At 68.4% G+C, this 57,671-nt stretch carries 21 protein-coding genes and 1 tRNA gene (1 of these 22 running past the window's edge); 12 read left to right on the top strand and 10 right to left on the bottom strand.

What is annotated here, in order from left to right; translation table 11 throughout:
* The 8 genes from pyrC to HUK65_RS09845 form a co-directional block, all read left to right on the top strand.
* Positions 1-1,113, top strand: the 3' portion of a protein-coding gene (gene pyrC / locus HUK65_RS09880) for a dihydroorotase (RefSeq protein WP_179906001.1). It extends 183 nt beyond the left edge of the window; 1,113 of the gene's 1,296 nt are visible here — the last part of the coding sequence; its start codon lies beyond the left edge, outside the window; its stop codon occupies positions 1,111-1,113.
* A 3-nt stretch (positions 1,114-1,116) separates the two neighbouring features.
* Positions 1,117-1,722: a glycerol-3-phosphate 1-O-acyltransferase PlsY gene (plsY, locus tag HUK65_RS09875; protein WP_179906000.1), complete on the top strand. Its 606-nt coding sequence runs from the start codon at positions 1,117-1,119 to the stop codon at positions 1,720-1,722.
* 70 nt (positions 1,723-1,792) lie between these two features.
* A complete protein-coding gene (locus HUK65_RS09870) occupies positions 1,793-3,157 on the top strand; it encodes a M16 family metallopeptidase (protein WP_235441876.1) in 1,365 nt (454 codons plus the stop codon).
* Positions 3,154-4,476, top strand: coding sequence for a M16 family metallopeptidase (locus tag HUK65_RS09865; protein ID WP_407692428.1), 1,323 nt, complete (start codon positions 3,154-3,156; stop codon positions 4,474-4,476). Before HUK65_RS09870 ends, HUK65_RS09865 begins: the two co-directional genes overlap by 4 nt.
* Before the next feature lie 209 nt (positions 4,477-4,685).
* Positions 4,686-5,978: an O-acetylhomoserine aminocarboxypropyltransferase/cysteine synthase family protein gene (locus HUK65_RS09860; RefSeq protein ID WP_179905999.1), complete on the top strand. Its 1,293-nt coding sequence runs from the start codon at positions 4,686-4,688 to the stop codon at positions 5,976-5,978.
* A 151-nt stretch (positions 5,979-6,129) separates the two neighbouring features.
* Positions 6,130-9,249 carry a hypothetical protein gene (locus HUK65_RS09855; RefSeq protein WP_179905998.1) on the top strand — a complete coding sequence of 1,040 codons (3,120 nt, stop codon included), beginning with the start codon at positions 6,130-6,132 and terminating at the stop codon, positions 9,247-9,249.
* A 57-nt stretch (positions 9,250-9,306) separates the two neighbouring features.
* Positions 9,307-9,906, top strand: coding sequence for an inner membrane-spanning protein YciB (locus HUK65_RS09850; RefSeq protein ID WP_179905997.1), 600 nt, complete (start codon positions 9,307-9,309; stop codon positions 9,904-9,906).
* A 21-nt stretch (positions 9,907-9,927) separates the two neighbouring features.
* On the top strand, positions 9,928-10,380 hold the full coding sequence (locus tag HUK65_RS09845; protein WP_179905996.1) for a GAF domain-containing protein: 453 nt from the start codon (positions 9,928-9,930) through the stop codon (positions 10,378-10,380).
* Positions 10,381-10,472: 92 nt separating this feature from the next.
* Here HUK65_RS09845 and trpA read toward each other — a convergent pair whose 3' ends face one another.
* Positions 10,473-11,264, bottom strand: a complete 792-nt coding sequence (gene trpA / locus HUK65_RS09840) for a tryptophan synthase subunit alpha (protein ID WP_179905995.1) — start codon at positions 11,262-11,264, stop codon at positions 10,473-10,475.
* 354 nt (positions 11,265-11,618) lie between these two features.
* Between trpA and HUK65_RS09835 the strand changes: the two genes are divergently transcribed.
* Positions 11,619-12,386 (top strand): SapC family protein, encoded by a 768-nt coding sequence (locus HUK65_RS09835; protein ID WP_179905994.1) that lies wholly within the window; start codon positions 11,619-11,621, stop codon positions 12,384-12,386.
* Between the two features lie 10 nt (positions 12,387-12,396).
* On the opposite strand, the gene HUK65_RS19110 is transcribed toward HUK65_RS09835, so the two are convergent.
* From HUK65_RS19110 to HUK65_RS09790, 9 genes are all read right to left on the bottom strand, one after another.
* Complete coding sequence (locus tag HUK65_RS19110) at positions 12,397-14,169, bottom strand: alpha/beta fold hydrolase (RefSeq protein WP_179905993.1); 1,773 nt, start codon at positions 14,167-14,169, stop codon at positions 12,397-12,399.
* Between the two features lie 227 nt (positions 14,170-14,396).
* Entirely contained in the window at positions 14,397-14,939 is a 543-nt protein-coding gene (locus tag HUK65_RS09825) for an invasion associated locus B family protein (protein WP_179905992.1), read from the bottom strand.
* A gap of 119 nt (positions 14,940-15,058) precedes the next feature.
* A complete protein-coding gene (locus HUK65_RS09820; RefSeq protein ID WP_235441875.1) occupies positions 15,059-15,454 on the bottom strand; it encodes a RidA family protein in 396 nt (131 codons plus the stop codon).
* Between the two features lie 142 nt (positions 15,455-15,596).
* Positions 15,597-16,910: a pilus assembly protein TadG-related protein gene (locus HUK65_RS09815; protein ID WP_179905991.1), complete on the bottom strand. Its 1,314-nt coding sequence runs from the start codon at positions 16,908-16,910 to the stop codon at positions 15,597-15,599.
* On the bottom strand, positions 16,907-17,296 hold the full coding sequence (locus HUK65_RS09810) for a TadE/TadG family type IV pilus assembly protein (RefSeq protein WP_179905990.1): 390 nt from the start codon (positions 17,294-17,296) through the stop codon (positions 16,907-16,909). The genes HUK65_RS09815 and HUK65_RS09810 overlap by 4 nt, the downstream gene beginning before the upstream one ends.
* A 378-nt stretch (positions 17,297-17,674) precedes the next feature.
* Positions 17,675-19,666 (bottom strand): preprotein translocase subunit SecA, encoded by a 1,992-nt coding sequence (locus HUK65_RS09805; protein ID WP_179905989.1) that lies wholly within the window; start codon positions 19,664-19,666, stop codon positions 17,675-17,677.
* Between the two features lies 1 nt (position 19,667).
* Positions 19,668-21,821 (bottom strand): zinc metalloprotease, encoded by a 2,154-nt coding sequence (locus tag HUK65_RS09800; protein WP_179905988.1) that lies wholly within the window; start codon positions 21,819-21,821, stop codon positions 19,668-19,670.
* Positions 21,822-21,831: 10 nt separating this feature from the next.
* Positions 21,832-23,697, bottom strand: a complete 1,866-nt coding sequence (locus HUK65_RS09795; RefSeq protein WP_179905987.1) for an HlyD family efflux transporter periplasmic adaptor subunit — start codon at positions 23,695-23,697, stop codon at positions 21,832-21,834.
* Positions 23,687-55,435, bottom strand: a complete 31,749-nt coding sequence (locus tag HUK65_RS09790) for a CARDB domain-containing protein (RefSeq protein ID WP_179905986.1) — start codon at positions 55,433-55,435, stop codon at positions 23,687-23,689. Before HUK65_RS09790 ends, HUK65_RS09795 begins: the two co-directional genes overlap by 11 nt.
* Before the next feature lie 253 nt (positions 55,436-55,688).
* Here HUK65_RS09790 and HUK65_RS09785 point away from each other — a divergent pair, with 253 nt between their 5' ends.
* From HUK65_RS09785 to HUK65_RS09775, 3 genes are all read left to right on the top strand, one after another.
* Complete coding sequence (locus HUK65_RS09785) at positions 55,689-56,102, top strand: CopD family protein (protein ID WP_179905985.1); 414 nt, start codon at positions 55,689-55,691, stop codon at positions 56,100-56,102.
* 65 nt (positions 56,103-56,167) lie between these two features.
* Positions 56,168-57,265 (top strand): redox-regulated ATPase YchF, encoded by a 1,098-nt coding sequence (gene ychF / locus HUK65_RS09780; protein ID WP_179905984.1) that lies wholly within the window; start codon positions 56,168-56,170, stop codon positions 57,263-57,265.
* Between the two features lie 65 nt (positions 57,266-57,330).
* Positions 57,331-57,420: transfer RNA gene (locus tag HUK65_RS09775), tRNA-Ser, on the top strand.
* Positions 57,421-57,671: the final 251 nt, after the last annotated feature.

Raw genomic sequence — 57,671 nt, 5'->3', positions numbered from 1 at the left:
GTGGACATGGGCGTGCAGGTGGGGGAGCCGGGCGCGCGCCATGTTGAAAGCTTCCGGTCCGCGGGCCGGGCGGCAGTGGCAGGGGGCGTAACCACCATCATTGCGCGCCCGGACACCGACCCGCCGATCGACACCCCCGAGGTGCTGGAATTCGTCACCCGCCGCGCCGAGGCGCAGACCCCGGTACGGATCCGGCATATGGCGGCGCTGACGCGCGCGCGCGCCGGGCGCGAGATGGCCGAGATCGGATTTCTGAGCGATGCCGGTGCGGTGGCGTTTTCGGACGGATCGCGGGTGGTCGCGGATACGCGCGTCCTGGCGCGCTGTCTGACCTATGCCCGCGGTCTGGGAGTGTTGGTTATGGGGCATCCGCAGGACCCGGGCCTGTCGCAGGGGGCCTGTGCGACCAGCGGCAAGTTTGCCTCGCTCAAGGGGTTGCCGGGGGTGTCGCCCATGGCCGAGCGGATGGGCTTTGACCGCGACATGGCGCTGGTGGAGATGACGGGCGTGGCCTATCACGCCGATCAGGTGACCTGCGCGCGGACCCTTCCACCGCTGGAACGCGCGCGGCGCAACGGGCTGGACGTGACAGCGGGTGTCTCCATCCATCATCTGACGCTGAACGAGTTCGATCTGGCCGATTACCGGACCTTCTTCAAGCTGACCCCGCCGCTGCGGTCCGAGGATGACCGGCTGGCGGTGGTGGAGGCGGTGGCCGCGGGGGTGATCGATGTGATCTGTTCGATGCACACCCCGGCGGACGAGGAATCGAAGCGCCTGCCCTTTGAAGCCGCCGCCGCGGGTGCGGTGGGGTTGGAAACGCTTCTGCCGGCAGCGATGCGGCTTTATCATGCCGGGGCGTTGAGCCTGCCGCAGCTCTGGCGTGCGATGTCGCTGAACCCGGCGCGGCGGCTGGGGCTGCCGGGGGGGCGGTTGGCGGCGGGGGCGCCGGCGGATCTGGTGCTGTTTGACCCTGATGCGCCCTTTGTGCTGGACCGTTTTGCGCTGCACTCCAAGGCCAAGAACACGCCGTTTGACGGGGCACGGATGGAGGGGCGGGTGCTGGGCACCTGGATCGGCGGCGCGCAGGTCTTTCCCTTCGCGGAGGCGTAACCCATGCCGGAATTGCTGACACCGCTCTGGCTGATCGGGCTTCTGGGTCTGCTGGGCTATGTGCTGGGTTCGGTCGCCTTCGGTCCGCTGGTGGCGCGGGCGATGGGGTTGGGGGATCTGCGGGGGATCGGGTCCGGCAATATTGGCGCGACCAATGTGCTGCGCACGGGCAGCAAGGCGGCGGCGGCGCTGACGCTGGTTCTGGACGGGGCAAAGGGGGCGTTGGCGGTGGGGCTGGGCTGGGCGCTGGCGGGGCAGGACGCGGCGCAGGCGGCAGGGCTGGCGGCCTTCCTGGGTCATCTGTTCCCGGTGTTTCTGGCCTTTCGCGGCGGCAAGGGTGTGGCGACCTGGCTGGGGGTGGCGCTGGTGCTGGCCTGGCCCGTGGGGCTGGCGGCCTGTGCGCTCTGGGCCGCGGTGTTTGCGGCCACGCGGATATCCTCGCTGGCGGCGCTGGTGGCGGCGGGGCTGGCGCCGCTGGTGGCGCTGGGCACGGGGCAGGGGGATGCGCTGGTCCTGTTGCTGGCCATGGCGGGGCTGATCTTCTGGAGCCACCGCAGCAATATTTCGCGGCTGCTTTCAGGGACCGAGCCGCGTTTCACCCGGCGCTGAACACCTCTCACGTTCGCGTAGGGCGGGTTGATCCTGGCAGCGGGGCGCATACTGTCGCTTCAAGGCTGACATGGAGGGTTTTCTGGTGTTTCTGCGCGTCTCGCTTGTGGCAGTGCTGCTGCTGGCCCGTCCGTTGTGGGCGGACCCGGTCAGCCATTTCACCCTGGACAACGGGCTGGAGGTTGTCGTGGTCGAAGACCGCCGCGCCCCTGTGGCCGTGCATATGGTCTGGTATCGCGCGGGGGCGGCGGATGAACCGCCGGGCCGTTCGGGGATCGCGCATTTCCTGGAGCACCTGATGTTCAAGGGCACCGACACGCGCGCGCCGGGTGAATTCTCGGCCGTGGTCGAAGCCCAGGGCGGGCGGGACAATGCCTTTGTCAGCTATGATTTTACCGGGTATTTCCAGCGCGTGGCCTCGGACCGGCTGGAGCTGATGATGGAGATGGAGGCCGACCGCATGGCCAATCTATCCTTCACCGAGGCCGAATGGCTGCCCGAGCGCGGCGTGATCCTGGAAGAGCGCGGGCAGGTGCTGGAAAGCCGCCCCGGCGCGCAGCTCAACGAACAGATGCGCGCGGCGCTGTTCCAGAACCACCCCTACGGCGTGCCCATCATCGGCTGGCGCCACGAAATGGCGGACCTGACCGGCGATCACGCCATGGAGTTCTATGACCGCCATTATGGCCCCAATAACGCCATTCTGGTGGTGGCGGGTGATGTGAGCGCCGAAGAGGTGCTGGCACTGGCCGAAACCCATTACGGCCCCATCCCGCCCAACCCCAATGTCCAGCCCGTGGCCCGCCCCATGGAGCCACCGCACCTGGCCGAACGGCGCCTGGTGCTGGAGGATGCCCGCGCCGGTCAGCCCTATGTCAGCCGCATGTATCTGGCCCCCGTGCGCCAGAGCGGCGATCAGGCCGAAGCCGCAGCCCTGCAGATGCTGGCCGCGCTGCTGGGGGGCAGTTCGCGCACCTCGGTGCTGGAGCGCGCGCTGGTGATCGACGAAGGCATCGCGCTGTCGGCCTGGGCGGGCTACAACGGCACGGCGCGGGATTACGGCATTTTCAACCTGGGCATCGCGCCTGCCGATGGCATCACCCTGGACGAGGCCGAGGATGCCCTGGACCGGGTTGTGGCCGAATTCCTGGAAACCGGCCCGGATGAGGCCGCGCTGGAGCGGGTGCGCGTGCAGATCCGCGCCTCGGAAATCTATGGCATGGATGACGCCAATGCCCGGGCGCGCGAATTCGGCACGGCGCTGAGCGTGGGCCTGACGGTCGATGATGTCGAAGGCTGGCTGGACGCGCTGCTGGCGGTCGAGGCCGAGGACATCATGGCCGCCGCCGAAAGCGTGCTGGACCGCCGCCACGCCGTCACCGGCTGGCTGACCCCGCCCCTGATGGATGACGCGCAAGAGGAGTTGATCCAATGATCCGGTCCATGATCCACCGGGCCGCGCTGGGCTGCGCGCTGACCCTTTTCGCCGCACTGCCGCTGCGGGCGGAAATCGACATCACCGAAGTGACCACCCCCGCCGGTTTCACCGCCTGGCTGGTGCAGGATGACGCCATCCCCTTTGTGGCGCTGGATGTGCATTTCCGCGGCGGCGCCAGTATCGAGCCGCCCGAGCAGGCGGGCGCCGTGAACCTGATGACCGCGCTTCTTGGCGACGGGGCAGGCGATCTGGACGGGCAGGCCTTCGCCGAGGCGCGCGAGGAGCTGGGCGCACGGATCAGCTTTTCCTCGGGCCGGGATTCGGTCAGCCTGTCGGCGCGCCTGCTGACCGAAAACCGAGAAGAGGCCCAGGCCCTGATCCGGCTGGCCCTGCATGAGCCGCGATTTGACGCCGACGCCATTGAGCGCGCGCGCGGCCGCGTGATCTCAAGCCTGCGCAGCGATGCGGTGAACCCCAACAGTATCGCCGGGCAGGAATTCGCGCGCCTTGCCTTCGGCGATCATCCCTATGGCCGTTCCAGCGACGGCACACCGGAAACCGTGGCCGCGCTTGATGCCGATGCCCTGCGCGCAATGCACCGCGCTGCCCTCACCCGGGACCGGGTCCATATCGGTGCCGCAGGCGATATCGCGCCCGAAGAGCTGGCCGCGCTCGTGGACTACCTGCTGGCTGATCTGCCGGTGGCCGACACGCCACTGCCAGACCGGGCGGAGTTCATTGGCGCTCCCGGCGTGCATGAGGTGCCCTTCGATGGCCCGCAGACGGTGATTTCCTTCGGTCATGCCGGGATTGCGCGCGATGACCCGGATTTCCTGGCTGCTTTCGTGGTGAATGAGGCCTTTGGCGGCGGGCGGTTCGGCACCCGGCTCATGCGCTCCCTGCGTGAGGAACGCGGCCTGACCTATGGCGTGGGCAGCTTCCTGGCCACCGGCGCGCTGGGCGAAAGCTATCAGGGCCGACTGTCCACCGATCCGCAGCATGTGTCCCAGGTTCTGGACATTCTGCGCGACGAATGGCGCGCCATGGCCGAAGACGGCATCACCGAGGATGAAGCCGCCCGCGTGCGCACCTATCTGACCGGCGCCTATCCGCTGCGGTTTGACGGCAATGCCTCCATTGCCTCGATCATGGCCTCCATGCAGTTCCAGGGGTTCGATATCGACTATGTGAATATCCGCAATGACCTGATCGAGGCGCTCACCCTCGATGACCTCAACACCATGGCCGCGCGGCTCTTTGACCCTGAAGCGCTGACCTTTGTGGTCGTCGGCGGTCCGGGCGCCGAGACGAACTGAACCCGGCACGCCGCATGGTGCGCGCCGATGCAATCCCGGCGCGCGCCTCCCCCCTGCTTCATCCTGCCCGAAATACTCAAATCCTGCCGCTCCAACCCGTGCATCGCGGGGGCAGGGGCGCTGCCCGTCCCCCTGCCCATCCTTCCCGGCTTGCCCATCCTTCCCGGCTTGCGTAGCCTGCGCCCAACCATCACACCCGGGAGGATCCCATGACACCGCCGACCCACGGTTTCGACACGCTGCAGATTCACGCGGGCGCCCGCCCTGACCCGGCCACCGGCGCGCGGCAGACGCCCATCTACCAGACCACGGCCTATGTGTTCCGCGATGCCGACCACGCCGCCGCGCTCTTCAACCTGCAGGAGGTCGGCTATATCTACTCGCGCCTGACAAACCCCACCGTGGCCGCGCTGCAGGAACGCATGGCCGCGCTCGAAGGCGGCGTGGGGGCGGTGTGCTGCTCTTCGGGGCATGCGGCGCAGATCATGGCGCTGTTCCCGCTGATGGGGCCCGGCAAGAACATTGTCGCGTCAAACCGGCTCTATGGCGGAACGGTGACCCAGTTCAGCCAGACCATCCGCCGCTTCGGCTGGTCGGCGAAATTCGTCGATATCGACGACACCGACGCCCTGGCCGCCGCCATCGATGATGACACCCGCGCGGTATTCTGCGAATCCATCGCCAACCCCGGCGGGCATATCGCGGACATCGAGGCCATCGCCGCCGTGTCCGATGCCAAGGGCGTGCCGCTGATCGTCGACAACACCACCGCCACCCCCTACCTGTGCCGCCCCATCGAACACGGCGCCACGCTGGTGGTGCATTCGATGACCAAGTACCTGACCGGCAACGGGACCGTGACCGGCGGCGCGATCATTGATTCGGGCAAGTTCGACTGGTCCAACGGCAAGTTCCCCTCCTTCTCGGAACCCGAGCCCGCCTATCACGGGCTGAAATTCCACGAAACCTTCGGCCCGCTGGCCTTCACCTTCCACTCCATCGCCATCGGTCTGCGCGATCTGGGGATGACGCTGAACCCCCAGGCCGCGCATTACACCATGATGGGGATCGAAACGCTCTCGCTGCGCATGGACCGGCATGTGGAAAACGCCGTGAAGGTCGCCCAATGGCTCGAGCAGGACCCCCGCGTCGCCTATGTCACCTATGCGGGGCTGCCATCGTCGCCCTCCTATGCGCGTATGGCCAAGTATTGCCCCAAGGGCGCGTCCTCGCTCTTCACCTTCTCGCTCAAGGGCGGGTATGAGGATTGCGTGAAGCTGATCGATGCGGTCGAGATCTTCAGCCATGTGGCCAATCTGGGCGACACGCGCTCGCTGATCATCCATTCGGCCTCAACCACGCACCGACAGTTGACCGAGGAACAACAGATCGCCGCCGGGGCCGCGCCCGATGTGGTGCGCCTGTCCATCGGCACCGAAGACGCCGATGACCTGATCGCCGATCTGGACCAGGCGCTGACCAAGGCCAGCGGCCCGGCCTGATCCGCGAAAGCGCCAACGCCGGGAATGGTGATCGCCCCGGCGTTGCGCGCGGCGCGCGGCGGGGTGTAATTTCGGCGGAAAGTCGCTATATGGGATGCGCGCCCGTCAAGCGGACTCCCCGCCCGCGTTTGCCATATGCTAGAGGCAGAGCATGAAACCACAAATCGCCATCAGCATGTCGCGCGACGGGATCGAGGTGCTTCGGCGCATGGCCGATGGCTGGCGCAACACATCCCTGATCCCGCTGAGTGATCCGGAGTTTTCGGCCCGGGTCCGCGCGGCCCATGCCGAAGCCCAGGCCGCCGGGGGGGGGCGGGATGCGTCCGATCCCTCCAAGCTGATCATTCCGGGCACGGAAATCCTCTACACGTCGGTCCACGCGCCGGGCCCCGAAGACAGCGACCGTCAGGAGCAGATCGGCCGCGCCATCGACGGGATGACCCCCTATGGGGTGGACGAACTGGTCTTTGACTGGTGCGGGATCGGCGATGATCTGCAGGTGGCCGTGGTTGCCCGCGACACGCTGCAGGAGGCCGAGGGCTTCGCCGCCGAGCATGGCATCGACGCAGTGGCCTTCGTTGCGGCGCCGGGCCCGGATCAGTTCATGGGTGAGGTCTATTTCGGTCGCACACAAATGGCGGCCCGGCTGCTGCCCAAGGGCGCCGTGATCGAACGGGATCTGGCGCCGGTGCAATCCGTCGGGGCGCTGGCCGATGCGCCGCCCCCGGCCGCAAGCGCTGCGGCCCCCGAAACGCCTGCAGCTTCCGGCGATGACGCGGGGCAAGGGTCTGCGGCCCCCTCCGATCCCCCTGCAAAGGCCGCTTCGGCAAAGGCCCCCTCCGCAAAGGACTCGGACGCCGCACCCGAGAAGCCGATCGCAGAGCCAAAGACTGATACGCCGAAAGATCGCGCCGGGAAATCGAAGCGCAACAAATCCAAAGGTCCGTCCAAGCCACCGGTCAAGGACAAGGTGACACCGCCCGCATCGCTCCTGCCGTGGCTGTCCAAGGGCAAGGGCAGCGCAGAGCCCGCCGAACCGGAACCGGTCGCGCAGTTCAGTTCGCGCCGCCCGGCAGTCGCGGCCACCGGGGCGGGCGCACCGGATGCACCCTCTGCGGCGCCGGCCACGCCCCCCGTTCCCGCCGCCGCAGAGAGCGCGGCCCCGGCGCCCTCTGCCCTGGCGCGGCTGGGCGGGCTGGGCAGGAAGCTCGTGCCTTCGCGGGCGCCCGAAACGCCTGCGGCCGAGGCCGGGACCGACCCGGCGGCCCTTGGCGCCGCCGATCCCGCAACCGGCAAGCTGCTGGGCAGGGCGCGCGCGCTGCTGAAACGGACCGAAGGCGCCAGCGCGGCGAAACGCCCACCCGCCGCAGACCCGGCGCCAGAGCCTAAACCCGCCAGCCCGAAGCCACCCCCGGCCCAGTCCGACACCAGGGCGCCTGCGGCGGCGGGATCCCTGGGCGGCCCGGAACTGAAAGAGGCGCTTGCAGCACCGGTCCGCAACCTGGCGGACAAACCTGGCCGCGGCACCCCCTCGGCCGATGCTGTCGGCACCGAGGCCGAGAAGCTGACCATCTTTGGCGCCCGCGGCAACGTCCCCGCCGAGCGCGGTTTTCTGGGGCGTGGGCTGCTGCTGACCGGTGCCCTGATCCTCGCGCTGGCCGCGGTTGCGGTCTGGGCCGTGTTCTTCATCCGTGATCCGGAAACCGGCGTCCAGTTGCCCACAACCGCGCCGTCGCCCGCCGAGGACCAGGCCGCCGCCCCGCTTCCGCTGGATCAGGACACGGATGCCCCGGTCTTTGACGAGGAAGCGCAGATCGATGCCGCCCTGGCCGAGCTTGAAAGCGCCATTGACACCGGCAGCACCGAAGAGGCCGCCCCCGCCGCCCCCGAGGTGGAAACTGCGGGTGAGGGGCCTGCCGCCGGGGTCGGCATGGCCGAACCCGCGGGCACCGCAATGCCCGAGGCCGAGGCATTCCTGGACGGGGGCGCCACCGATGGCAGCGACGCCCTGCAGACCACGCCCGAGGTCAGCGGCATGGAGCCCTTTGCCCTGTCCTCCCTGACCCCGCCCTCCAGCGCCGCGGCACAGATGCCCGAGGCCCCCATGGCGCCGGCGCCCTTCGGGACCGAGGACATCCCCGGAATGCTGTCGTCGCCGGATTTCGCCCCCCCGCCCGAGGTGATCGACGGCCGCCCCGCCGCGGTGCCGCCGCAACGCCCCGAAGGCCTGGCCCCCGAGGAACCGGCCCCCGATCAGGACGCGCAACTGACACCGGCGCCATCCGGCGATGACATCCAGTTGGCTGCCTTGCCGGTGGAGAGCACTTCCGCCGCCGCCGCGCCGCGCGATGACGCCGTCCAGCAGCAGGCGCCCACCGAAACCGCCACCGCAGAAACCACCACCGAAACCGCAACCGAAACCGCAGTCGCCCCGGACGCCACCCCGGACAATGACACCGCCGCGCAGCGCGCCAGCCTGCTGCCGGAGGAGGAAACCGACACCCCATCGGCCGCCCGCGCGGCGCTGGAAGCGACCGCGCTGGCCCAGGGGATCGCCCTTTTCACCGAGGCCGCGCCGGAATTCGACGGGTTGCGCCCCGCCGCCCGTCCGGCCGCGCTCGAGGTTCCGCAATCCGTCCTGACACAGGCCGAAGCCACGACCGATGCCCTGGCCGAAGATACCGCCAGCGAAGACACCGCTAGCGAAGACACCGCCAGCGAAGACATCGCGCAGGCCGCGGCGGATGCGCCGGATGTCAGCGCCACCCCGGGTGGGCTGGTGCTGACCGCCCTGCGCCCTGCCGCCCGCCCCGATGACCTGGTCACCCGCCCCGCCGAGGCGGACCCCGCCGCGGCATCTGCCCCGATCGAAAGCGACAACCCGCTGGCGGTGGCCAGTTCGCTGCGCCCCAATGAGCGCCCGGACGGTTTCTCGCGCCGGGTGCAACAGGCCATCGCTGCCGCCCAGTCGGCGCCGCGCCAGCAGGCCGCACCCACGCCCCGCGCCACCCCGTCGATCCCCACCTCGGCCTCGGTCGCGCGGGAGGCCACGCAGACCCGCGCCATCAATCTGCGGCAACTGAACCTGATCGGGGTCTTTGGCACCAGTGCCAACCGCACCGCGCTGGTGCGCCTGTCCAACGGGCGGATCGAGCGGGTGCGGGTCGGCGACCGGCTGGACCGGGGGCAGGTTACCGCCATAGGCAACAGCGAACTGGTCTATCAGCGCAGCGGGCGCACGCACCGTTTGCGCATTGCCGAACGCGGCTAGGTCGGGCATCAGGCCCACACCCAGAATCGAAACCGACAGTTCGGAGTTGAACGGCATATGCAGGAACGGAATGTCCACCCGGGGCTGAAACTCGCGCTGGAGCTTGGCCCTGTGCTGCTGTTCTTTGTCGCCTATGTCTGGCTGCGCGATGACAGTTTCGTCATCGGTGGCACCGAATACGAGGCTTTCATCCTCATCACCGCCGCCTTTGTCCCGCTGATGGCGGCCTGCATGGGGGTGCTGTGGCTGCTTTCGGGGCGGCTGAGCCGGATGCAGGTGGTCACCTTGGTGCTGGTGGTGGTCTTTGGCGGGCTGACGGTCTGGCTGAATGACGAACGCTTCTTCAAGATGAAGCCGACCATCATCTATGCGATGTTTGCGCTGGTGCTGGGGCTGGGCCTGTTGCGTGGCGAATCCTGGCTGCAATTCGTCATGGATGGCATGATGCCGCTGCAGCGCGAGGGCTGGATGCTGCTGACCAAGCGGCTGGCGCTGTTCTTCGGGGTTCTGGCCCTGTCGAACGAGCTGGTCTGGCGGCTCATGTCCACCGATGCCTGGGTGAATTTCAAGACCTTCGTGCTGCCCGCCGCGCTCTTCGGTTTCTTCATGACCCAGGCCAAGCTGTTCGAACGCTACAGTATCGACAAGCCCGAATAAGCCCGCTTGCAGGACAGACCCATGCCCGATTACCCCGCCCTTGCCGCGCGCATCCGCTCTCTGACCGAGGGCGAAGATGACCCCGTCGCCCTTATGGCGACCTTGGCCTGCGAGATCCACCATTGCGACCCGCGTTTCGACTGGACCGGCTTTTACCGCGTCACCGAACCCGGGTTGCTGAAGATCGGTCCCTATCAGGGCGGGCATGGTTGCCTGGTGATCCCGTTTTCGCGCGGGGTCTGTGGTGCGGCGGCGCGCACCGGGCAGGTTCAACTGGTCCCCGATGTGGATGCCTTTCCGGGCCATATCGCCTGCGCGTCATCGACCCGGTCGGAACTGGTGCTGCCGGTGCGCAACAGCGCGGGAGAGGTGATTGCCGTGCTGGATATCGACAGCGACCAGCCCGATGCCTTCACGGATGAAGATGCCCAGGCGCTTGGCGCGATCCTGGATGCGGTCTTTGCCCACACCTGATCGCAGCAGGACCGCCCCGGCAGGTCCCCGGTTCATGTCCTTGCAAAGCGGCACGCCCGGGCATTGGGGGGCATGCGCCTTGCGGCCTTGGCTCAGGCGCGATGCGCGCCCTCGGCCAGCCCGGCGACGAACGCCAGCACCTCGGGCACCGGGCGGCCTTCCCCCACCATCTTGACGATGGCCGAGCCCACAACCGCGCCGTCAGCCACTGCGGCAATCGCCGCGGCGCTGTCAGGGGTGTTGATGCCGAACCCCACGATCACCGGCAGATCGGTGGCGGATTTGATCCGCGCCACCTCGGGGCCGACGTCCCCGGCCTGTGCTGCGGCGGCGCCGGTGATCCCGGTGATCGAGACGTAATAGACAAATCCGGAGGTGTTCTTCAGCACTGCCGGCAGGCGGCGGTCATCGGTGGTGGGGGTGGCCAGGCGGATGAAGTTCAGCCCGGCCGCCTGCGCGGGGATGCAAAGCTCGTCATCTTCCTCGGGCGGCAGGTCCACCACGATCAGCCCGTCCACCCCGGCGCTGACCGCGTCCTTCAGGAACTGTTCGACGCCCCGGTTGTAGATGGGGTTGTAATACCCCATCAGGACGATGGGTGTGGTGGTGTCGCCCTCGCGGAAGGCGCGGACCATGTCCAGCGTCTTTTCCAGCGTCTGTCCAGCTGCAAGGGCGCGCTGGCCCGCGGCCTGGATGGTGGGGCCATCGGCCATGGGGTCGGTAAAGGGCACGCCCAGTTCGATGATATCCACCCCGGCGCCGGGCAGACCCTTCATCAGCTCCAGCGCGGTTGCATGATCCGGGTCCCCCCCCATGATGTAGGAGACGAAGGCCTTGCGCCCATCGGCGCGCAGTCGGGTGAAGGTATCGTCGATTCGGGTCATGCTCGGGGGTCTCCTTGGGCCTTTGCGTCCCGGGTTTGCCCGGATGGGCGCGAAAAATCAATGCACGCCTTGCATTCTGTCAAAGCCCCGTTCGCAAAGCCCCCCGGCGCCATCCCCCGGATCATCCGGCCCGGCGCCCGGGCCGCCGGGCAGGGTCACCGCAGGGAAAAACCACCCCGCACGGGCATGCAGGCCCTTATACGGGGTTGACTTGCCTGTGCGCTTTGAAAAATGCTGACATCTCGCCCCCGGCATGAGGGATCACGGTGCCGGATGACCCGAACAGGCAGCGGACCGGGGCACCGCTGCTGCAGGCCGAACATCTGAACGATCCATCATTTGACAGGAAAGACCATGAGCAAGCAGTTGTTGATCTACGAAAACGCGGTGCCGATTTCCGCCGAACATCATCAGGATATTTCGATCCGCACCGGCGAGAGCTGGGCCTTTGCCCGGGACTTGCATTCGGTGCCGTTGGTCGCCGCGGAATTCGAACAGGCCGGCGCCGAGATGCCCGTGGTCTTTGCTGGCGAAGGCGATGACCTGACCCCGGTGGGGCTGCTGGGACTGGAAGCGGGTGAAAACCTGTTCCTGGATTCGGATCATCGCTGGCAAGGCCGCTATGTCCCGGCCTTCCTGCGCCGCTATCCCTTTGTCTTTGCGTCGACCGGTGAAAACGGCGAGACCCTGACCCTGTGCATCGACACCGGGTTTTCCGGCGTGAACACCGAAGGCCGCGGTGAGCGGCTGTTCGATGCCGATGGCAACCGCACCCAGTATCTGGAGCGGATGCTGCAATTCGCATCGGACTATCAGGCGCAGCACCAGTTGACCCGCGCCTTTGGCAAGCGGCTGAACCAGCTGGGCATCCTGGAGCCCGCCATCGCCAATATCAGCCTGCCGGGGGGCCGCAGCTTCACCCTGCGTGGTTTCCAGCGCGTCAACCGCGAGAAGCTGGCGGCGCTGTCTGACGAGGTGGTGGTCGATCTGTTCCGCACCGACATGCTGGGGCTGATCCATTTCCACCTGGCCTCGCTCAGCCAGATGAACCGCCTGCTGGAGCGCAAGCAGCCTGCCGTGCCCGCGCCAACCCATGCCAGCGAACAGGAAGAACCCGCCTGAACCGCGACCGTCAGAGGCGTTCAAGCGCGTCAAGCGCCATCCGGGGATGCGTGAACAGGATCGTCTGTCCCGCATCCTCGGCGATCTGGACCTGTGCGCGTGCGCCCAGGGTGCGGCCAAAGGCTTCGACCGAAGCGGCCGAGACCACCGGATCATGGCGGCCGTGAAGCAGCCCCACAGGGCATTTGCTGGCGGCGACCCGAGCGCTCCAGTCGCGCACCACGTGGTAGCTGTCGATCTCGAACGCCCTGTAGCCCTGGGCCACGGCAAATCTGACCCCGTCGGCGATGGTGGTGCCGATCTCGGGGGTTTCAAAGGCGGCCAGGTCGATCGGTGATCTTGCATAGAGCGCCCGCACGAACTGCTCTACCCCGCCGGATTCGATCTGGCGCACCCCGGCATGGAGGATCAGCGGCAGCGCCTTCGGGGTGAAACGTGCGGTATAGGCGACGGTGCGCTGGCGCGGCGACATGTGCCGGAACTGCGTCAGCGATCTGATGGGCACGCCCCCGGCGACATTCAGCACGCCGCGCACCCGTTCCGGCGCCTTGGCCGCCAGGGTAAAGCTGTAGACCGACCCGGCCATATGCCCGATCAGCCGCACGCCGTTCAGATCATGGGTTTCCAGCAGATGCGTCAGATCCGCCGCCAGCGTGTCAGGCACCTGCGGGATGTCGACATCATACCCCGGTGCGGCCCCGAACCAGGGTCTTTCCGGGGCGATCAGCCGGATGTTGCGGGTGGTCAGCTCCTGCAGGAAGGTGGCGCCGATGTTCAGCCCGTCCAGCATGCCATGCAGGAACATGACCGGCGCGCCCTGCGGCGGGCCCATCGTGCGAAAATGCAGGTTGCGCCCATCGGGCAATGTGTGAACCTGAAACGGGGCCTCGGAGGCGCTCAGGTCGGCGCCGCTGGCATCAAGATGCGAGGCCAGGCTGAGCGTCAGCCGGACCAGCTGCGCCTGTGAGCGGGTCTGGGTCTTGCGCAGGACGGATTTCAGTTGCGTGCGCAGCGTCGAAAGCTGCCGGTTGCGGGCCTTTGCAATCTGGGAAAGCGTTTCGCCCTCGGCCAGCCGGGCAACGATTTCGGTTTCGGCGCGCGACAGGGCGAATGACCCCTGCAGAACCGCCTCGATCGCTTCATTCCAGCCGGTGTCGGCCTGATCTAGGACCAGCAGATCGGGTTGGCCGTGCTGCGCCAGCCGCTGGCCGATCATGAAGACCTGCGCGCCATCCCCCGGCGGGTGCAGCAGGACCACCAGCGGCAGATGGCGCCCCAGCGGCCCCGGCGGGCGTTCGACCTCCTGCCCCAGCGTGGCCAGTTCGCTTTCCAGCCGTCGGCGCGACGTGTCGTCCATGGGCAGCGTTTGCGCCGTGCTCTGCCGGGACAGCGCAAACATCCGCAGCGCCGAACTGTTGTACCAGACCACCTTGCCGGCGGCATCCAGAACCAGCTTCGGCAGGCTTGCGCGTTCCGCCTCCGGGGTTTGCTTTTCCAGCCGGCGCGCGGTGTCAAGCCGCTCGAACAGACGCAGTGACGTATCCAGGTAGCGGATCGATTCCGAAAGATCGAGCGTCACCATATCCTGTGAGCCGTCCAGATCCGTATCTTCAACCTGAGCGAGGGCGTTTTCAAGCCGGACGCTCCAGGTATCTACCAGATCGTCGTAATTGTCAGGGATAAGCGCGGTTTCATAGATCGTCTGCAAAAGCTCCAGGTCGGCGTTGAGCTTCGGCAGCGGTATGGAAGAGCGATCCTTCACCCCCGCAAGCCCGGTTTGCACGCCCGGAAAAGGACGCAATCGCGCTGCGTTGGTCCGGATTCAGGAAAAACTGCGTAGCGGCACCCGGACACGAAAGTCCACCTCAGGATTTCTTAAAATATGCAAATGGATAACAATTTTTCGCGCTCTTGTGAAGTCCGGTTTCTGCGCACCGGTATCTGGCCCCGCTTCGGGCGCCCTGCGGGGCCGTGGGTTTGCCCCATTGTGTCCCTGTGGCGCCCTGGCGGTCAGGGGGCTGCGGCGTTGCAGGCAACAAGTGCGTCCCAGGCGCGGGTCAGACCCATGAGCGATATCGGAGTGGCCAGAACCGGGCTGGCGGGCAGGGGGCGAAAGGCGACGGTGATCCGCGCGCCGGCCTTCAGCGCGGCCAGCGCGCCCGCGTCGATGGTGGCGGTGGCCATGCAGGTCTGTGCGTCGCAATACTGCCACTCAAGCGTGGTTTCGGGGGCGCCGGGGGCATGCACATAGGCGATCCGTTCTCGCAGGCTGGCACCGACCGGAACCTCGGCCGCCATGAGTGCGCCGCCAGCGCCATCGGCGGAAAGCGACACCGCCACCAGCAGCGTGTCGGTGCTGCGCAGATGGACCCGTGTGCTGATCACGCAGGTTGCCTCATCCCGCTCCAGCACCCAGTCCCGGAACGGCTGTGCCTGCGCCTTCGCGGGCGGCACCAGCTCCAGGCAGGCCAGCGCCAGGCAGGCCAGCACCAGCACCCGGCGCCCTGGCCCGCCGCGATGGAACGCTCTGAGGTGGTGTCTTGGGGCTCTCATGCGACAAGCTTGGGCGAAATCGACCGGGAAATCCATTCAGAACTTTCCTTCGACCAGAGGCTCCGAAAGGGGCTGCAAGCGCGTAGCGGGCGGCATCCGGTGCCGTGCCCGCGCGCGGATCAGGGCCGCCGCGCCACCATGTCGATTTCGACCAGGGCGCCGACCGCCAGGCCATTCACCCCGATACAGGTGCGCGCAGGCAGCTTTCCCGCTTCGAAATACCCGGTGTAGACCGCGTTCATGGCGGCGTAATCCCGGTCGAAATCGGTGATATAGACGCGGGCCTGCACCACGTTCCGCAGACTCAGATCCAGGCCCTGCAGAACCAGGATCAGGTTGTCCATGACCCGCCGGGTCTGGGCTTCGATCCCGTCTGGCAGGGGGCGGTCAGGCTCTGCGGGCCAGGTGGGCATCTGGCCGGTCAGATGGACCCAGCCATCGACCTCGGCGGCATGTGAAAACGGGGCGACGGGCCGGGGCGCGGCATCGATCATGTGAAAGCTTGGCAGGGGCATTCAGCGGTCCTCTTGCGGTTGGCGGTCAGGTTCAGGAAGCCACCGCCAGCCCCCGCGGTCAATCGGTTTGGGTGTCCTGTCGTCTAGCCACGAACCGGGATGCGGCGGGGCGCCACCCGCCGCATGTCCGGTCTTCGGTGGCTCAGCGCACCAGCGCCTGGGTGTATTCGCGTTCGGCCCCGGCGTGATGAAGCTCGTTCTCCAGCCCCGGCAGGCAGCCGCGCAGGGTCTGGCGGCTGTTGTAGACGATATCGCCCGCAGCCTCGACATAGATCCCGTCGGTGGCCGTGTTGTTCGAGTTGAACACCACATCCCCCTGGCTGGCCATCAGCACGCCGCGCAGGATGTTGTTCGAATTGAACACGATCCCCTGCTGACCCAGGACATAGCCGCCATAGACGCCGCGGTCGCAATATTCCAGTTCGGACCCGCCGATCCGGATATTGGAGTTGAAGGTGATAAAGCCTTCGGCGGCCAGCACCACATTGTCGAAATCCACGTTCGAATCGACCGTGATGTTTCCGCCGGCCACGATGGCCATGTTCTGGAAGCTGCGCGGATCGCGCAGCGCCACATCGCCACTGACAATATAAAGCGTATCGGGGCTGAGCGCGTCATCCTGGCTGATGGAGGTGCGATAGACCGGCCCCAGCGTGACAAAGGGCGGCAGCCCGGCCTCTTCCAGGGTGCCTTCGCGCATCATGCTAATCACATCGGGGATGCTGTCGAGCAGCCTGAATTCGTGGCTGTAGGCGCGCAGCGCATCCTCGGCGCCGGGGTTGTTGTTATGGGCCTGGAAATCGGCCAGGTTCGGCATGGTGATTTCCGCGCCCGAGGTGAAGCGGTTCTGGTTGTGGAACTGCACCCCGTCTTCACCGTGCAGGCAGAAGCCGTCGCTGTAGTCGTTCGAACTGTTGCCGACGCTGCGCTCAAGCGCAAAGAACCCGCCGCCACTGCAATGGGCAAAGCCACCAGTGGTCGCCGCCACCGAAATGGCCGACACCTGCAGCCGGTCCACGCCGACAAGGTGCAGCAGGTAGGTGGCCACCGGGTTGGCGTTGCGGTTGTCGCGGCGGGTCTGGACCGCCACCGCGTTGATCGGTTTGCGGCCGTTGCTGGCCGTGGCGCCATGTCCCGGCCAATGCGTGAACATGATGTCCGAGGCGTCCAGCAGGCCGGGGCGGTGCGCATCGGCGATGGCAAGGGCGGCGTCGCGCGCGGCATCCTGGCCTTCGCGCAGTTTGGCTGCACCGGCGCGGGCGGCGGCATCGGCGACAACCTGTGCCTGGGCGCGGGCCGACACGGCCGATGTATAGTCCACGGCCGTCCCGCCGATGGTCAGCGCCACGATGGTGATGATCAGCCCCGTGACCGACCCGGTGCCAGCCTCATCCCCGGTGAAGCGCCGCAGCTTGGGGCCAGCCTGCGCAAGAAGGTGTGTTTTCTGTCCGGTCATAGCTCCACTCCTGGTTCCAGATGCTGCAGGACGGTCACCTGCATGTCGCCCATGAAGGACAGCATCATGCCTGTCCCGATCCCGTCGAAGGGCCGTGAAAGCCGCACGGCGATCAGCTCTTCGGTGTGCTGCACGGAAAGTGCATAGCCTGCGGTGGCGTTGACAAAGGTTGCGGCGTCGTCGATCGCGATACGGCCGGTGGCGATCGCGCGGGAGATATCGCCCGCCGCCTGCCACATGGCGCTTTGCGCCATGAACGCCGCCGAGGCATCGGCCACCAGCAGCAGCAGCGCCATGATCATGGGGGTCCAGATAACGAACTCGACCGTCACGCCGCCGTGTTCATCCCGCCTGAGCGCCGAGAGTCGGTCCCTGCTCCACTTCATCCTGAAGTCCTTCCGAAATGTTTCGGCGCGTCACTCGGAAAACGGAACAGAAATTACGGACGCCTTGACCTGCAGGTCTCGTCGGCAATTGTGGTGAATTTACGGCAAAACAAGGAAAAGATTGGTGTGGCCCCGGGGACTGTCGAGCGGTGGTGCAGGGGCGGTTGCTGCAGGGTCAATTGCGCGATGCCTGCCGTGGTGAGTGGCGTGGATCGTTTTCAACCAATGCTGCATTTCCGGTGATCCCTTATGCGTGGCACCCGGTTCCAGGCCGGGCGGCGCCGCGCTGTGCGCTCCGGGGGGAACCCCGGGACGAACATGCGCAGGGTGCCGCGCCAGGTGGCGGCTGTGCCGCGTGATACAGCGGAGGCGCGTTGCTCAGATGGGCCTGCGTGTGAAACCCAGGGACTTTTCAAGCTTGTCGGCGCGGCGCAGGACGCCCTCGCGGCGCAGGCGCGCCCGGGCCTCGGCGGCGCGCTGCGCGCGCCACCGCAGCAGATGCGCCAACACGGCAGGAAGGCGTCGCAGGCCGCCTGGCAGCAGCCCCGCCACCGCCCGTTGCATCCGCGGGGCATGACGGCGGAACAGGTCATCATCCAGGGCGACCAGAGCCTCGGTGCTGCCCGGATCACCCTGGCGACCGGCACGGCCCACAAGCTGACGGTCGATGCGCGGACTTTCGTGGTATTCGGTCAGCATGACATGCAGACCCCCTGCCGCGCGGGCCTCGGAGGTCAGCCGGATATCGGTTCCGCGCCCGGCCATGTTTGTGGCCACCGTCACCGCACCGGCGGCGCCCGCGCGGGCGATCAGCGCGGCCTCATCCCCGTCCTGGCGTGCGTTCAGCACCACATGCGCCAGGCCTGCATCGCCCAGCACCCCGCCCAGGCGTTCCGAAACCTCGACCGAGCGGGTGCCGATCAGCACCGGGCGCCCGCGGGCGACCATGCGCGCGGCGCGGGCCGCCACGGCCTGCAGTTTCGCCGGTTCATCCCGGTAGAGGCGCACCCCCAGATCACGGCGGTGCAGCCGACGGTGACGCGGCACCCGCGTGACCCCCAGCCCATAGGTCCCCCATAATTCGCGCGCCACCTCGGCGCCGGTTCCGGTCATGCCGCCGAACCACAGGTAGCGGCGGAAGAACCCCTGATAGGTGATCTGCGCCAGCGTCCGGCGCGAGGCCCCGGGGGGCAGGCCCTCCTTGACCTCGACCATCTGGTGCAGCCCGGCCTGCCATTGACGGTCGGCCAGAACGCGGCCGGTGAATTCGTCCACGATCTGCACCGTATCCTCGGCCAGGATGTAATGCTGGTCGCGGTGATGCAGATGCAGCGCGGCCAGGGCGTGGCGGCACAGCTCCTCACGCGCGCGGGCGATCTGCCACAACGCGGGCGCGTTCCAGTCGGTCCCGGCACGCGCGGCCAGCAGGGCGCGACCGGCGCGGGTCAGCTCGGCCCGGCGCTGCGCGTGATCGAGCCGGAAATCCTGCCCTTCGGCCAGCCCGCGGGCATGTGCCAGGGCATGGCGGCAATCGGCCTCGGACAGATGGGTGTCAGGGGCGGCGATGATCAGGGGGGTCTGGGCCTCGTCGATGAGGATGCTGTCGGCTTCATCCACGATGCAGAACCCCAGCGCATGGGGCATCGGCGGCGGCACGGGCCTGCCGCGCAGGGTGGCGGCAGCATGGCGCTGCACCGTATCCGGCCCTTCGCGCCCCAGACGGCTGCGCAGGTAGTCGAACACCAGGGTCTTGTTGGTCACATAGACGATGGGCGCGCCATAGGCTGCGATCTTTGCGGCCGGGGTCATGTCGGCGTCAATCCAGGCGCTGCGCAGGCCCAGCCGGGCAAAGACCGGGGCAAGCTCATCATGATCCCGCCGCGAGAGGTAGTCATTCACGGTCACCACATGGACCGGCACCCCGGCCAGCGCAGCAGCCACCGCCGGCAGGGCGGCGGTGACGGTCTTGCCCTCGCCCGTGGCCATTTCGGCAACGCGCCCGGACAGGATCTGTGCCCCGCCGCGCAGCTGGACGGCATGATGGGCAAAGCCCAGTTCACGGCGCAGGGCCTCGCGGCAAAGCGCAAAGGCCCGGGCCACCGTGCCGATCCGGAACCCGCGGCGCAGCAGAACGGGGCGCAGCGCTCGGGCTTGCATCTGCAGCGCCGCATCCGATGCAGTGCGCAGCCTTCGCCCATGCCAGAGGGTCAGCGCCACCACCAATCCATCGCGCAGGCCGCTGCGGTAAAGCGGCGGGACAAGCGCACGAAAGCCGGTGGCAAGGGCTTCGTCATACCATGTCTGGACCGGCCAGCGGCGTTCGGCGAAAAAGGCGGGCGCCCGGTCGCGGATGAGCCAGGGCTGGCTCATGTCACGCCGCGCCCCGGGTGAAAAGTGACAGGAATGCCACCCGCGCGCGCCGCCACAGCCTGAAACCCACGGGTTCCAGCCCTAGGTCGAACTTCACCTCGACCCGCTGGCCGAAGCGCGCCTGCTCCAGGCCGGGCACGCTCAGGTCCAGCGTGACCAGCGGGTCCAGCGCACGCATCCCTTCGGGGTCGCCGGGGTCCGTGGCAATACGCCCGCCTGCGGCCCGGCCCAGCGCGGCGGCGGGCAAACGCTGGCTGGCCATCGGCACCCGGCGCAGGTCGGTCGCCTGCAGTGCCAGGCCTGCGTCCCCGGGCAGGCGCAGGGTGACCCTGCGCAACCGCGTGTCCAGGAATTCGGCCTTCGGTTCGGGCAGGCTGGTGCGCACCCGTTGCGCCCGGTCCGGGAGCACATGCGCGATGACCGCGCCTTCGGGGAAATATCGCCCGATCGCCATGTCCGGCAGGTCCATGTAGAACCGCCCCGCCACGGCCGCGCGCAGTTCCAGCCGCGCGACCCGCTGCGCGGCATGGGCGACATCGGCATCATGGCGCGGAAGCGCGGCCATGGCCTGACGCCATTCTGCCCGGTCGTTGACCTGGGTCGCGCGGGCGTGGATGTCGGCCTCCAGCTGCCGGGCGCGGGCCATCTGCAGGCGGGTGGTTTCCGCAGGCGCGTCCAGCACCGCCAGCACCGCGCCCGCCGCCACCCAGGTCCCGGGTGCGATCGGCAGATCGACCAGCACGCCCCCGGTTTCCACCCGCAGATGCGCCCGTTCGGGCAGCCAGACCACGCCCTGGGCGGTCTCGCGCAGGGGCAGCGGTACGCTCAGAAGCAGCAGCGCCGCCCCCGCCAGCCCCGCCAGCATCGACGCCCAGGCCCTGCCGCGCCGTTCGGCAAGCCGGGGATCGGACCACAGATGCCCCAGCGTCTTGAACAGCGGCACCACCAGCGCCTGGACCATGCTCCAGACCGCGATCAGGACCCCGGCGATGAAATACTGCGTGGACACCATCACCGCGATCGTCAGCATGATGAAGATGCGATAGACAAAGGCCGCCGGCGCATAGAGGTAGAACACCCAGGCCTCGGCCCGGGTGCGGGGCGCGTTCCGGGGATCTTCCAGCCCCAGCAGCGCCTTGGCCAGCCGCCCCCAGGCCTTGTTGGCGCGCGGTCCCAGGTTGGGCATGCCCAGCAGGTCGCACAGGACATAGTAGCCATCGAATTTCAGCAGCGGATTGCCATTGACCAGCACGGTCGAGATGCCTCCGATCAGCATGACGTTGAACATCATGTCCCGCAGCAGCCCTGGTTCCGCCGCCAGCCAGATCAGGAACGCCCCTGCCGCCAGCCACAGTTCGGCCAGGATCCCCGCACCGCCCACCAGCGCCCGTGCCCGCCGCTGCGGAAAGAAGGCCGAGGACGAGGCATCGACATAAGGTACCGGGTAGAAGACCAGGAACATGATGCCGGTTTCATGCACCGCCCCGCCATGACGCTTGGCGGCCAGCCCATGGGCCAGTTCATGCAGGGCCTTGACCACCGGATAGACGCAGGCCATCAGCACCAGATTGTCCAGCGCCAGCCATTCGCGCGGGCCGGTGCGGGTCAGGGCCTCCCAATGCAGTGGCAGAAGGCCCAGCGCCGGGATCACCACGGCCAGCCAGACCAGCGCCCAGAACAGCCCGGCCCGGCGCCCCTGCACCAGCGGCGCCAGACGGTCCAGAAAGCGGTCCGGGTCGAACAGCGGCAGCGGAATGGCCAGGGGGTTCTTGTAGAAACGCTGGCGTTTCTGGCGCCGCTGGCGCTGCATCCGGTCCAGCAGTTCGGCGGCATCGGGAGTGGCATCCACGCTCAGCAGATCGGCCTGATAAAGCTGCGAGAGCAGTTGCACCGTTTCCTCCTGCGACGGGGCCTGCGGGCCAAGCTCGGCCAGGGCGGCCTCCCATATGCGGGCAAGCGGCTGCTGGCCGCGCATGCGCCCCACGATCTGCCAGGCCTGCGCCGTGAAACGATAGAGCTTGCCCGTCACCGGGTCGCGCAGCACATGCCAGGCCTCGCCGCCGTAATCGTGCAGGGTGACCTCGACCTGCGGTTTCAGCGCCGGTTGCAGATCGGCCAGGCGATACCAGAGCGGGCTGAAGAAACTGTCGGTCATCGGCCGGTCCTCAGGGTGACAGCCGCCACAGAAGGTGGCGCAGGCGCAGCATCAGGTTCCGGCTGAGCGCATGAAACAGCGATGCCTGGCCCGCATCGATGCGGGCGCGCCCGGCCATTCCGGGGCGCAGGGCGGCCGGGGGCGGGGTGATGAAGCGCGCCTCGGCCATGAAGGCGTTCTGCCCCCGGGTGATATCGCTGACCGCGCCCAGATGGTCGATGCGGATGGCCAGCGGCGCGCCGGACAGCCCCACCAGCGCCACGCGCCCCTCGGCGCCCCGGGCGATCAGGTCAATGTCATGCTCACCCACCTCCAGCGCCACGATATGACTCTCATGGGCGGCGACCTCGAACAGGACATCGCCGCGACTGACCGGCGCCCCCAGCGACTGGCCCAGATCCCCCGAAACGATGATCCCGTCCAGCGGCGCGCGCAACATGGCCCGGTCCAGCCGGGTCGCCACCAGCGCCAGTTCCGCCTGCACCGAGGCCGCCCGCGCATCCAGCATCGCCAGCCCCACGCGGTTGCCCTCGGCCAGGGTCTGCAGGCGCTCGGAGTCGATGCGGGCGGCCTCGGCCTGCAGCCGGCTCTGCTCCAGCGCCAGATCACGTGTGTCCAGAACGGCGATCACATCGCCCGCTGCCACGGCATCTCCGGCCCGCAGGTGCGCGGCCTCGATATAGCCATCGAAGGGAGCGACCACGGCGCGCTGCACTTCGCCAAGCACCCGCGCAGGCGCGCTGAGCGTCACGGTCCAGGGCAGCAGCGCCAGCACCAGCGCCAGCGCGACCGCCAGCCCGGCCCCGAGTTTCAGCACCGGATACCCCGGCCCGAAAAGCCGCGTCCAGCCCCGGCCCAGCATCTCGACCAGACGCCCGGAAAGCAGGCGATGCGCGCGCATCCGGCTGTGAACGGCGGGTGCAACGCTGGCGCAGAGCGCCTGCGCTAGCGCGACCTCGGCGCGGGTAAAGGCCCCGGCCGTGGCCTGATCTCCGGGGGCATCGCCGGACTGCAGCCGTTCCAGAGTGATTACGCCAAGCAGTTTGCCCCGCAGCATCAGCGGCAGGCTGATCATGGCCGCCACCCCCGCCCGGCGTGCATGGGCGCGGTGTGCGGCCAGGACCGACAGCCCGTCATCGGCCGGATCTGGCCAGATCAGGGGGCGGCCCTGCAGCCGGGCCTCGTTCATGGCCTCGTGCAGGCTGCGCATGTCGCGCATCCGACGGTCGGCCTCGGCGGTTTCGGAAACCGCCCGCAGGCGCAGTCGGCGGCCCTGCAGCAGGGTGACGGCGGCGCGGTCCGCCAGCAGCCGCAGCCGCAATTCATTGACAAGGCCGCGCATGGCGCCGTCCAGCCCCTCGGCGTCTTCGGCGGCGGCCAGCATGTCCAGCGCAATGCCGCTGCGTTCCGCCGCATCGGTTGCGGCCATCTCGCGGCTGCGCTGGACGATGGCATGGACCCAGCCGCTGCCCCAGTGCAGCCGGCGCAGCGCCGCCTGCAGGGCCTCGGGGGGAAGCGGGTCACAGGCCAGGGCGATGACCCCGTGCAGATGCGATTCGATGAACAGCGGAAACCCGATGCGCTGGGCCCCGTCATCGCGGACCAGCAGCGTCCGGTCGGGGGTCTGGGCCAGCCGCTGGGCCAGCGGGACCAGCGGCGCAGCCGCCGAAGCGTCCGGCCATTGCACTGCGGGAACCAGCGTTCCGGCGGTCGATTCCAGCATCAGAACGGCGCTGCGCACGCCGTCGATCTCGGACAGCAGGATGCTGAACCAGGCCTCAAGGAACGCGCCGGCATCGGCCGGATCGGAGAACCCTGCCCAGTCCGGGGAAACGCCCGTCGCCCCGCGCGGGTTGAGGCGCAGGTCAAGGGTCAAGGGCAGCCTCCTTGTCTTGCGCGCGGCGGGTGGGGTGGGGCGTCTTGCGTCCGGCGGCGCCCGTCAGCGCGGCTAGTGCGGCGCCCAGCGCCAGGGCCTGCGCCCCGGCGGGCGCGGCTTGCTGCGCGGCCCCGCTATCGGGGGCCCGGGCTTCAGGCGCATTGGTGTCAGGCCCGGGATCGGCCAGGGCATGTGCGGCCTGGTGCAGCGCCGGAATGGCCGGGCCGGTGATGGTGGCGGCGGTTTCGGGCAGGTCGGTCGCACTGGGGGCGGGGTCCGGGACAAGGCCCATGATGCGCGCACTCAGCGCCATGCCGGTATCGCGCAACCAGATCACCCAGGCGCGCCCGTTCGCTCCGGGCACCGTGGGCCAGTTCTGCTGCGCGGCCAGCGCGTCAAGCGCATCGCGCAGGGCCTGGGGCAGGTCCGCGCCGCGCCAGAGGCCCGGCGCGGCGTCGGCGTCATCCGGCATCGGCGGCAGGGTGATGCCCAGGAACATCATGTCCGAAATGCACAGCGCCGCCCCGTCGGGCATGTCGGGCAGGGTCTGCAGCAGGTTGCGGATCGCTTCGGGCAGATCGGCCTCGGTCCAGATGCAGCGGCTGCCCGGAAGGCTGGGCGGCGCCATGGGCGGGTCGCCCGGGCGGGCCGAGAACGGCCCCGTGGTCAGCTCCACGCCCCCACCCCCGGCCATGGCCGGGGCGCGAAAGGCCGGCACACCGCCAAGCGCCAGCCCGGCGCCAGCCGCCGGAGCCCCGCCACGCGGGGCCGGGCGGTCCTGATCGGAGGGGCGATCGGGTTGCTGCGGCCCGCCGGGCGTGTCCGGGTCCTGCGGGGTGGTGGGGAGCTGCGGGTCGGTGGGATCGGGCTGTTCCGGGCCCGGGTCGGTCGGGTCCGGCTGCTGCGGATCAGAGGGGAGGTCAGGGTCTTGCGGGTCCGCCGGCTGCTGCGGGTCGCCTGGATCGGCGGGGTCAGGTTCGCTGGGGCCCGGGTCGCTTGGATCCGGGTCGCCCGGTTGCGGGTCGCCCGGGTCCTGCGGGTCTGTGGGGAGGTCAGGGTCGTCCGGGTCTGCCGGGTCGCTTGGGTCGGATGGGCCCGGGTCGCCCGGCTGCGGGTCGCTCGGGTCCTGCGGGTCTGAGGGCAGGCCGGGCTCTTGCGGGTCTGCGGGGTCAGGGTCTGCCGGGTCGGGTTCGGAGGGGTCAGGGTCGGTGGGGTCAGGTTCAGCCGGGTCCTGTGGTTCCGAGGGGCCGCCCGGGTCTGCCGGGTCGCTTGGGTCGGATGGGCCCGGGTCGCCTGGCCCCGGATCAGATGGGTCAGGGTCGCCGGGGTCAGGGTCGCCAGGGGTGGGGTCAGCCGGGTCCGGCTCCGAATGCAGCGCCGCGACCAGCCGCGCGGGATCGGTCAACGGGAAGGCCGCAAAGCCGGTGTCCAGCCCGGCGCTCACACGCGCCGTGGCGGTTTCATCGGCCGCGTCGATCACGCCATCGGCGGTCACATCGCCGGGCAGTTTCGCGATTTTCAGCGCGCGTCCGGCAACCTGGCCCACCGGCGCCCCGTTCAGGGTATCCAGCACGAATCCCACCTGCCCAAGCTGCCCGTAGTCGCGCGTGCTTGCCTTGCCCAGCACCAGACGGCCCAGGGTGACCGTTCCGGGCGCCAGCGGGCTGGACAGGTTCAGCGCGAAGCGCACCCGGTCAAACCCGTCATCGCCTGTTTCCGTGCCCACCGGCGGCAGCAGGCCGCCGCCCAGGTCCGCATCCAGTTGCAGGCCCGCCACGCTCAGCGCGCCCGTGGGCACGATCAGCGTGAACCCCAGCGCGCTGATCCCGCCCGAGGAGTGCAGCCGCACCGGCACGCCATCGGCTGGCTGGACGGAAGCCCCCGGCGGCAGGATGATGTCGCCCGCTTGGATTGCCACCTCTCGCGCGGCAATGGTGAAGGATGCGCGGAAATCACCCCCCGCCTGCCCATCGCCCGGGCCGTCCAGATCCCCCAGCGGGCCGGTCCAGGCATCGGCGGCGCTACGCAGGATCAGCTCATGGTTGCCGGGGGCAAAGCCGCCGGTCGGCAGGAACCAGAAGCCGTCATCGGTGAAGATCAGGCTGCCCGGCACCGGGTTTGCATCCGGGCCGATCACGCGCAGATCATCGGGCAGATCGGGGCCGGGGCCATAAAGCGCAATGGTCGCACGGTTGAAATCGGCGTTGAAGCCAATCCGCAGCGCATCCGGTTCCGCATCCAGCGTCACCACGCGCAGGGTATCAGCGCGCAGCACCGGTTCGACCTGGGCGATCACCACCTGAGACCCCAGCGCCCCCAGCCCGATCAGGTCGAACTCCAGCCACAGGGGCGTGTTGGCAAGCACGGGCAGCGGCAGATCCAGAACAACGGTTTCACCCGGTGCGACCGGCCCCGCGCCGCTTGTGCGCAGCACGCTGTCGGCCAGGACCAGCGTCCCATCGGCCTGCAGGTTCACGGCGGCATCGGTGCCGTCCAGCGGGGCCACGGCCAGCGCCATGCCATCGGCGCCACGCAGGCGGATCTCGAACGCATCCGGCAGGCCCGGCGTCAGGGCCATGCGGTTGGTCAGCGTTACCCGCAGATGGCTGGCCCCCGCGGGGGGGATGAAGAATTGCGCGGCCCGGCCATTGCCGGTCAGCGCCTCGGTCAGGACCAGACCCTCGGGCCCGGTGGTGGCCGCACCGGCAAGCTGCCAGCCAAAGCCCGCATCGCCCGAGGGGGTGGCGAAATCGCCGTTCAGGAACGGTCCCGGTTCCTCGATCGGATCGACGCCGGGGGAATTGGCCGTAAACCGCCCATCGGGGAAGGCCGCGTCATGGTCGCGCAGCCGGTCCAGATACCATTGCGCCAGAATGCGGCCCTGATCGGGGCTGGGCGACAGGCGCGGATCATCCAGTGCCAGCGCCAGAACCGCCAGGTGTTCCGGCGTGAAATCGGTGTTGTAGAGCGTCGAAAGCGGGGTGGGGCGCAACGGATCGCGCGCGAGGCCATCGGCGCCATATTCATTCACCAGCCCCAGGTTGTGCAGGTATTCATGCGCCACCAACCAGCCGATCCGGTCGGAGAACCCGCGCATGTCCAGCGCCACATCGCCCGCCAGATGCGCCAGCGCATAAGACCGCAGCGCACCATCGACCGCCAGCCGGATGGCGGGCGTGGCGTCCCGGATGGCGGGGTTGAGCACCGCCTGCAGCCGTTGCAGCGCCTGCGCCGGGGTCAGGTCCGGGCGCAGCCGGTATGGATCATGCGCCAGCACCAGCGCCTCCAGCGCCTTGCGGTCGATATCCAGCCGGGCCTCGGCGCGGGGGGTGGGGTCAAAGGGGGGGCGTTCGGCGGCGGGCAGGGCCAGCCAGTCCTGGATACGGGCGAATTCAGCTTCGCTCAGCGGTTCCAGCCGGTAGAGCGGCTGGTTCGACATCTGGCCGGGGCCCAGATCCATGCTGCCCGCGGCCACAAAGGGGGCAAACAGGCTCAGCACCCCCGGCAGCGGATCAAGCGCGGAAAAATCCGTCCCGCCCGCGCTTTCGCGCAGCAGCATTTCGATCACCGGGGCGTAAAGCGCCTCCATCTGCGCGCGCATGTCCGGGTCGGACACTGCGGGATCGATGCCCACAAACCCGGCATCGCCAAAGCTTTCCAGCAGCAGTTCCAGCCCGCGGATCAGTTGCGCCGGGTTCACGTCCAGGGCGTTCTGCTGGCGGATCGGGGCCTTGAAGACGATGCTGCCGGATTTCTCGCCGCCGAAGCGCAGCTCGGTCTTCAGCTTCAGGTAGCCGTCACTGCGATTGACCGGCAGTTCGGGCAGGAAGTTCAGGACCAGATCCTGCGATGCGGCTGCATTCACCAGTTGCAGCCAGCGCCCCATGTCCAGCGCATCGGCGCGGAAGTTGCTTTCCTGCATCGGCTTGGTCTTGGTGCCGTCCTTGTAGATGTCCGAGGTGGCCAGCGGGATCGAGACTTCGAAGGGCGCGCTTCCGGGCAGGACGAACACCCGCTCCTGCCCGGCGACGGTGGGCGGCAGGGTGATGATGCCGTCTATGGTGGAGTCATCGCCGATATCCAGCAGGTAGAACAGCCGGAAATCATGCACCTTGCCCAGGGGCTCATCGCGCCAGAACTCGGCAATCCGCAGGCCCGCGTCGATGATCCCGGGGCCGACCATGCGCTGCAGCTCATGCAGTTCCACCGCGGCATGGAGCTTCAGCGTCCGGGTGGTGCCCGCCGCCAGCGAGATCTCGATCCGGCGGGTTTGCGTTGCGTCCGACCAGGTGATCGGGGCCAGCTCGATATCGGCATCGGTCAGGTCGCTGCTGATCGCCGAGGACACCTGCAGGCCCAGGAACAGGTTCGGCTGCAGGGTGATGACGATCTCGGCGTCGCTGTCGGTCTTGTTCTCCAGCACCAGTTCCTTGAGGTTGGCGCCGTCCTTGAAATCCTTGGTGCCGCGGGCAATCGCCTCCAGCCCGCTTTTCTGCGAGTCGCTTTTCTTAAGCGTGTCGGTGAACAGCCACTTGCCGGCCTTGGAATTTGGAAAATCGAAATCGACGCTTTCTGGCTGGGGAACTTCGGGGTCGGGCTGTGGCTCCAGCACCGGAGGGGGGGCGGGTTCGGGGTCCGCAGGTGTGGGATCGGAAGGTGCCGGATCAGAAGGTGCGGGGTCGGAGGGGGCTGGATCAGACGGGGCAGGGTCGGAGGGGGCCGGATCGGCCTCTGGCGGGTCCGAAGGTGCCGGGTCGGACGGCGTGTCCCCGGTGCCGTTCTCCCCTGTGGGGGGCGGGGTGGGGCCGGGATCGGTTTCGCCGCCGTTCTGTTCGGCGGGATCGGTCTGCGGGTCATCGGTATCGCCCGGGTCTTCGTCCAGTTCCGGTTCGGGATCGATGGTGCGGAATTCGATGGAAATGCCATCCACGCCGATATTGTCGATCCCCACGAAGCGCGCACGTTCCAGGAATGTGGTGTGCTGGCCCTGGAACTCGAACCGCAGGCTGCCCGATGTTCCGCGTATTTCAGATGGAATTGCAGCGACATAGCGCTTGCGCGGGGTGGTTTCTTCCAGATTGATGAACATGCCCACGTCACGGATGATCAGGCGCGTTTCCGTGCCATCCATACCCACCCAGAGCACGCTCAGGCTGCCTGCCCCGAACGCGCCGGGCCAGGCATCGAAACCGATCTGCGCCACATCCTGCGGCAGGTAGAAGCGGTTGCTGGTGGCGATACCAGGCACGAAATCGCGGCTCATCAGGCTCATGTGATAGTCCACCGCATTGGCCTGCAGCCAGAACAGCAGCGTTGGCAGCACGCCGGTGGCGAAATCCTCCATCGCTTCGGCGGCGGCGCCATAGATGCCGAAGGGCAGCATCAGGTTGGGCCCGTTAAGCGCGATATCCGTGAACTCGCGCCGGAAATCGGTGAACATGGAGTATTGCGAGGTGGAGTAGAGCGTGGATTCATGCAGGGCGCGGGTGATCTCGCGCAGGTCATCAAGGCCGATACGGCCATCAAAGAAATTGCTGAAATCGGCCGCATCCATCACCGCGCGCACCGCGTCGGTCATCGTCCCGCCCTGGATCAGCGTATCGGTCAGGGTGCTGACCAGACCCAGCAACCCGTCCAGCCCCTCCACGAATGCCTCGGCCGCGTCGGGGCTGATGCCCAGACCGGCAATGACGGCTTCAACCTGCGGGACCTGCAGGCTGAGGCCCAGAAGCCCGTCGATCTGTCCGCCCTGATAGGACCAGCCGGGGAACTGGTATTCCAGCGCACCCGGCGGCGAAAGCCCGGTCGCCGCCAGCGGCGTGCTGAGGAACCCCGGAAGCACGATCCGCCCGTAATAGGGCCGGAACCCGGCCTGGAAATCGCCGTTGAACACCACCGGGACCGCGTCCGGCAGCGCGCCGTGGCGGGTGTTGTTGAATTCGCCCGCAACGGGGCGGTCCGGGGTGCCCGTGGCCTCGGGGCGGCTGCCGTCGATGCCGCGCACCGCAAAGGGATCGCTGCCGCCGCCCAGCCAGGAATAGAACCACCCCTCGCCGATGCCTTCCCAGGGGTAGCCATCGACCAGCGGCCCGCTGGGTGTGTCGCCCGGCGCGCTTTCGAACAGGCCGAAACGCTGCACATCCGCAAAGGCCCGGTACCAGCCCTGAGTGTTTTCGGTTTCATCCAGATAGGGCGGGTAATAGCGCGATTTCACCCCCAGCAGCCAGCCATCGGTTTCGATCCCGCGGTCGCTCAGGCGCCGCCAGATGGGTTCCCCGCTGGAATAGGCAGAGCCGATGCGGTCGATGTTCAGCGCCGCCGTGCCCGCATACCAGGCGAGCGTCCGGTCATGCAGCGTTCCCAGACCGCCGTTGAAGCCGGTGTAACGCTGGATCAGCGGCCAGATGTCATCTTCGACAAAGCCGGGCAGCCCGTCCAGGCTGCGGTTGATATCGGCCTGCGGGATGCTGCGGCCCCAGACGGTGAGCGAGGTGTTGAACTGGTCCGGGTCCAGCCCGGTCCCGGTGCGCGCCCACAGCCGCGCGGCCTCGCCCAGCGGGTCGGATTGCAGCCGCTCCAGCGCCCCCGGCCCCCAGTTCGATGCCGCCAGGTAGGGCAGTATCTCGGTCGCATCGATCACCGCCTGCTGCTGGTAGTAGCTGTCGAAGAAATCGATCCCCTGCCAATAGGTGATCTGCGGATCACGGAAACTGCGCCAGTCAAGGTATTGCAAGCCCATCAGCCGCGCGAAATCGGACGTTCCGGACCACAGGATGCTCTTGGTAAACGACTTGGCCGCCTCCCAGGCCGGGATCGGATTGCGGGTCAGAAGTGCAGTGCCTGCGCCTTTGAGCGTGGCGCGGAATGCGCCCTTGGCCTTGGCCTTGGCGAAGGATTCGAAATCGATCGCCAGCGAGGGGATGTCATGGTCATGCGGGTCCAGCGCGGTGAAATGCAGGTCCGGCATGGTCTTGCCCACATGGAACAACAGCCGTTCCACGATCTCGGAATTCACCACGGCGCCGCGCCCGTGGCCGATGAAATGCATCGGCAGGGCAAACAGATCCTGCGCGGTTTCGGTGTTCAGATGCATCAGCCCGGCAAAGATGGCGCTGGCGGCAGCCTCGGTGAAGCCGGAATCATTGATGGCGCTTTCGCGGTACCAGTCCGTCATCAGGACCAGCGCCCCTTGCGGGTCATCCAGATTGCGCCCCGGCGTGGCCGAACGCCAGATCCCGGTCTGCGAGTCATGGACCGCCACCATCCCGTCATTGCGCCGCGCAATCTGCTGGGCCAGCTCGAACATCGCGGATTCGGTCGGTTGCGGCCCCCAGAACGGGTGGAAATTATGGGTCAGGACCGTGACCGAGCTGAAGCCGCCCTGCTCCTCTGCGGGGGCCACGCGGAACAGCTCGGACATGGTCTGCAACCTGCGGCCTTCGTCGTTGACGCTGATGCCCCAGGCATAGAGCTGCCCGCGTGTGAGCGGGAACGGCAGGGTGAAGCTCAGCACCTCCTCGGTGCTGGCGTTGAAATTCTTGGCAAAGACCCGGTTGCGGTTGCCGTCCAGGAACAGGTCCGAGGCGGTCGGATCATCCTCGAATGTGGCATCGCGGAAGCCTGCCTCGCGCAGGGCTTCGATCAGGGCGCTGTCGCTTTCACCGGCAAACAGACCTCCCGAGGCGGATTGCACCGAAACCCAGAGCGTATGATCCAGCGCCTTGCCGCCCAGCGACCATTCGAAGGTCACCACCGGCGGCACATCCCGGTCGCCGCGGGTGGGCGAGATCAGCCCGATCACCGGCGCCTGGCTGACAATCCCCTGCGGGCGGCTGGTCGCACCGGTGCCGATGGGCGCATTGGGCGATTGCGGGTCCGAGGGGCGCTGCTCGAAGCCGCCCTCCGAAGGCCACCATGCGAAATCGGCGCGCAGGTCGATTTCGGGGTTCACCCCGGCCCGCTGCTCGGCCGAAAACCCGCCCGTGAAGGAGAAGTTGATCAGGCTGCTGCCGTCAGGCGCCAGATCGTTGAGCGGGTTGAACCCGCGCAGGATCGGCTCATCGGCGGTGGCGCGCAGCTGCGCGATCAGGGCATCCAGGTCATAGGCAAAGATGGCGTTCTGCGCTTCGAAGGCGGCGTAGAGATAAAGCCCGTCCCCCGAGACCGCCAGCCTGGTGCCAAAGCCGTTGGACACGGGCCGCAGCGCGCCAACCAGTTGCGGGGCCTCGCCCAGAGGGTCGGCGATGACCGCGATGGCAGACCCCGCGGCCACCGCCGGGCGGGGTTGGCCGGGGTCAAAGACATTGGGGAACACCTCCAAGATCTGGGCGCGGTAATTGGGGTTGCGGGTGACATCATCGACCGCAAAGCGGTTCTGCCCCATGACAAAGGCATAGGACATGTCAGGCGACAGCACCACCTGTGCGGCGTTGTTCACCTCGAAGCTGTCGCGGCGCATGGCGGCGGCCAGCGGGTGGTTGAAGGGGATCGGCGGCGCCAGGGTAAAGGGCACCTGCGCGCGCGCATCCCAGAAGAACGAATCCCGCCGCGCGAAGGTGAAAACGCCTGCGGCATCGTTGTTGCGGTCGGTGACAATGGCGATATCTTGCCCGGTCACATCGCGCAGCACCTGCAGGCCGTAGGGCTGGCGCAACTGCGCGCCGTCGGCGGTCCGGGTTTCGATCTGGGTGATGAAATCGGGTTGCCCACCCAGAAGCTCGCTGAGGAAGAAATCGAAGCTGAGGATGCCGATGAAGGCCACGCGCCCGGTGCCCTGCCCGTCATGGGGCACGCCGTCGGTGGCGGTGACCACCAGCGATGCCTCATCCTGGGTCAGGGCGATCTCGCGCAGGCCGAAACCGTCCAGCCCGGTGTTGAAGGTGCCCAGATGCACCAGCCGTTCGCCGCTGATGTCGATCACATGGATCAGCGGGCGCTGGGCGTCGCTGACCAGCGCGTAGCGGTTCGAACGGTCCAGGATGATGTGATAGGGCGCCGCCGCCCCCGCGCCCGCGCCGCCGCCATCGCTGCGCAGAAGCGCCGACAGGTCCAGCAGGTCCGCCTGTTCGCCGGTGACCAGGTTGACCAGCGCCAGCGTCCCTGCCCGTTCCAGCGTCACCACCGCGCGCGCGCCGTCGTCGAAGGTGACCGCGCTGCGGGGCAGGGCTGTGCCGCGCGGGGCCGGATCATCATCATCGGGCCAGCCGTCCAGGGCGATCCGGCGCAGGATATCGGGCGGGGCACCCGGTTCCGGCACCCCCAGGACAACGATCTGGTCAACTCCGAAGGCCTGATCCCTGAAGGCGCCATTGGCCACCAGCCCGACCGTCACGTCATTATTGTTGTTCAGCCGCCAGAGATCCGACACCTGCGGCCGGGGGCCAAGGAAGGTATCGCCCACCCCGCCGGCGGTGGCACCTGCGGGCACGCCCCCGGCGGCACTGGCACTGTTGAGCGCCTGATCCATGCGGATCACGCGCAGCTCCAGCACGTTGACCCCCAGCCCGGTGGGCAGATCGACCATCAGCTCGGAATTGCTGATGTGGTCCGGGGGCACGGCAAGGGCGATCATGCCGCCGCCCTCCGTGCGCTCGGCATCCTCGTCCGCCCCGGCTATGGCGGCCAGCAGCGCCTCCAGGTCGCCGCGCCCAAGCGCCAGCCAGACGCCGCCCTCGGGGACGTTTTCGCCATCGGCAAAGGCGGGGCTGCGGGGGGCGAATTCCTCGCCGCGCAGCGTGAGCGTGCTGGAGGTGCCGTCGCTGTCCACCACGCTGCCGGTGATGACCGGCACCATATCTGCCGGGTCCGCCACCTGCCCGATGTTGAAGATCGTCACGTCAAAGGCATCGCGGATGCCATCAGCCAGAGTGTTGATGGTCTGTGTCACGCTTTCGATCAGGCCGCTGGGCGAAATCGCGCTGAAGGTGGTCTGGATTGCTCCGATGGGCATGTGCAATGTCACCCGCGGTGCGGGCGCGGTCGCGCCAACGGTAATCCCCCCGGGCAGGCTCATGACCGCGCCCATGCTGGCGTTGTTCTGGGGGAATGCGGCAAAGGCGGTGCCCCCCTGGCGGGCAACGCCGCCCTCGCGCGGATTGGTCACGGCATAGAAGCTGTTGGCCACCAGCCCCAGATCATCGCCGCCGATGCTGCGCGCCACCCCGTCGGCGCCGACCAGCCCGCTGGCCACCTGCTGCCAGCCCATGACCCAGCCTTCGGGGCCGGGCAGCGGAGCGTGGCGATAGATCACCACCTCGGCGCCCTCGGGCAGATCGGTGGGCAGGCTGAACTGCGCCGGAACCGCCATCAGCGCATCATCGATGGTGAAGCGGAAGGCATCGACGAAATTCCAGCCCAGATCCTCGGGCGGGGGGGCGATGGGCAGATCGGCGCGGGCGATCTGGCGGATTTCGGCCTCGACATCATGGCCCAGCGCGCCCGGGGCAATCGCCACGGTCATGCCCGCCTCATTCGCGATCACGCCGCCATCGCGCCCCAGCGTGGTGGCACCGGTCTGCGCCGCAACCACCCTGACCGGCACCAGCCGCTCCAGCCCGCCCAGGATGGCGGTGATCACGGCCTCGCCCGCGGCACCGGCCTGCAGGCGGCCCTGGGGATCGACGGTCACAACCGCATCGTTCGAGCTGAAGAGCGCCAGCGCGCCGGGCTCTGCCTCCAGCGGAGTGCCGGAGCTGTCGGTGAAGCGCAGGTGCGCGGTGCCCTGACCGGCCTCCAGCGTGATGGCGCCGGGGACCACCTCCAGCCCCATGATCATGTCCAGCAGATCGTCCAGCCCTTCGTTGCCGACGCTGACGCGGGTCACGGCGCGGGTGCCGTCGCGTTCTGCAATCACCAGGCTTGCGCCCTCCATCAGGCCGCGCAGCAAGCCGTCCTCGCGCAGCTCCAGAACCTCGGGTGCGGTGAAGCTCAGGTCCAGATAGTCCAGCGGCAGGGGCACCCCGCTGGCCGAGGGGAAATCGCCCACCACCATCAACGCCCCAAGCCCGCCGATATTCAGTTCGGAGCCGCGCGTCAGGAAATCGATGGCAAGGGGGCGTTCATCCAGAACCGTGATCTGCAGGTCATGGACCGCCGAAACCGCGAAGCCGTCATCGGCGCGCAGGCCCAGCCGCGCGGTTCCAGAAAACCCGGGGTCGGGGGTGAAGATCAGGCTGCGCCCGTCCGGGGCAATCCGCGCCGCGCCGCCCAGCGCATGGTCAACCCGCAGGAAAACCGGGTCGCCTTCGGGGTCATGGGCAAGGTCGCCAAGGGACAGATGCAAGGGCAGACCGACAAAGCTGCGCAGCTCTGCGGCGTCGATCACGGGGGGCAGATTGACCGCGAAACCGGCATTGGCGGCGATGATCCGCGCATCCGCAGCCCCGGCTTGCCCGTTGCCGGTGATATCGACCGGACCCAGTTCGAAAGCTTCGGCATCGCGCGCGTCCACGCGCCCGTCGCCATCCAGATCGCCCGGTGTGAACACCTCCAGCGTGACACCCGCGCCGGCCGCGCCCTCCAGCGCGATCAGATGCAGCCCTGCGGTTTCGGCGGCAAGGATATGGGTCTGCACCCCGCCCGTGGTTTCCGAGGACAGCCGCTCCAGCCCCGTCAGCGCCTGCGGCATGGCCCCGTTTCCATGGATGCGCAGCCCCAGCAGCACCCGCCCGCCCGGGCCTGCAACCTCGCTGCCGCGCACCACCATCGAGACCACGGCCCGGCCATCTTCGGCCAGGGTCACGGCCTGCGATGTCCCGGCAGCAACCGCCAGGGGGCCGAATGACCCGGCCAGCGGGCGCAGTTGGTCGCCGTCCAGCCAGAAGCCGCCCGCCCCGGTGCCGCCCTCCCCGGTGTCGCCCGCCCCGGTGTCGCCCGTCCCTGTGCTGCCCAGAAGCTGGCCCTCCGGCCCATAGGCCTGAAGCGCGGTATCGGTGGCGCCGACCTGGCGCACCCGGTCCAGAAGCCCGTCCCCACGATAGCCAAACAACACCCGCGCCCGGTCCGAGGTGACCTCGGCCAGGCGTCCGCGGTGGTCGCGCTGCAGGGCCGCAACCACCCCGTCAGGGCCCAGGATCGCCGTATCCGACAGGGCCAGCGTGGTGCCATCGGCAAAGGTGATGGCGCGCACCTGCCCGGACCCGTCCAGCACCCATTCGGTGCCATCCGGCGCGCGCAGGCGCAGGCGCAGCTCATCGGTGGCCAGCGGGTCCAGGGCGCGCCCGCTGCGCAGGTCATAAAGCCGCCCGCCTGCGGCGATCAGCGGGGGCGATTCGGCCTGCAACTGCCAGTCGCCGGGCATATCGGGCACGAACACCGGCTGCGCAAGCTGCAGGCCGGGGTGGGGGTCAAGCTCCAGCCGGACCCCGAAGGCCAGGCGCGTGCCATCGGGCAGCGACAGATGCAGCCGTGATTCACGCCCCAGTCCGCGCGGCACCCCGTCTTCGGCCCGCCCGGTCGACAGCGGGTCATATTCGACGGCGAAGTCCTGCCAGACCGGGCGCCAGCCCTTGCCCAGCAGCCCCGGGCCGGGATTGGCCAGCGTGTCGAACTGCCGGGCCAGCGCCAGGGTATTGGCGCCAACCTGCAGGGTCAGATCGGTTTGCGTCAGGATCGCGCGGGGGGCATCCGTATCCGGCAGCAATTCAAGTGTCTGCGCCGCCGTGCTCCTGCGCCCGCTGACATCGACGGCCTCAAGCTGCAGCCGGTAGAAGCCGCTGGCGAATGCGGCCGGGTCCAGGGTCAGGCTCTGGGTGCCGGTCTGGCGGCCTTCGGCCAGAAGCTGCACCCCTCCGCTGGCGATATGGTGCAGCTCCAGCCGCCAGTGATCCAGATTGCGGTCCTCGATACCAAAGGACAGCGTCTGCGCCCGGTCCAGCGGCGCGCGGTCAAGCGCGGGCGGCAGGGTGACGACAGGGGCGGCGGTATCGTCCGGGTCGCGCACACGGATCACGCTGCTGGTGCGTCCCTCCTGTCCGGCGGTATCGGTGACGATCCCTTCCAGCGTCAGCACACCGGGGGCGGTGACCGTGATCTGCGCGCGCCCGTTGGCATCGAGCGCGACCTCGGATCCGTTCAGCAGCAGCCGCGCTGCGGCAACCGGCAGGAAGCTGTCGGCGCGCAGGCTGACGGTGATGCGCTGGCCGGGCAGCACCGCAAAGTCAGGGGTGGCCACGAGCAGCGGGCGCGGGGGGTCCGGTTGCGCCACAACCCGCAGCACAAAGGGCGCAGACACCTGCGCCCGCACGTCCGAGACCCGGGCGACGACCACATGATCCCCCAGCGCACCGGGGCCGGGGGTGAAACTGACCGTGCCGCTGTCGGGGTCGAAGGTGGCGCCGGGGGGCAGGCCGGTGAATTCATGGACAAGCGCATCGCCATCAGGGTCCGAGGACGCAACCGAAAAGCGCAGCTCCTCGCCCAGGATGGCGATCTGGTTCGCCGCAGCCAGCACCGGGGCGCGGTTCACATCGGCGATGTCCAGCGTCACCGTGGTCAGGGCCTCGGCGCCCGAAGGGTCAAGCGCGGCAAAGGCAAGCTGATAGGTGCCTGCGGCGTCAAACCCGGGGGTCCAGCGGAAGCTGCCGCTGGTGGTGTCGAACTCTGCGCCGCGCGGCAGCGGGTCGCGGGCTTCGAAGACAACCGGGTCGCCATCGGGGTCGGCGGCGATCAACTGGAAGCGCGTTTCGGTCCCTTCGCGCCCGAATTGCATGGGCAGGGGCACCAGCACAGGCGCGCGATTGACCGCGTTCACGGTGATCGAGATGGTCTCAAGGCTGTCGTCGGCGCCATCGGTGACGCGCAGCTCGATCCCCTCGTATATCCCGGCGGCGTCGGGCGGCGGGGTCCAGCGCAGGCGGCCGGTGGCGCGGTCCAGCACGGCGCCGGGGGGCAGGTTGCGGGCGGTGAAGGTCAGCAGGTCGTCATCCGGGTCAATGGCGGCAAGCTGCAGATCCAGCGTCTGGCCTGCATCCACCTGCTGCGGGCCGACCGGCAGCAGCAGCGGGGCGGCATTGGCCGCGCGCACCACCAGCCGCAGCGGCGCCTGATCCGTGCCGACGGGTCCCGCGCCGTCATTGCCATTGTCGCGCACGGTGATGACCAGATCATGCACACCCGTGTCATCCGGCCCGGGCGTCCAGACCAGCACCGCGCGCCCGTATTGCGCCAGCGGCTCTATCCGCGCCCCCGGGGGCAGCGTGTCGGCAGAGAATGTCAACGGGTCCTGATCCGGGTCCGTGGCGTCCAGCGGCACCACCAGTTCACGCCCCACCACGGCCACCGCCTGGGGCATGATCGTCAGCCGCGGCGGTATGGAGGGGGCCTCCACGGTCAGCACGAAGCTGACTTCATCGCGGCTGATCAGGGCGGGTGCGCCGCCGCCGTCATCCTCGACCTGCACGGTGATGACATGATTGCCGCGGTCGAAAGGGACCGGGGCAAAACGTAAAAGCCCAGTGCCGTCGCCATTGTCGATGAATTGCCCCAGCCCGTCCCCTTCGGCGGTCAGGGCGCGCGGGCGCAGGTCAAGGCCTGTGGCGCCAGACCCCGGGGCGGGGGTCAGCAGGGCGCTCAGGCGCAGCGGGTTGCCATCCGGGTCGGTGGCGGTGACCGGGATCTCCAGCGCCGCGCCCGCGGCCACCGTGCGGTTGCCGATCGGGGCCAGTTCCGGCGGCCGGTTGAGGTTGAGGACATGCAGCGCCACGGTCTGCGTGGTGCTGGCGGGCTGGCCGGTGCCATCGCCATCGTCGGTTGCGGTGACGGCAAGGCTGTAGCGCCCGGCCTGGCCGAAATCCGGTATCCAGTGCAGCCTTGCGGTTTCGGGGTCAAAGACCGCGCCTTCGGGCAGGCCGCTGACCGTGTAGGTGAGCGTGGGCGCGATGAAGCGGTCCTCATCGGGCACGGCAACGCCGTCAATCCGCACCGGGGGCGCGTAGCGCGGGTTGTCGGGGTCGATGGCCCAGAGCGCCAGGTCCAGGGGCTGGCCTTCGAACAGGGTGAGTTCATCCAGCGGCGCAAAGACCGGCGGTGCATTGACGTTCAGCACCTCGACCTCCAGATGCACCTGGGTGCTGCGCTGCCCGTTGGAGATGACAAAGGGTATCCGGTAGCGCCCGGCATCGGTGAAATCCGGGGTCCATTCGAACAGACCCGACTGCGCATCAAGGCGCCCCCCCGAGGGCAGCGCTGGGCTGCCAAAGCGCAGGGGCGTGCCGCGCGGGTCCGAGGCGACCAGTTGCACGCGCAGGGTCTCGCCTTCGCGGATCACGCGTTCGGCGGGGGGCGCGACCAGCGGCGGCGCCGCGCCTTCGGCGACCAGAATGTCAAACCGGTGGACGGTTTCGCCGCGCCCGTCCGTGGCAATGAGGCGCACATCGGCATAGCTGCCCGCCTGCCCGTAATCCGGCTGCCAGACCAGCGCGCCCTGTTGCGCATCCCAATAGGCGCCCATGGGCAGGTTTTCGAAGCGCAGGAACACGGCTTCGCCATCGGGGTCATAGGCGGCGAATGGCTGCGCCAGCGGCATGCCTTCGACGGCCAGCACCGTATCCGGGGCGATCAGGAACCGGGGCGGATGGTTGCCCCCGTCGACACCGATCTGATGCAGAACCTCGCGCCAGGCACCGAAACCGTCATAGATGCGCAGGCGCATCTGCACCGATTCCGCCGTGGCGGCGGTGGGGGTAAAGGTCAGCAGCCCGTCGCGCGACAGCTCCAGCCCCTCGGGGGCGTCCAGCAGCACGAAGACCGGGCTGGTGCCATCGGGGTCCACGGCCTGCAACCGGGTGCTCAGGGTCTCGCCGACCACGGCGCGTTCGGGCAGGGGCGCGGTCAGCTCGGGCGGGGAGTTCGGCATGGGCAGGCTGAACAGCGCATGGTCGATCCCGATCTGGCTGCCGCGGGGCAGGGCCAGGACCGGGGTGGTTGTCACCGCAGCACCCGGGGCCAGGGTGCCGCTGGCCGGCAGATCGCCGCTCAGGTCCAGAAGCCACAGATCGCCCGCCTGTTCCGCCCCGATCGCGGTGCCGCCAAAGGCGCGGTCCGGGTCCAGCACCAGGCGCAGCGGCACCGGCAGGGGGGCATCGCTGATATTGGTGATGCGCACGTCATAGCGCAGCGTCCCATCCTGCGCCGAACTGCGCACATTCGTGAATTCCAGCGCCACACGGTCCGAGAAATCCAGCAGCACCGCAAAGCGGCTTTCGACCCGTTGCGCCATCTGGACCCCGGCCTCATTGCTGACCTGGCGGGCGATGGCGATCAGGTATTCCTCGGTCGTCAGGGGATCGACGCTCAGGGTCGCGCTGCGTGTGGCCGGGTCCCAGACAACCCCGGTCACGGGGATCTGATGCCCCTGCCGGTTGGCAATGCGGTAGTTGTCGGGGTTCAGCACCGACCCGGGTTCGGTGCCGGTGCCGGTCAGCATGTCGCTGTCAAACTGCACGATGATGCTGCGCAGCGGTGTGGTGATGATCTGCGAAAGCGCCGGGGTGATGGCGCTGACCGCCGGGGCGGTGACCGGGTTGAGCACATCCACCTGCGCGCCCTGCACCGACAGCACGCGCCCGTCGGCCAGGGTCAGCAGATTGTCGCCCCGTTCCGCGCTCTGGCCCAGGACAAGCCAGTCGCGCGTGGCCATATCCACCAGATACAGCGCGGATCTGCCATCTGCCCCGCGGTTGCTTGAGGCAAACAGCAACCCCTCCTGCGCCTGCAGGCCCAGGCTCAGGCTGTCCACCGGGCCGGGAAGCTGCAGCATCTGGCTGGCCTGGCCCTGCGCATCCAGCCGCAGGATCGCCCCGCGTTCGGGCCAGGCCGCCGCCCAGAGCTGCCCGTCTGGCCCGAAGGCCAGGCTGCCCGCGCGGGTTTCGCTGAAGGGGGCAAAGGTTTCCGCAACCGGATCAAAGCGTTCGATCCCGCGACCTGAGGTGATGAAGATCACCCCGCTGGCCGGATCGACCGCCAGGGCCTGGGTCAACCCGGTGCCGTGGCGTGCAAGGATCATGCCGCTGTCGGGGTCAAGTTCAAGCAATTCGGCGCCATTGGCGGCCCACAGTCGGCCATCGCGCCCAAAGGCCAGATCATGGATGGGGGTGTCCAGCATCGCAAAGGGCAGGGGCGCCGGGCCCCCGGTCGGTGCCACCCTGTAGAGCGCGCCGCGCCCCATGCCGCCAGCCACGATCACGCTGCCATCGGGGGCCTGCGCCAGCGCCGTTGCGCCCAGTCCGGCGGCATCGGCAGCGGGCAGGCCGCTGACGAACCCGGCGGCGGCGAACGGGGCCAGGACCTGTGTCAGGCTGGAGGGGTTGGCGCTGGCCACCGGCGCGGGCACCCGCCCGCTGGCCGCGACAAACAGCGGATGCGGGGTTGCATCGGCCGGTGGGGGCGGGGTCGGGGCCGGGGCGGCGGGCGTGGGCAGCAGCATCCCCGGCCCGCCCAGATCGGCCAGCACCGCGCTGCCGGGGACCGAGACACCCAGCGGCGGGGGTTCCACATTCCCGGCCAGATCGCGGGCCAGGGCCAGGAATTCGTAGCTGCGCCCGGACTCGCCCTGGAAGCTGAAGAAACCGCTGGGGCCAAAGCGGTCGAACAGGCGGAAATCACCCCCGTCGGTAGCCACATAGAGGGCCACATCCCGCACGCCCGCGCCCTCGTCATCGGCCACCCAATCCAGCGCATGGATCGCCGATCCGGGCACCCGCGTCACCTCCAGCGTGGTGCGGGGCGGCTGGGCGTCCAGGCGCTGGGTCAGGGTGTTGGTGTCCTCGGGCGGGGCATTGTCGAAGAAGACCCGTGCGCTGGCCGTGATCTCGGCGCCATCCGGCGCCGATGCCCGCGGCTGGACGGTGTAGAACACCCGTGCCGTGCCATCCGCATCGGCAAAGAGCCCCCGCAGCCCGTCGCGCGGCGGCTCGCCGGTTGCGGGGTCGATCGCCTCGATCAGCCAGGTGGCGATCCCGCTGGCCGCATCCACCCCGGCCGAGACGCGCATCACCACCCCGCGCGTGCCCTCCAGGTTCAGCTCGGTCTGGAACAGTTGCCGGTCCGGCGGCACGGTGATGGTCACGCCATCCACCATGATCGCGCCCAGGCGGAAGCTGCCCGGGTCCAGCGCGGGGTCCAGCGCGGTGACGATCCGCAACTCTGTTGCCGGGCCGCTTGCCGCCTGCGGGGCCTCGACGCGGATCTCGTAGGGAAGTGGTGTCCCCGCGGGGACAAACGTGCCGTCGCCACCGGTCCGGGGGCCGATGAGTGCCGCCGTGCGGCCCAGGGTGTCGGCCTCCTGCAGGTAGCGGCCCAGGTCCAGCGGGTCCAGCGCGCCGCCGCTGAGGGCTGCGCCCACATCGAACCCTTCGGCTGCGCCAAAGGCCGAAAACACGTTGAAGGCCAGGAATTGCGTGGGGTTCGCAAGGCCCAGCGCGTAATCCTCGAACACGGGCAGTTGCGGCACCGGTATGTCCAGCGGCGGGATGTCCGGGAGCCGCTCGCGCAGATCCAGCCCGGCCAGCGGGGCCAGCGTGTCGCTGTCGGTGCCATACCATTGCCGGACCTGGGCGAAGAATTCCACCAGATCGCCGCTGCTGCGCAGCGCGTCGCCTTCGGGGCCCAGCACAAGCCCCATGGACAGGGTCGATACAAGGCTGGTCACAGCGCCCAGATCGCGCACATAGGGGGCGTCTTCGGCGGCGCGCAGGATGCCGGCATCTTCCAGGGCGGCCAGATAGCCTGCCAGCCAGAGCGGTTCATCCGCCGCAAGCGTCATCAGCGCGGGCGGCGCGGTTTCATCGGCCAGGATCGCGGCGCGCAGGGACTGTGCCTGCGCGGTCTGGAAGGCCAGGAATTCGGCATGGGTCATGGGGGTGGCCGCCGCCACCACGTTGAACTGGAACGGCGCATAAAGCCGCACGGCATCGTCGATCACCTCGACCCGCGGGTCGTTGAAGATCGCCGCCCACAGCGGGTTGAGATCCTCGAGCGCCGAAGGCCCGCCGTCCAGCGCACCGGCGGCGCGCAGGGCCGGGTCGCGGGCATAGAGGAATGCGCGCAGCGCCGCGAAATCGCGCTCTACCAGCGCCTGCAACGCCGGATAGGTCTGGGCGTTGAACGTGGCCTGCACCACGCCACCGGCGGGAATGGAATGAACGAACCCGGGCGCCAGAATCTGCCCGGCGCGATTGACCAGCGGATCGGCAACGGCCCAGTCAATGCCGCGCGCATCGCCAGAGGGCGCGCCGGTGACATTGGTGGCAAGTTCCAGGAAGGGCAGGTTCCAGACCCCGGGGGCGGTGCCCATTTCCGGCACGCCGAAGGTGAAATGCACATAGGGCGCATCGGTATTGCCGAAATTCGCAAAGCTGACCGAATAGGTCCCTGCGGCGCCGACCTCGACCACGCGCGGGCCGCCGAGCGCCATCTGCACCTGATCCTCGATCCGCCGTTCGATCAGGTAACGATATGGCGCAACGGCCATGCTGCCATCGGGGTTGATGACCTCGATGTCATAAAGCCCGCGCGGGGCATCCAGCAGGTCGAAGACGGCGGTGATCGTGGTGCCGCGCGAAACCTCGATCCGTTCGGGTTCGAAGGCGGCCACGCCGGGGCGGGTCAGGCGCAGGACGGCATCGGGGGCGAAGCGCGCGCCCTCGACCGCAAGGGTCACGAACCGCCCGTCCCCGCCACGGTCCAGCGACAGGTCGGTGATCGACAGCGGCAGCAGGCGGGGGGTCAGGGTCAGTTGCTGGACCGTGTCGCCCCCGGGCAGGGCGCGGACCAGCACATAATGCGCCCCCGCCACGGTATTGCCCAGCACCGCCACCGGATCGGCCCGGGCCGGGCCGCGGTGGGTGGCGTCATGGCGGGTGTCATCGGGGGCGGTGCCTGCGCGCAGGAACAGCGCGTTGCGGGCCTCGGCCTGGTCCGATTGCAGAGCGATCTGCAGGGTTTCAGCCGCGCCGGGGGTGACGCGGAACAGCCGTTCCTGCCCCGGGGCAAGGGTCAGGGCCGTGGGGGTGTTCAGCGACAGCTCGGGCACATCCACATGCACGGCGCTTGCGCTGACGGCGATGTTGTTGCCGGTGGCGCCGTCCTCGAAGATCTCGTTGCGGATATCGGCGCGGACGATGAAGCGGTAGAAACCCTCGGTCACCGGTGGTAGGGTCACGATCAACTCGGCCTCATAGCTCTCGCCGGGGGCCAGTTCGGCAGGCCGCTCCAGCCGCCCCAGCAGCCGGTCGCCGATATCCCAGGTGCTGTCGGTCGACAGATAGACCGCATCGGTCCAGCGCCCCTGCGCGGGGCTGTCCGAAGCGTTCGTGACCGTCCAGCGCAGTGTCACCTGGTTCCCCGAGGTCAGCGCCCCTTCGATCCGCACATCCGAAGCCACCAGATCCGCCGGGGACGCCTGCCCGAAGAGCACCGGCTGGGCCGTGGCACGGATGTTGTTGCCCTCGCCCGCCCCTTCGAAGACGCGGCCATCGGGGTTGGCGGCATCCGGCAGATCGGTGCGCACCACCACATACCAGGCCCCGTCCAGCAGCCGACGCGGGTCCAGATCCGCCGTGACCGTATAGCTTTCGCCCACGGCCAGCCCGCCCACGCGCTGGAACTGACCCAGAAAGATGTCATTGCGCGGGTCCAGCGTGGTGTCGCGCGACAGATAGACGGCATCGGTCCAGCGTGCATCGTCGCGGGTGTCGGCCTCGCCCAGGTTGGTAATGGTAAAGCTGACCGGCAGGCGCTGGCCGCTTTGCAGGGCTTCGGGGATGTCTGTGGCGGTGATGCGCAGATCGGGGGTGATGCCGCGGGTGATGGTCAGGGGGGCGGCGGTCTGGTTGTCGCCGGTGTCGCGGAACTCGGGCACGCGGCCCTGCCCGGTGCCCAGGCGCAGGCCCGAAAGCCCGCTGCGGATATCGCTCTCGGCCCGGGCCAGTGGCGTGGCCAGGCTGTCGGTGTCCACGATGATGTTGAAATCGCCTTCGATCCCGTCCGGCAGGCGGATCATCACGGTTGCTTCATAGCTGTCGCCCGCGGCCAGCGGGGCGATCCGGCGGACCTCGGCCAGCATGGTGTCGCCCGCATCCAGCGCCCCGTCGCGGGACAGGAAGACGCGGTCCATCCAGTTGCCCACCGTGGTGTCACGGGTGCCAATATTGGCAACGGTGAAGCGCAGTTCGATTTCGGTGCCGGCCATGGCCTCGGCGGGCAGGTCGATCGCGCTGACCACCAGATTGGGTTCGGAATAGGTGACATCGATCTGCCGACTGGCCCGGTTGTCGGCGAAGGCGTTGGCTTCGAACACGCGGTTGTGGTAGATGCTGCGCAAGCTGTCGGCCGCGCCGGTGGTGCTGTCGCTGTCGAAGGGGCGGCCGCTGATGGACGAGACATTGCTGAACACATGCAGGTAATACGGCCCCTCGATCCCGCCGGGCAGGGTCACATCCGCCTGCGCCGCATAGCTGCCGCCGCTGGGCAGGCCGCCTTCGGGCCGGACGGGCACCACCGCCAGCAGCGTCGCCCGGGAAAAGTCAGGCACCGGATCGGGCGAGGCCCAGAGCGCATCGAACCACTGTTCGGTCCCGTCCCAGACATCGGCGCCGGTGTTTTCAACCTGCCAGCTTGCCGAAATCCGCCCGCTGGAGGTGGCGCTGACCGGTGCCTCCAGCCCCAGAAGCCGCAGGTTCGATGCCGCGCGGGTCACCATGACCGGGGTGGTGGCGGTATTGTTGTCCTCATCGGCTTCGGTCACACCGGGCCAGCCCTGCATCACCACATCGGCACGCACATGGACATACTGCCCCGCGGCCGAGGGCGGCAGATCGAAGCTGCGGCTGCGCGTGTAGCTTTCGCCCCGGCCCAGGCCGTCCAGATGCGGCTCCAGCGCCAGGGTGATGACCTGCGCGCCCGGGGCGCCCCATTCGGGGCTGTCGCTCAGATAGACACCGTCCAGCCAGCGCGCCCCCGAAGGCGTGTTGCCCGCGCCGTCATTGCGCACCTGCCAGGTCACCTCAAGCCGGTCCTGCCCGGCGCGCACGGGCGCGGTGGCGTCGGCGATCACCTGCGGCACAAGGTCAGGCAGGCTGATGACCTGCCCCAGGATGTCGATCGCGCGGCCCTTGTAGTTGTTGTTGTCCAGCTCATCAGGGTCATCGGGGTTGATGTTGATCGCCAGGGTGTCCTCGATCACCAGCCCGGTGCTGTCGGCCCAGGGGGTGATGTAGTAGCGCCCGCTTTCCAGAGTGTCGGGCAGGCGGACGCGGGCGATCACCTCGTAGCTTTCGCCCACCGCCAGCACGCCGCTGCGCGGGATCGTGGCCAGCAACTGCGCACTGTTGCCGCGCACGAAGTCGATATCGCCCGGGTTCTGCGGGGCGGGGGCGGCGTTGGGGCGGCGCGGGTCGCGCGCGATCCAGATCGAATCCTGCCAGCTGCCGACAAAGGTTTCGCCCAGACCGTGGTTCGCCACGGTGAAGCGGACCTCGATCTCGGCCCCGGCGACGGCCTGCTGCGGGGCAACCACGCGCTCCAGCACCAGATCGGGGCGCGGGGCGGGGGTGACGAAGAGCTGCTGGCGGGCGGTGTTGTCATCCTCGAAGGGGAATTCATCGACCGCGTTGCCCGCATCGGTGACCACGATCACCCAGGCATCGCCGCCGAAACGCAGCGGCACCTCGACCGGTTGGGTGGTGGTGGCGTAGCGCGCGCCCGGGGCCAGGGCGGCGCCATTGGCGAATGTGCCCAGAAGGATCGCCCCCGCCCCCAGTTGCGGGCTGGCCGACAGATACACGCGGTCGATCCAGGTGCCGGTGGCCGCGACCGCGCCCTGGTTGATCACCTCGAAATCGACCTGGAGGGTGCCGCCTGCGTCCACCGTATCGGGGGCGGTGATCGCGGCCACCTGCAGATTGGGGCGGGGCAGCGGCGTGACCGTCAGCGTCCGGGCGCTGGTGCGGCTGTTGTTTTCGGCAAGTGGCCCGTGTTCATAGACCGTGCGGGTGGCATTGGTGATGACCTGTATCTGCCATGCGCCCACCAGCCGCGCGGGCAGCACCACCTGTTCCGTGCGCTGATAGGACAGCCCCGCGGCCAGCGGCCCGGCGGCATTGAAATCACCCAGCACCACCGGTGCGGCATCCTGCCCCTGGGGCACCAGCACCACCCGGTCCACCCAGCCCCCCGCGGCGGTGGCCGCCCCGGCGTTGGTCACCTGCCAGGCAATGTCGATGGCGCTGCCTTCGATCGCCGTGTCAGGCAGGGCGATGTCGCCGACCTGCAGATCGGCCGAGGGCGCAAGCGTCACATCCACTGGCGCCAGGGCGCTGCGGTTGTTGTCATCAAAGATGAATTCGAACGGGCGTTGCGTGCCCTGAGGCGCGGTTTCAAGCTGCAGCCAGTAGCGCCCGGACAGGCCCTCGGGCAGGGTGATCTGGGCGCTGCGGCTATAGGATTCGCCAGGGGCCAGGGCGCCGATGCGGGTCAGGTCGCGCGTGGCCACAAGCTGCGTGGCCGCGTCATCGGCGAAGATGCGGATGCGATCCGTCCAGCCATTGCGATCCGTCACCCCCGGGCCGACATTCGCCACGCTCCAGCTCAGCGCCAGGGATTGCCCGCTCTGCCCCGTCGGGTCAGCGTCGAACCCGGTGACGATCAGATCGGCATTGGGCGCCGGCATGATATCCACCGGATGCGGCGGGCTGGCCAGGTTGTTGTCGGTCAGCCCGGCCTCGAACACGGTGTTTTCGGCATCGGCCAGCACGAACAGTGTCAGCCGGTCGGAAAAGCGCGGTGGCATCAGGATGTCGGCAAAGGCGGTATAGCTTTCGCCCGGCGCCAGCGGGGCGGTGCGGGCGACCTCGGCCAGGGTGATATTGTCGGCTGCCCCCGGCACCCCGCTGCGCGAGGCGATGATCCGGTCCACCCAGCCGGTTTCCGCACCCTGCCCGCTGCCGATGTTGGTCACGGTCCAGCCCACGGTGATCATGGCCGGGTCGCGCGCGGTGACGGGCGGGGCCACCACATCGGAAACGGCCAGATCGGCATGTTCGGCCAGGGTGATCGTCAGCGGCGCGGTGGCGCTGTTGTTGTCTGTATCGGCTTCGACCAGCACGCCATCGGCATCGCTGCGTACCAGCAGTTGCCAGTCGCCTGACAGCGCGATCGGCACAAGGCCCGTTACGCTGCGCAGCCAGGCCGCGCCGGGGTCCAGCGGGGTGTCGCGCAGGCTGCGGTCCAGCAGCACCGCGTCATCATCCACCTGGCCGCTGCGGGTCAGCCACAGCTCATCGGCGAAACCGGCCAGCGCCTGCCCGGCGCCGCGGTTCTCGACCCGCCATTCGACGGTGATCTCCTGGCCCGAGATCACCGCGCCGGGGGCCGCGGTGATCACCGGCGCCAGATCGGGGCGGGCGATGCCCAGGGTGGTTTCGGCCTCCAGCCGGTTGTCATCGGTGGCCGCGCCTTCGAAGACGCGGTTCTGCCAGTCGGTGATCACCGCCACCCGCCAGGCGCCGCTGCCCAGCGCGGGCAGGGTGACATCCAGATATGCATCATAAGCGGCGCCCGGCGCCAGATCGAAGGTGCGCGCCACGCTGCCCAGGACGGTCTGCGCGCCGGTGTCTTCGGACACCAGCACCACCCGGTCCGCCCAGGGCGCGCGCGCCACGCCCGCGCCTGCGTTCTCCACCTGCCAGCCGATGCGCAGGGCCTCGCCCGGCACGGCGTTTTCCGGGACCTCCAGGCGCACCGGGCGCAGGTTGGCGGCGGTGGGCAGGGCGACCGTCACCGGCAGCGGGCTGGCGACAAGGTTGTTGTCCCGGCGCCCGGCTTCGAACACCACCTGGCCGGTGTCGGTTTCCAGCACGAAGAACAGATCGCCGTCCATGTCTGCGGGCAGGGTGACGCTGGCCTGGCCGGTATAGCCTTCGTCCGGGGCAAGGGGCAGGGTGCGCGGAACCTCGGCCAGCAGCGTGGCCTGGGCCGACAGCGCGGGCGTTGGCGACAGCCAGAGCGCATCGGACCATGTGCCGCTGGCGGCGGCTTCGCCGGTGTTGACCACCCGCCAGGTCAGCGTGACATCGCCGCCCGCCAGCGCCGTTGCGGGCCCGGTGATGACCTCGGCCAGCAGGTCGGCGGCGGGGGCGGTCAGAGTGAGCGCTTGGTGCAGGACGTTGTTGTCCCGCGCGCCGGGTTCGTTCAGGGCAGCCTCTGCATCCAGGGTCAGCACCAGCTCCCACGCGCCCGAGAGCGCCTCGGGCAGGGTCACATCGCGGCTGATCTGGTATTCGGCGCCTGCGGGCAGATCGGCGGTGCGCGGAATCTCGAGCAGGGTCAGGGGGGCGCCGCTGCCATCGGCGCGGCGCAGCTGGACCCGGTCAATCCAGCCGCCCGGCGCCAGCGCACCCCCGGCGTTGGTGGCACGCCAGAACAGGGTGATCGCGGACCCGGCCTCGGCGCTGGCGGGGGTGTTGAATTCCAGCGCGGCAAGATCGGGGTCGGCGGCCAGTTCCGCGGTGACGGTGATGCGGCGCGTGTTGTTGTCATAGGCGGCGCCGGTGGGGCCTGCCTCGATGATCCCGGTGCGGTTGGAGGTATCGCGGTTGGTGATGACCCGGATATCCAGTGTGCCCGCGCCCGCCGCGCCCTCGGGCAGGGTGAAGGTGAAGCTGCGCGCGGCGGTGCCACCTGGGGGGATGCCGCCCAGGGCATCGGCGTCATAGGGCACCGCCTCGGACAGGATCACCGTTCCGGTGGTCTGGTTGAGGATCCACAGCCAGTCGGTGAAATCGCCGCGCGTGGCAATATTGCCGTCATTGCGCAGCGTCCAGTTGAGGGTCACCGGCTGGCCGGATACCGGCGCAGGGTCGGACAGGGACAGCGCCGCCACCACAAGATCCGGCGCCGACACCTGGTCCAGGCTGGTAGCATTGTTGCTTTCGGCGGTGCCATCGGCGTTGGCCTCGGGCACGTCATCGGCGACATCGGTTGTCACCGTGACCCGGTAGAGCCCGGTTGCGATTGTGCCTTCGGGCCAGACCAGTTCCAGACTGCGCACGGCCGCTTCCCCCGGGGCCAGGGTTCCGGCGAAGTCCAGCGTCTGCAGCGTGACCTCGGCATTGGTGGCGATGTTGCGGATGCGCAGCTGTTCCCGCCAGGGGCCGACGGCGGCGGCCTCGCCGGTGTTGCGGGTGGTCCAGCGCACCGTGATCGTATCGCCGGGCTGCCAGTCGGCGGCTGGATCAAGCGCCACATCCGTCACGATCAGGTCCGGCAGCGTATCAGGCAGCGCGGTGACACCCAGACGGGTGCGGTTGTTCGCCTCGGCCCGGCCATCGGCGCTGATTTCGGCGATCTGGCGGCGGATGTCGGTTTCGACGCTGAATTCCAGTTGCCCCGCGCCAGCCGCGCCCGAGGGCAGGTCCAGCATCACGCTGCGCGCGCGTTCGGCCCCCGCGGCAAGGGCGGGGCCGTCATGGGGCAGCTCCAGCACCATAAGCACAAGGTCCAGGTCCAGGTTGCGCAGGACAATGCGTTCGCTGAAACTGCCTGCGGCCATGGCGTCGCCCGCGTTGCGGGTTGTCCATTGCAGTTGCACGGGCTGGCCGGCCTGCACCGGCCCGGCCGCGCTGGCCGCCATGTCGCGCACCACCAGATCGGGGGCCGGGGTGCTGCCCTGCAGGGGGGTGGCACCGGCCTGTGCCGCGCCGGGATGGAGAAACAGGTTGAAGGCGTAGAGCGCGGGATCGGTGCGGCTGTTCGCCCCTTCGATGGTCAGCAGGTAATCGCCGTCCAGTCCCAGCGTGACCCCCGAGATGTCCGCCTGCGTGGATCCCTGCGCCAACAGGTCCCCCGTTGGCGCAAAGAGCCGCCACCAGGCGTTCTGGCCTGCTGGTGCGGTGCTGTCCAGAAACAGCCGCTCTCCGGTCGCACCGGCCACCAGAAAGGCCCGCGCGCGCGATCCCGGGTCCAGCACCCCGGCCACGTGCTGGCCCGGGGCGATCCGCGCGGCGCGGTCAAGGTCCAGCATGCGGAAGCGGTAGGTGCCGGTGGCCGTGCCATCGCCTTCGATGATCAGCCGATAGGCGCCCGGACCCGACGCATGGATTTCCGAGCCTGAGCTGTCATTGTTCAGCCCGGCCGTGCGCAGGACACCATCAGGCCCCTCCAGCGTCCAGCGCAGGTCGTTGCGGTTGGTCAGGGAATCGAAGAACAGCCGCGTTGGCGCGGTCAGGGTGAAGGCGTGGATCTGTCGCTCTCCCGGGTGGGCGAGCGTGCCGGTGACATCCGTGTCCAGCGGCAGGGACTGCACCACATCGCCGGTGGCGGTTATCTGCAGGGTTCCGTTGGCGCTGCCGGTTGCCGTGGGCTGGCCGTCCAGCACCAGCCGATATGCACCATCCTGGGGCAGCAGGAACCGGCCGGGATGCGATGACAGCAGCCCTTCGGCAATCAGAAGCATGCCCGGCCCGAACAGGGACCAGTTCGGCGCGGGGCCGCTGGCGGTGCCGCCTGCGATGAACACCTCGGACCCGGCGGTGCCGTCAAAGGTATAGGCCGCCGATCCCGAGGCCGGGTCCAGCGTGAAGGCCGTGGCCTCGGGCCCCAGAACGGGCAGGTCCGCGCCCAGATCGCGCAGGGCAAAGGTATAGTCACCTTCCGCCCCGCTGCGCCCCTTGATCACCAGCTCATACACCCCCGGCGCCAGCACCAGCCGCCCGTGCGTGCCCAGCAGGGTTGAGCGCAGGTCGCGCGCGGGATGCACGATCTCGCCATCGCGTTCCAGCCACCATTCGATCGCCTGCGCGCTGGTCCGGGCATCAAGGAACAGCACACCGGGCGCGTCCATCTCGAACAGATGCCGGTGGGTGTGACCCGGGGGCAGGGTCCGCAGGGCGGCATCGCCGGGGGCAATGTCGAAGCGGGTGGTCTGGTGCACCCCGGCGCTGGCCTCGATGTCATAGGGGCCGGTGACGGTCAGGCCGGGTTCGAAGCTTATGTAATGCGTCCCGGTGACATGCAGCGGCAGGTCCCAGTTGCCCCCGCCCAGATTGGCCGAAAGGCGCGACCCGTCCGGTGCCAGCAGTTGCCAGCGTGTGGAGAGGGTGCTCAGCCCCGGGCTGGCGGTGCGGACCCAGGCGCTGTCTCCGGCCTGTGCCTCCAGCCGGAACGCCGCCATGGCGGTGCCGAATACCGGCTGGGTGACGGCATCGCCGCCGGTCAGATCGGCGCCCGCGTCAAGGTCCAGCAACGCAAAACCATAGCTGCCTGTGGCCGTGCCGGTGGCCGACACCCGGACATGGTAGTCGCCCGGGTCCAGCGTGATGAAGAACGGATTGTCCCCGGTCCAGACCCCGCCATAGGCTGAAAATCCGGTGGTGTTGAAGGCGCGGCTGGCGGTGATCGCGCCATGGGCGCCGTCGATCTGCCAGCGCAGCGCGCTGCTGTTGGTGCGCGAATCGAAGATCAGCCGCGTGCGCTCGGTGAGGGTGAAGCGGTGATGCGCGACATCGCCTGCGGCGGCGATCTGGCCTTCGACCAGCGTGCCGGGGGCGAAGTCTGCGCCCTGCAACGGTGCGGTGGGCTGCGCGCTGCGGGCCAGCTGGAAGGTCAGATCCACCGGCGCGCTCAGGTTCGATCCGCCGTCAAGGATCAGAAAATACCGCCCCGACAGATGCAGGGTCTCGGAGTCCAGCGGCTGGAAACTGTTGCGCCGCGCCACTTCCAGCCCGCTTTCGTGCACGATCCGCCAGGACAGGTTCCCGCGCGATGCGCCGTCGATTTCGGGCGCGGCCACCGCCAGCCGCTCGCCCGCCAGGGCGTCGAACGCGAACAGGCGGCTTTCGCGGCCTGCCTCCAGCGTGACCGCGACCGGGGTGTCGGGGGCGATGGGTTGCGCATCGGCGCTGTCCAGAAGGCGGAAGCCATAGTCGCCCGTGGCCGCGTTCTGCCCCGTGACCCGCAGCACATACTCGCCCGCCGACAGCAGATGCGCGGCCTCATACCCGCCGCTTTGCGAGTTGAAGGCCCGCGCCGAAGTTATCTGCGCCCCGTCCGGCGTTTCGATCCACCAGCGCAGGCCAGAAAGCGGCGTCAGGCTGTCGAAGGCCACCAGCCGGTCGCTGGTCAGGCTGAAGGCATGGCCCGGCGCATCACCGCGCAGGATGGTGCCGGTCACCGCCGCGCCCATGTCCATGGGCACCACATCGGACTGGGGTGCCCGCACCGCCACGCGCACCGATCCGGCAGAGGAGTTGCTGCCTTCAAGGATCAGCGTGTAGCGCCCGCCCTCCATGTAGCTGCGGGTATCCACCGGCCCGGCGCTGGACCACAGGCCCTGCCCCGAAGGCGCTATCAGGCGCGCCTGTGCCGAACTGGCGGCGATGTCGAAAAACAGCGCCTCGCCCGCCACGACATCAAGGGACAGGGCTGCCACGCTGCCGGCCGGGTCCAGGGTGACGGTGACATCCGTGTCACGCTCCAGCGCCGTGGCCTGGCCCAGATCGACGATCCGGAAGGGCACCGATTGCCGGATATCGCTGGTTGCCGTCACCGTGACCAGGTAATCGCCCGCGGCCAGTTGGTGCCGGTTTCCGAAGCCGGTGGCATTGGCCGTGCCCGAGGCAACCGTGAACCCGTCCGGGGTGCCGATCTCCCAGCGGACCTGGCTGGCGGTGGTCTGCGCGTTGAAGAAAACGGTCGTATCTTCGGCCAGTGTCAGATCGAACCGGGCGCGGCCGGGGGCGGCGGTGAAATCGGCTTCGGCCAGGCTGTCCAGCGCCAGGGTCGCGCGGGTGTCGGTGGTCTGGACGAACTGGAACCCTGCGCTGAAAGCGCCCCCGGCGGAAAACGTGCGCCCGAAGCTGAACCAGATGCCGCCATCACGCGCCAGGGCAGGCGCGGTTGCCGAACCGATCAGCCGTTGCGGAATGATGGTTTCGGCGGCGTCATGCGCGGCCCAGTAGATCGGCAGGCCCGTTGCCCCGCCCAGATAGCGGGCATGGACCTGGGTTCCGGCCGGGACCGGCACATGGAACAGGCGGCTGCCCCCGGTTTCCGGGATGGTGATCTCCACCTCGGCACCAAGTTCGACTTCCGTCGCATCGGAGGCCCGCAGCAATTGCAGCGCATAGCTGCCGGTTTCGACTGTGGTGGCGGTCACCTCCAGCCGATAGCTGCCCGGTCCCAGCACCGTTCCCCGCAACGCACCCGCCGCGCCGTTGGGGTTGTGCCCTGTCCAGACCGTGCCCTGGGGGCCCACCAGTTGCCCCCGGATCGTGCTGTCAGCCGCCAGCCAGTCCACGAAGATGCGTTCCTGGCTGTCCAGGGTGAATGTGTAGACATGGCGCGCGCCGGTTGTGGACAGGGTGCCGTTGACCGGTGCATCGAACCCGATGGCCTGCGGGGCCGGATCGGCAACCCGGTCAAAGCGAAAGGCGATATCAACCGGCGCGTCGGTGAAGTTGCGTTCGTTGAGCATGACGTAATGGCGCCCGCTGACGGGCAGCACCGTACGGGCAAGGCCATCGCTGCGGGTTGCCAGAACCGCACCCCCCGGACCAAAGAGCGTGTATTGCGTATTTGCCGCGGCGCTGGCGGCGGTTTCGCGCAGGCCCACCACCGTGCCTGCCTCGGCATCGAAATGCCAAAGCTGGGCGGCCCCGCTGGGATCCTGCTGGACCTGGACCTCGGCGCCTTCGGGCAGGGCGGTGGCACTGGCGGCAGACAGCAGCGCGAAGCGGCCGGTGCCGGTAAATCCCCCGGTGCCGCTGATTTCCAGCAGATGCGTGCCCTTTGGCAGCATCAGGGCGCGGGCGTCACTGCTTGCATTGGCAAAGCTCAGTGACGGTTGGGCCACCGCGCCGGTGCTGGTATTCAGGCGCCAGTTCAACTCCACCACCCGGCTGCGCGCGTCGAACACCACCAGCCCCGGTTCATCCAGTGTCACCGCATAGCGAAGGACCTGCCCCGGTGCCGTGATCTCGGCGGTGACATCGGTATCCAGCGCAAGCGGGGTTTCCGTGCCATCCAGTTCCAGGACTGGCGTATCCGCCGGGCGGGCCAGATCAAGGGCGTAATCGACCCCTCCGGTGCCGTTCGATTCCAGCAAAAGGGTATGGCGCCCGGATTCGAGCAGCCCCGAAAGGGCGAAATCTGCAACCGCCCCGCGGTGAATCTCATGCCCACCGGGTGACAGAAGGATGAGAGCGCCAACAACCGAAGTTGCCGCGTCATCGATGGAAATGGAGATCCCCTGACCGCTGGAAATGTCGAAGCCGAAAGCCACCGATTGGCGTGGGTGTTCCAGCGTGCCCGTGATCTGCTCGGCGCTGTCCGTGGCGGCGAAATCCACCACCGGTGCGGCATTCAGATCCTTGAGCTGGAACAGATAATCGCCAGTTGCATCGCCCACCCCTTCGACGCTGAAACGATAAGTCCCGGCAGCCAGTGGAATGGCGCGCGGGGCGGTGGCGGTGCGGCCATTGGTCGATGCTTCGGTCGCGCTGCCCAGAACGGTCTGTTCGGCGTCAAGGAGGCTCCAGCGGACGGGGGCGGCCAGCCTGCTGTCCACATGCAGCAGCGCCTCCTGGTTCAGGGTGATCACATAGGCATCCGTTTCGCCCGGAAGATCAATCCGACCGTCAATCGGAATGAAATCCGCCGACAGAAGAAGCCTTGGCTCCAGCGCCTCGAACGCAAATTCCACGCGCGATTCGGTGCCTCGGTTCGAATGCTTAACCTTCGGATACATTGGGGAAATCCGAACAGGAATATTCGCAGGTAGAGGTCAGGAAAACATACGCATACAGGTGTTGAATGCGTATATGTTAAGTTGCTGGGCATTGGCCGGTCAAGCCTGCTGGTCAGGGCGGTTTCAATGTTCTACCTGAGCGCGAGGAACGGCCCGCCATGCGCGTTTATGATGAGCCTTCATCCCGAATGATCGGTCCCGGCGGAGAGGAATGCCCCTTGCAGTGCCATTGGCGCCGCGGCATGAAGGCGCCATGGATTGGGTGAAGATCATACATCTGCTGACGGTCATGGGGTGGATGACCTCGATCTTCGCCGTGCCGCGCGCGCTGATCTACTGGAAGCGCGAGTTCGCGCGGTTGGGTGACTTCGGCCCGCTGGGGGATCTGACCATCCGGCTTTATCGGTTTTCGGCCGGGCTGGCGGTGATCGCGCTGATCACCGGGGTGTGGCTTGGCTGGCAGGTCTGGGGCTTCATGCCCTGGGTCTGGCTGAAGCTGGGCATGGTGCTGGTGCTGGCGGGGCATTACGGCTGGACCGGCCTGCTGGTGCTGCGCGCCCGGCGCGGCGAGTTCCGTGAAAGCGACTTCTTCCTGCGCGTGTTCAACGAGGTCAGCGTGGTCCTTGTCATCGCCGTTCTGTGGGTGGTGGTGGTCAAGCCCTTCTGAGCGGCGCTTGCCCCCGTGGCGCAGGCGTTGTATCCGGCGCCGGTCAGCAGCGGAAAGGGCATGGCATGGGATTTCGCATGGGAATCGTGGGGCTGCCGAATGTGGGCAAGTCCACGCTGTTCAACGCGTTGACGCGGACCGCCGCGGCGCAGGCGGCGAATTTCCCCTTCTGCACCATCGAACCCAATGTGGGTGAGGTGAACGTGCCCGATGCCCGCCTGGACAAGCTGGCCGGGATCGCCGGGTCCAAGCAGGTCATCCCCGCGCGGATCACCTTCGTCGATATTGCCGGTCTGGTGCGCGGCGCCTCGCGCGGCGAAGGTTTGGGCAACCAGTTCCTGGCCAATATCCGCGAGGTTGACGCCATCGCCCATGTGCTGCGCTGCTTCGAAGATGACGACATCACCCATGTCGAGGGCCGGATCGACCCCGTGGCCGATGCCGAGACCATCGAGACCGAGCTGATGCTCGCCGATATCGAGTCGATCGAGCGCCGGCTGGCCAATCTCTCGCGCCGTCTGCGCGGCGGCGACAAGGAGGCGCTGGACCAGGACCGTCTGCTGCGCGCCGCGCTTGAGGCGCTGGAGGACGGGCGCCCCGCCCGCACCGTCCAGATCGCCGAGGATGACCTGCGCCAATGGCGCCTGCTGCAACTTCTGACCGCCAAACCCGTGCTGTTTGTCTGCAATGTCGAGGAAAGCTCCGCCGCCGAGGGCAACAGCCAGAGCGCCCGGGTGGCCGAAATGGCTGCGGCGCAGGGTGCCGGGCATGTGGTGATCTCGGCCCGGATCGAAGAGGAACTGGCCCAGCTTCCCGCCGACGAGGCCGAAATGTTCCTGGATGAAATGGGTCTAGCAGAGCCTGGCCTGAACCGCCTGATCCGCGCCGGTTACACGCTGCTGGGGTTGAGCACTTATTTCACCGTCGGCCCCAAGGAGACCCGCGCCTGGACTATCCCCGCCGGCACCCTGGCCCCGCAGGCCGCCGGGGTCATCCACGGCGATTTCGAACGCGGCTTCATCCGCGCCGAAACCATCGCCTATGACGATTACGTGGCCCTGGGCGGTGAGGTCGGTGCCAAGGACGCAGGCAAGATGCGCGCCGAAGGCAAAGGCTACACGGTGCGCGATGGTGATGTCCTGAAGTTCCTGCACAGTGGCTGAATGGCCTGGCCTTGGGTCCGAAAAACCGCTTGTTTTCACCGGGGCCGATCCTTATAGGGGTCAGCGGAGACGTGGCCGAGTGGTCGAAGGCGCTCCCCTGCTAAGGGAGTAGGCCCGGAAGGGTCTCGTGGGTTCGAATCCCATCGTCTCCGCCATTTTCTTGACAGAAAAAGCGGCAAGTCCTTAAACTCCAAGGAAAACAGGCCTATCGAGGCGCTGTTCCGAGGAGATTTGCTATACAAACTGCAATACAATCTGTGTTACAAGCCCATTGATTCACCGGGGGCAGGCATATGGTGATCAGGACGCGGGGCGGCTCGAAGAAGGGGACGCTCTACCTCTACAAGCGGGTGCCGAAGCGCTATGCGGCGGTTGAGCCGCGCAAGTTCGTCTGGGTAAGCCTGCA

Source organism: Rhabdonatronobacter sediminivivens (assembly GCF_013415485.1).
Taxonomy (GTDB): domain Bacteria; phylum Pseudomonadota; class Alphaproteobacteria; order Rhodobacterales; family Rhodobacteraceae; genus Rhabdonatronobacter; species Rhabdonatronobacter sediminivivens.
This window is presented reverse-complemented; position numbering and strand designations above follow the sequence as displayed.

Excerpts from the sequence above, each read along its gene's own strand:
- plsY (WP_179906000.1), top strand. The coding sequence starts at position 1,117 with ATGCCGGAATTGCTGACACCGCTCTGGCTGATCGGGCTTCTGGGTCTG.
- HUK65_RS09870 (WP_235441876.1), top strand. The coding sequence starts at position 1,793 with ATGGAGGGTTTTCTGGTGTTTCTGCGCGTCTCGCTTGTGGCAGTGCTG.
- HUK65_RS09865 (WP_407692428.1), top strand. The coding sequence starts at position 3,154 with ATGATCCGGTCCATGATCCACCGGGCCGCGCTGGGCTGCGCGCTGACC.
- HUK65_RS09860 (WP_179905999.1), top strand. The coding sequence starts at position 4,686 with ATGACACCGCCGACCCACGGTTTCGACACGCTGCAGATTCACGCGGGC.
- HUK65_RS09855 (WP_179905998.1), top strand. The coding sequence starts at position 6,130 with ATGAAACCACAAATCGCCATCAGCATGTCGCGCGACGGGATCGAGGTG.
- HUK65_RS09850 (WP_179905997.1), top strand. The coding sequence starts at position 9,307 with ATGCAGGAACGGAATGTCCACCCGGGGCTGAAACTCGCGCTGGAGCTT.
- HUK65_RS09845 (WP_179905996.1), top strand. The coding sequence starts at position 9,928 with ATGCCCGATTACCCCGCCCTTGCCGCGCGCATCCGCTCTCTGACCGAG.
- trpA (WP_179905995.1), bottom strand. The coding sequence starts at position 11,264 with ATGACCCGAATCGACGATACCTTCACCCGACTGCGCGCCGATGGGCGC.
- HUK65_RS09835 (WP_179905994.1), top strand. The coding sequence starts at position 11,619 with ATGAGCAAGCAGTTGTTGATCTACGAAAACGCGGTGCCGATTTCCGCC.
- HUK65_RS09825 (WP_179905992.1), bottom strand. The coding sequence starts at position 14,939 with ATGAGAGCCCCAAGACACCACCTCAGAGCGTTCCATCGCGGCGGGCCA.
- HUK65_RS09820 (WP_235441875.1), bottom strand. The coding sequence starts at position 15,454 with ATGCCCCTGCCAAGCTTTCACATGATCGATGCCGCGCCCCGGCCCGTC.
- HUK65_RS09815 (WP_179905991.1), bottom strand. The coding sequence starts at position 16,910 with ATGACCGGACAGAAAACACACCTTCTTGCGCAGGCTGGCCCCAAGCTG.
- HUK65_RS09810 (WP_179905990.1), bottom strand. The coding sequence starts at position 17,296 with ATGAAGTGGAGCAGGGACCGACTCTCGGCGCTCAGGCGGGATGAACAC.
- HUK65_RS09805 (WP_179905989.1), bottom strand. The coding sequence starts at position 19,666 with ATGAGCCAGCCCTGGCTCATCCGCGACCGGGCGCCCGCCTTTTTCGCC.
- HUK65_RS09800 (WP_179905988.1), bottom strand. The coding sequence starts at position 21,821 with ATGACCGACAGTTTCTTCAGCCCGCTCTGGTATCGCCTGGCCGATCTG.
- HUK65_RS09790 (WP_179905986.1), bottom strand. The coding sequence starts at position 55,435 with ATGTATCCGAAGGTTAAGCATTCGAACCGAGGCACCGAATCGCGCGTG.
- HUK65_RS09785 (WP_179905985.1), top strand. The coding sequence starts at position 55,689 with ATGGATTGGGTGAAGATCATACATCTGCTGACGGTCATGGGGTGGATG.
- ychF (WP_179905984.1), top strand. The coding sequence starts at position 56,168 with ATGGGATTTCGCATGGGAATCGTGGGGCTGCCGAATGTGGGCAAGTCC.